The organism is Kitasatospora sp. NPDC059673 (assembly GCF_042734215.1).
In the GTDB taxonomy this organism is placed as follows: Bacteria; Actinomycetota; Actinomycetes; order Streptomycetales; family Streptomycetaceae; genus Kitasatospora.
Genome location: NZ_JBHWEN010000025.1, coordinates 1 through 57,671, shown reverse-complemented (window position 1 = coordinate 57,671; position 57,671 = coordinate 1). Strand labels below are relative to the sequence as shown.

The following is a 57,671-nucleotide window of genomic DNA, read 5'->3' as shown; positions in this document are numbered from 1 at the left end:
CCCCGCCGGCAGCGCCGCCCTGCGCGACCGGGTCGGCTACGTCACCCAGGCCCCCTCCGTCTACGGGGACCTGACCGTCGGCGAGAACCTCGACTACTTCGCCGCCGTCCTCGGCGCCCCGCGCACCGACCCCGACCGGGTCATCGAACAGGTCGGCCTGGACGCCCACCGCCACACCCCCGTCGCCCGGCTCTCCGGCGGCCAGCGCGCCCGCGTCTCGCTCGCCGCCGCACTGCTCGGCCGTCCTGAACTGCTCGTCCTGGACGAACCCACCGTCGGCCTCGACCCCGTCCTGCGCCGCGACCTCTGGCAGCTGTTCGCCGACCTCGCCCGGGCCGGCGCCACCCTGCTGGTCTCCAGCCACGTGATGGACGAGGCCACCCGCTGCGACCGCCTGCTGCTGATGCGCGACGGCCGGCTGCTCGCCCACGACACCCCCGCCGCGCTGCTCGCCGCCACCGGCGCGAGCGACGTGGAAAGCGCCTTCCTCACCCTCGTGCAGCACCCGCAGGAGACCCTCCGATGAGCGCCGCCGCCCGCCGCACCCTGGCCACCGCCCGCCGCGTCCTCGCCCAGCTGCGCCACGACCCGCGCACCATCGCCATGCTGCTGGCCGTCCCCTGCGTGCTGCTGGTACTGCTCAAATACATGTACGACCGGCAGCCCGGCACCTTCGACCGGATCGGACCCGAACTGCTCGGCGTCTTCCCGCTGATGGTGATGTTCCTGGTCACCTCGGTGGCGATGCTCCGCGAACGCACCACCGGCACCCTGGAACGCCTGCTCACCATGCCGCTCGGCAAGATCGACCTGCTGCTCGGCTACGCCCTCGCGTTCGGCCTCGTCGCCCTGGTGCAGGCCGCCCTCGCCTCCGGCCTCACCATCGGCCTGCTCGGCCTCAAGGTGGCCGGCCCGACCTGGCTGCTGTTCGCCGTCGCCCTCGCCGACGGGCTGCTCGGCATGGCCCTCGGCCTGCTGGTCTCCGCGTTCGCCGCCACCGAATTCCAGGCCGTCCAGTTCCTGCCCGCCGTGCTGCTGCCCCAGCTGCTGCTCTGCGGACTGTTCGTACCCCGCGACGACATGGCCCCCGTACTGCGGGCCGTCTCCGACGTGCTCCCGCTGTCCTACGCGGTCGACGCGATGGGCCGGATCACCACCCGCGGCGGCCTCGACGGCCCGGTGCTCGCCGACCTCGCCGTGGTCGCCGGCAGCGCGCTGCTCGCCCTCGCCCTCGGCGCCGCCACCCTGCGCCGCCGCACCGCCTGAACGCCCCGGCTCTGAACGCCCCAGGTCACGGGACGGATCATTCGTAACCGTCCCGTGCCCCCGCCACCATTGGGGACGGCCGTGCCCCTGGGGCAGAATCGACGCCATGACCGAATCCGACCGGACACCCGACCAGGGGTCCGCCGCCAACGGGCCCAAGTACGCCGACCGCGTCTACCGCTCCGTTCCCGGCGTCATCGCGGGCGTCATGCTGCTCGGAGTCGCCGCCTGGCTGATCATCGACGCGATGGTCACCGGCACCGGCGCCACCCCCTGGGTCGCCCTCGCCGCCGCGCCCGTCTTCGGCTTCCCGGTGGCCGCCTACACCCTGCGGCCCATCGTGAAGGCCAACGACCAGCGGCTCCTCGTCCGCAACCCGCTGCGCACCGTCGTCGCGCCCTGGGCCACCGTGGAAGGCCTGAAGGCCGGCTACTCGGTCGAACTCCTCGCCGGCGGACGCAAGTTCCAGGTCTGGGCGGTCCCCGTCTCGCTGCGCCAGCGCAAGAAGGCCAGCCGCCGCGCGGCCAAGGCCACCGCCGCGGGCGACCCGCACCTGCCCGCCACCGGCAAGAAGCCGCAGCGCCACGACCAGCTCGACCCCACCCGCGCCTGGTCCGACGCCGTCGTCGCCTCCCTCCAGGAACAGGCCGACCGCAACGCCACCAACCCCGCCGCCACCGGCGAAGTCCAGGCCACCTGGTGCTGGTGGGTCATCGCCCCCACCCTCGCGGGGCTGGTCGCGCTGATCTCGGTCGTCGCGGCGACCTGAGCCTTTCGGCAGCCGTCATGAACAGGGCCCCGGGGATTTCCCGGGGCCCTGTTCGCGTTTCCTGCGGTTTCGCGATTTCGTCCTGCTTTGTCGGCGAACTCCCCGGCGTTGCGGTCTGCCGGATCTCCTGGGCCTGGATGTCCTATTCCCTTGCATGAGCGAACCTTGACGATCTATCAGGACAATAGTGGGCATCCTGCGGAAAGGCCTTGACCTTTTCTCCACAGGGGATGCATTGTTCCCGACCGAGTGCCTGTCCGTGGGGGGTGGGCTGCTGGGAGGGAGACCGCGCACGCCATGTCCGATACGACCCCATTGAGAAACCGCAGACGGGGTACTCGATCCGACGGGAGAGGCGTGCTCGGCCGGGCGACGGTGGCCGCGGCCACGGCGCTCGTGCTCACCGCCCTCTCCTCCCCGGCCGCCTGGGCCGCGGACCCGGCGCCCGTGCCGACGCCCACCGGCGGCACGGAGACCGCCCCGCCACCGGCCGAGAGCGAGCACACCAAGGCGATCCGGGCCGCCCTCCAGCAGGCCGGTCAGACCGGGAAGCCGGTCCGGATCGACTCGATGACGAACGAGACCACCGAGGTCTTCGCCGACACCGACGGCCGGTCGCTGCATTCGGAGGCCCACGCGCAGGACGTCCGGACCAAGCGCAACGGCTCCTGGCAGACCCTCGACGCGACCCTGCACCGCAACGCCAACGGCACCGTGTCCCCGGCCCTGACCGGTGCGGACCTGGTGCTCTCCGGCGGCGGCAGCGGCCCGCTGGCGATGGCCACGGGCGCCGACGGCGTCTCGATGTCGATCAGCTCGCCGTTCCCGCTGCCCACGCCGACGCTGGACGGGGCCACGGCCGTCTACGCCTCCGTGCTGCCCGACGTGGACCTGCGGGTGACCGCTCATCCGGACGGCGGCTGGCGGGACGTGATCGTCGTCAAGACCGCACAGGCCGCCGCCGACCCGCGGCTGAAGAGCCTGCACTTCCCGCTGCAGACCACCGGCATGAAGGCCAGCGCCGACGCCGCGGGCAACATCTCGTTCACGGACGCCCAGGGCAATGTGCGCGTCCACGCGCCGACCCCGTTCCAGTGGGACTCCAGCACCGCCCCCGCCCCGTCCCCGCTGGCGAACCCGGGCGCGACGCAGCCGAAATCGATGTTCGCCGCACCCGTCGCCGCGGCGACGGCCACGGCCGACGTCTCGACCCCGGACGCACCCGGCACGGGCGCCGTGGTCTCCACCATCGGGGTCTCCGTCAGCGACACGGAACTGGTGCTCACCCCGGACCCGGCCACCTTCGGCAAGGGCACCGGGCCCTGGTACCTCGACCCGGACAAGAGCATCACCAACCACCCCCAGATCAACGCGCAGGTCCAGGAGAACCACCCGGACACCGCGAACGTCAACACGCTCAGCAACCTCGGCGTCGGCTACTGCGGCTACTCCGACTGCACCGGCTACGGGCGTTACCGCGCCTACTACCAGATGTCCACCCCCGACGGGCTGTTCGAGGGCGGCAGTCACGGCACCGCGACCGTCAACGAGGCCACCCTGTTCGTCGACGTGACCAGCGCTGCCGCGCCCGACACCAAGTCGACGATCAACCTCTACAGCACGCCCGCCTTCCAGGGCACCACCACCTGGAACAACCAGCCCTGCGGCACCAACGGCAAGATGGCCGGCTGCACCTGGGTCGGCAACTCCGACGTCACCAACACCGGCCGGCTGAGCTATGACGTCAAGAGCTGGATGCAGTTGATCGTCAACGGCAAGTATCCGAACTGGACGATCGGGTTCTCCGCCGACGACGAGTACGACAAGGCACTGCGGCACCACCTCAGCTCCGACCCGTACATCGTCACGAAGTACGACATCGCGCCCACCATCTGGTGGCCGCGCACCACGCCGCAGCCCGGCTTCGTCAACGACCCGGCCCTCGGCACCCAGGGCAACGACTGCCAGACCCCGGGCGGCGGCTACGCGTGGTACCAGCCCGGCTGGGTCGGCGCCAACCAGAACATCTACCTGACCGCCAACATCTGGTCGCCGATCGGCGCCACCGTGACGGCGAAGTACCACCTCTGGGACGACACCGACAAGACGGCCCCCCAGCTGTACCCCAGCACCACCGGGGGCGGCAGCTACGGTCCCGCCCCGGTGGCGGTCGGCGGGCTGGCGGACGGCCACCAGTACGGCTGGAACGCCTACGGTGACGACACCCAGCTGCGGTCCGGCGAGACGCCGTGGTGCTACTTCCGCGTCGACAAGACCCCGCCGCAGGTGAGCATCGCCTCCACCGACTTCCCGGCCAGCGGCACGATCGGCGCGCTCCCGAAGAAGAAGGTCCGGGAGGCCGGCAGCTTCACGGTCGCCGCCCAGGACCCGGCGCCCGGCCCGGGCCTCGGTGCCTCGGGCGTGGCCTGCATCCGCTGGAGCACCGACCCGACCGCCGTCACCGGCTGGTCCTGCGACGCCGCGGGTGTCCCGAACAACAACGGTGTGGTCAAGGGCTCCTCCGGCACCTTCCCGTTCACCCCGACCACCTGGGGCACCAACACCCTGTTCGTGCAGGCGATGGACGTGGCCGGCAACTACAGCCAGCCCATGCCGTACACCTTCTACGCCCCCTGGGACCCGAGCATCGGCACCGGCACCCCCGGTGACCTCAACGCCGACGGCCGCGGCGACATCCTGCTCCCCGACGACCTCGGCAACCTGCGGGTCGTCGGCCTGGACAGTGACGCGACCACCTCCCAGGCGGCTCCGCTCGGCCTCGCGCCCGGCGGCACCAGCTGGAAGAGCGACCCGGCCGCCGGGGTGACCGTCAGGACCACCCACCTGGGCGCCCTGCGTGAGATGCCCGCCGCCGTGGATGACGCCGTCGTCTGGACCAGCGCCACCCCCTCGGGCGGGACGTCCCTGGCCAAGAACCTGTACCTGTACCAGAACAACGGAGACGGCACCTTCAAGGCACCCGTGCTCCTGCCCAAGCCGACGTCCTGGGTCGGCCTCGACGGCGCCCCGCTCACCGCGGCGCCCGCGGGGTGGAACAGCACCTGGACCGGGCTGACCCAGGTGGTCTCGCTCGGCTCGCTGAACGCCGGCCTCAACGACAACGACTCCCTGACCACCATCAACCAGACCTCGATCCTCACGGTCGAGGGCGGCAACCTGTGGCTCTACCGCACCGAGCCCACCAACAAGGTCAACGCGCCCGCGCTCAAGGTCTCCGGCGCCGACTGGAGCAACTACGAGCTGATCAACCCCGGTGCCGCCTCCGGCACTGCCCAGCCCACCCTGTGGACCCGGGACAAGACGGACGGCACCATCCGCGCCCACGACATCAAGCTCAACGCCGGAGGTTTCCTGGACTTCGGCAACCTGGCCGACCCCACCAGCAAGGCCCGGGTGGTCGGCACGCAGAAGTTCACCGTCTCCGCCTACCCGCAGCTCGGCTCCAGCGGCGACGCCACCAAGGACGGCCTGCCGGACCTGTGGGCCCTCGACGCGGCCAACCACCTCAAGGTCTGGCCCGGTGCCGCAGCCACCGGCTCCACCATGGTCACCGGCTTCGGCAGCACCCCGGCCGACCAGGGCGACACCCGCCGCGCGCTCGGCCGGGTCAAGCTCGACAATGCCGCCGTCACAGACGTGTACGGCCGGTACCCGATGACGGCCAGCTCGGCGGTCACCTTCCCGACCGACACGGTCAACGGCACGAGCACCACCGTCGCGCACTTCGCCGGCAAGAACAGCAGCGGAGTCGACTCCGGTTCGGTGATCGACTACTCGGCGACCCAGACCGGCCGCCTCACCATTGACACCTCGAAGTCCTTCACCGTCAGCGTCTGGGCCAAGCCCGGCACCGCGGACGGCAGCAAGCAGGGCCCGGTCCTGTCCACCAAGGGCACCGCCTCCAGCGGCTTCACCCTCGGCCCCGACCAGGACAGCAACTGGCACTTCTCGATGGCCACCAGCGACAACACGAGCAAGAGCTACGACACCACCTCGTCCAGCGGCAGCTCCGCCGCCCGCTTCCAGCAGGACCGCTGGGACCGGCTGACCGCCAGCTACAACGCCGGCACCGGCGTGATGACGCTGTACGTCAACGGCATGCTCGCCGGAAGCGCCGTCCACAGCGGCAAGTTCGGCTACAACGCGCCGCTGGTGATCGGCAACTACCAGAACGCCGGCGGGTACGCCGCCTCGTTCGACGGGAACATCAGCGACGCCGTCGTGTACGACGTCCCGACCAATCCCGGCAGCATCACCGGCCGGCTGGTGGCCGACCTGCCGACCGCCGTCGGTGCCGACAAGTGCCTCGACGCCAACGGCTCCGTGGACGCCAACGGCACCGCGATCCAGGTCTGGGACTGCAGCGACAGCACCGCCCAGAAGGCCACCGCGCAGCCGAACGGCACCATCAAGATCCTCAGCCGCTGTCTCGATGTCACCGGTGCCGCCACCGGCAACGGCGTCAAGATCCAGTTGTGGAACTGCGACGGCAACCCCGCCCAGCAGTGGGTTTTCCGCGCCGACGGATCGCTCTTCAACCCGATGTCCGGCCGCTGCCTGGACATGCCGAACGGAAACATCGCCAACGGAACGCAGCTGCAGATCTGGGACTGCAACCAGTCCTACGCGCAGCGCTGGCGCTCGGGGGCGGTCGCCTGACGGACAGCCGAACAGGCCCGGCCGAGGGCTCTCCAGCGCCCTCGGCCGGCTCCCACCGCCTCGGAAATATGCCCGGGAATTGTTCGGGTGAATTCCACCGGGGCGGTTTCAGGCGCACTTTCCTCCGATATGGCGGCGGTGTCTCAAAGCCTTGTAACGGGATGGTCAATTTGACTGTCCGGGGCTGGTGTTGGTGACCCGTCAATCCTTAGTTTCAGTGCAGACCACTGCACATGCTCCATGACGCCCTGTTGCCTGACGGGGCGTCTTTTGTGCGTGGTCCCACCTGAATTGGGGAGACAGAGATGGGGGCACAGCGAGCACGCACCCCGCTCCGGCGCCGGCTGAAAGGCCGGTACCGGGCGATAGGGGTGCTGACGCTCATGGCCGTGACAGGGTCATTGCTCGGCGCGCCACCGGCGTTCGCCGAGAAGGCTCCGAAGGTGTGGGTTCCGCCCAGCACGCCACTGCAGCAGACGGAATCGGTGCACGGACGGAACGAGGGAAAGATCAATGCCACCCCCGGCGGTGGCGTGCCGAAGGAGTGGAAGAAGTCCGCCGCGGCTCCGGCGAAGCCCGGTTCGGCGACCGTCCAGGTCGCCGACGTGTCGGAGGAGCAGCTGGCGGCCCGCCGGCTGGGCGGCGGGGCCGCCCCGGCGGCGGGTGGCAAGGCCCAGGTCCGGGCCGGTGACCTGCCGGTGTTCCTGGCCGATCTCGGCACCGCGAAGGACGCGGCCGCCGGCACGCCGTCCGTCAAGGTCGACCTGCTGGACGAAGGCAAGGCCAAGGCCGCCGGCTCGACCGGTCCGGTGGTCAGGGTCGAAGGGGCCGGCGGCTCGGCCAGGGCCGGGCACAAGTTCCAGGTCTCACTGGACGTCAGGGCGCTGACCGGCAACGCGATGTGGTCCGACCGGGCCCGGCTGGTGCGGCTGCCCGAGTGCGCGCTCACCACCCCGGACAAGCCGGAGTGCCGCACCAGCTCCCCGTTGCCGTCCACCCTGGAGCAGCTGTCGGGCCAACTGACCGCCGACGTGCAACTGCCCGAGGCCCCCGCCGCCGGCACGACGCACGCGGCGCTGGAGGGCGGCTCCACCGGGGCTGTCGTGCAGGCCGGGTTCGTCGAGCAGAACTCCACCGCGTCCTCGGGCGCGCTGGTGCTGTCCCTGCAGACCGATTCCTCCGGCCCGTCGGGCTCCTACGCGGCGACGCCGATCAGCCCGTCCGCGGCCTGGAGCGCCGGCTCCGGCTCCGGCAACTTCACCTACTCGTACACCTTCGACATGCCGACCGCGGTAGGCGGGGCCGCGCCCAGCGTGATGCTGGGCTACGACTCCTCGTCGGTGGACGGCCGGACCGCGGCCAACAACTCGCAGTCCGGCTGGGTCGGTGACGGCTGGGACTACTCGGCCGGCTCGATCTCCCGCTCGTACAAGCCGTGCGCCAAGTCCGGCATCGACATGTCCGGCGACGAGTGCTGGGCCGGGCAGTCGCTCCAGCTCAACCTGGCCGGCCACGCCGGCCTGGTGGTCAAGGACGACACCACCGGCGAACTGCGTCTGCAGGGCGACGACGGCACTCGGATCACCCCGCTGACCGGCCTGAACAACGGGGCCTGGAACGGCGAGGGTTTCAAGGTCACCACCACTGACGGCACCCAGTACTACTTCGGTGCCAACCACCTGCCCGGTGGCGACGGTACCGACCCGGCCACCGACTCGGTCAACACCGTGCCGGTGTACCATCCGCACGCCGGAGACCCGTGTTACAGCGCCTCCACCGGTCTGGCGTCCTGGTGCCAGATGGGCTGGCAGTGGAACCTCGACCACATCGTCGATCTCCACGGCAACCTGATCAAGTACAAGTACGCGAAGGAGTCCAACAACTACGCGCGCGGCGGCGGCCAGAACAACGGCACCGGCACCCGCACCGCGTACGACCGGTACTCCACCGTCGCGGAGATCCAGTACGGCCTGCGGCTGTCGGACCAGATCGCGTCCAAGGGCGCCGGCAACCCCGCGGCGAAGATCACCTTCAGCACCGCGGAGCGCTGCTTCGCCTCGGGCTCGATCACCTGCAGCGACGCCCAGCGCGTGGTGGCCAACCAGTCCTCCTGGCCGGACACCCCGCTCGACCAGGCCTGCGCCTCGTCCGGCGCCTGCACCAACTACGGCCCCTCGTTCTGGACCTCCAAGCGACTCACCAAGGTCGAGACCACCGTGTACGTGGGCGGCGCCGCCCGCGTGGTGGACTCCTGGGCACTCAACCAGGTGTTCTCCGACCCGGGTGACAACACCGCTCCCACCCTGTGGCTGAACTCCATTCAGCGCACCGGCAAGAACGGCCAGGCCGACATCACGCTGCCCGCCGTGTCCTTCACGGCCGCGCAGATGCCCAACCGGGTCGACGGCCTCGTCCCGGCGGTCTCGCAGTTCAACCGCCCCCGGATGAAGGAGATCACCACCGAGACCGGTGGCCGGATCACCGTCACCTACAAGCCCGTCGAGTGCTCCCGGCTCAACAACACCCTGCCGACCTCCGAGGCCGGGAACACCAAGGCCTGCATGCCGGTGAAGTGGGTGCCGCCGGGCTCGCCGTACGACACCAAGCCCATCGACGACTGGTTCCACAAGTACCTGGTCTCCTCGATCTCCGAGGCGTCGCTGGTCACCAGCGCCACCGTGGCCAAGGAGACCCAGTACAGCTACGGCGGCGGCGCGGCCTGGCACCGCAACGACTCCGAGTTCGCGGACGACGACACCCGCACCTACGACAACTTCCGCGGCTACCAGACCGTCACCACCACCACGGGCTCCGGCTCGGACGGTCCCAGGACCAAGTCCACGACCACCTTCCTGCGCGGCATGGGCGGGCAGGTGGCCGACAGCTGGGGCGGCACCATCACCGACGCCGAGGAACTGGCCGGATTCGTCCGGGAGACCCAGAACTTCGAATCGGACGCGGCGGACGCCAAGGTCGTCGGCGGCGAGCTGACCACCCCGTGGATGTCGAAGATCACCGCGACCCACACCCAGCCCAACAACCTCCCGAAGGTCACAGCCCGGTACCTCAACACCGCCAAGGTGCAGACCCGTTCGCTGCTCTCCGACGGCAGCTGGCGGACCACCGAGCGCAACGCCACCTACGACGAGGACCACGTCGGACGCCTCCTGACCACGGACGTCCTCGGCGACACCTCGCTCAGCGGGCTGCCGCAGCGTCAGTGCACCGCGATCACCTACGCCTCCGGCACCAACCCGGCGCTGGCCGAACTGCCCTCCCGGGTCCTGACGTTGGCCGGTGCCTGCGGGCAGACGCCGACCAAGGACAACACCATCGCCGACGCCCTGACCCTCTACGACGGCCAGGCGCTCGGCACCATCGGTGACAAGGCCGACCAGACCGAGACCCGCGTCCTGGAGTCCTACGGCGCGGGCAACACGCCCACCTACCGGGTGACCGCCAAGGCCCAGTACGACGGCTACGGCCGCCAGGTCTCGACCACCGACCCCAACCGCACCGACGCCACCCACCCGGGCGGCGCCACCACCACCACCGTGTACACCCCCGCCACCGGTGAGCTGCCCTCGAAGGTCGAGGTCACCAACCCGCTCGGCTGGAAGTCCACCCACGACATCGACCCCGCTCGCGGCCTGCCCACCAAGGCGACCGACGAGAACGGCCGCGTCACGCTGGAGACCTACGACGCCCTCGGCCGCCTCACCGCGGTCTGGCTCCCCGGCCGCGACCCGGCCGACGTCAACGGCAACGAAGCCCCGAACCGCAAGTTCACGTACGCGCTGAACGGCGTGGCGTCCCCGTCGATCGTCACCAGCGAGAGCATCCGCGAGGACACCACCTACAGCAAGAGCCTGCAGATCTTCGACGGTCTCGGCCGCATCCGCCAGTCGCAGTCGATGCCCGCCTCCGGGCAGGTCGGCCGCCTCATCTCCGAGTCGACCTTCGACTCCCACGGCTGGCAGATCAAGTCCACCCCGTCGTACTACAACGCGGACTCCGGCCCGGTCCCGGTCGTCTACCTCCCGCAGGACTCCGAGGTCGCGACCCAGACCTGGAACGACTACGACGGCCTTGGCCGCGTCACCGCCAGCAAGTTCGTCTCCTACGGTCACGAGCAGTGGCGCAGCACGACGTCCTACCTGGGCGCCGACCGCGTCGAGACCACCCCGCCGCCCGGCGGCTTCGCCACCGCGTCGATCAGTGACGCGACCGGCGCCGTCGTCGAGGCCCGGCAGTACAAGTCCAACACCCCGACCGGCGCCTACGACACGACGACCTTCGGGTACGACATCTTCGGCCGGCCGAGCTGGCGGCAGGACAGCAGCAACCCGCCGCACCGGTGGACCTACAGCTACGACCAGCTCGGTCAGCCGACCAGCTCGACCGACCCGGACTCCGGCACGTCGACAACGGTCTACGACAAGGCCGGGCACGTCGCCAGCACCACCGACGCGCGCGGCAAGTCGACCAGCGTGACCTACGACCTGCTGGGCCGTCAGGTCGCGCAGTTCGACGGCACCGACACCACGGACGCGAGCAAGAAGATCGCGTCGTGGACGTACGACGGGCTGGTCCTGGGCAAGCCCGACTCGTCGACCGCCTACGCCGACGCGCCGAACGGCGGCGGGAGGGTCGGGTACGTCAGCAAGGTCACCGGATACGACCTCAACTACCGGCCGACCGGGACGTCGATGACGATCCCGTCGATCCCGGGCGAGACCGAGCTGGCCGGCACCTACACCCTGTCCATGGGCTACTCCAGCGTCCTCGGTCTGCTGGAGAGCACCAAGCTGCCGGCCATCGCCGGTCTGAAGGCCGAGACGGTCGGAAACTCCTTCGACATCGACGGCAACTTCCAGACCTCCAGCGGTCTGGACTACTACGTCCAGGACATGCAGTACGACCGGTTCGGCCATGCCACCCGCACCACCATCGGCAAGGCCGGCAAGCAGGTCGTCTCCACCCAGCAGTACGACCCGGCCACCGGCCACGTCGTGCGGTCCACCCTGGACAAGCAGACCACGGCCACCACCCACGTGGACGTCACGGACTACACCTACAACCAGATGGGGTCCATCACGTCGGTGAAGACCGTCCAGGACGGTGTCAACACCGACCTGCAGTGCTTCACCTACGACTACCTCGGCCGGCTCAGCGCGGCATGGACCGACACCGGCACCACCACCAGCGCCCAGGCACCCTCGGTGCAGGGCATCGGCGGGTGCACCAACGCCACCGAACCGACGGCGCTCACCGCCGGCTCCCGGATCGGTGGCCCGGCCCCGTACTGGCAGTCCTACTCCTACGATCTGACCGGCAACCGCAAGAAGCTGGTCCAGCACGACACCACCGGCGCGGTCGTCAAGGACAAGCAGATCGACCAGACCTTCGCGACCGGCCCCAACACCCCCAGCACCGACCCGGCCACGGGCGGCGGCACCGGCGGACCGCACGCGCTGCTCACCTCCACCACGAGCGTGAACGGCACCAGCAAGGTCGTCACGTCCACCTACGACGCGAGCGGCAACACCACTTCCCTCACCGACACCTCGGGCACCAAGACCCTGACCTGGAACAACCAGGGCAAGCTCGCCAAGGTGCACGACACCGGAGCCTCCGGTGACACCAGTTACGTCTACGGCGTGGAGGGCAGCCAGCTCGTCCGCCGCACTGGTGGCAAGACCACCCTCCGCCTCGGCACCGACGAGGTCACCCTCGACACCGCCACCCACAAGCTGTCCGCCGTCCGCTACTACGCCGCTCCGGGCGGCCTGACCATCGCCCGTAGCACCGTCGACACCGGCGGCACGACGCTCAACTACCAGGCCGCCGACCCGCACGGCACCAACGGCGTACAGATGGACGCCGCCGGCCTGACCGCGGTCCGACGCCCCACCGACCCCTTCGGCAACGCCCGCGGCACCCAGCCCGGCAGCGGAGTCTGGGCCGGCGACCGGGGCTTCGTCGGCGGAACCATCGAAGGCACCGGATTCACCAACCTCGGAGCCCGCCAGTACGACCCGTCCACCGGACGCTTCCTCTCCATCGACCCGCTGTTCGACGCCTCCGATCCACAGTCCTGGAACGGCTACGCGTACGCCAACAACAACCCGATCGATGGCTCCGACCCGAGCGGTACCTGCCAGGTCCTGGACGACGGCTACTGCCACGGCGTCAACCCCGTTCCCACCTCCAGCGGTGGCGGCGGTGGTGGCGGCGGCGGTGGCGGCGGCTCCGGGAACGGCAGCACCACCACCAGCCCGGCCAGCAAGGCCGCGCAGGACTCCGCCAACGAGGCAGCCCGGCAGAAGCAGGCCGCCGACGAGGCACTCGCCAAGGCGAAGCAGGCGCGCGAGGAATTGGTCAGCAAGATCGTCGATGTCGTCGGCGACCTGATCGGCTTCAACGACGCCCGCGACTGCTTCACCAAGGGCGACGTGATGGGCTGCATCAACACCGCCCTCAACTTCGTGCCCTGGGCCAAGGTCTTCAAGGCCGTCAAGGTCGGCATCAAGGCGTTCAAGCTGTGGCGCGAGGGCGAAAAGGCCTACGACGCGATCCGCAGCGCCGAACGCGTGGCCAAGGGCGCCGAGGAAGCACTGTCCGTGGCCCGCAAGGCCGAGCACGAGGCGGCCGAGGCCGAACGGGCAGGAGCCAAAGCCGCCGAGGACGCGAAACCGAAACCCGACGAAGCGTCATCCAGTTCGCAGGGCTGTCACAGCTTCCTGGCGGGTACTCCGGTCGAACTGGCCGACGGCACCGCAAAGGCCATCGACCAGCTCCAGCAGGGCGACCAGGTCAAGGCCACCGACCCCCAGACCGGGGAAACCAAGGCCCAGCCGGTGGTCGCCACCATCACCACCCTGGACGACCGGGACTTCACCGACCTGAAGTTCCGCACCGAGGGAACGAACGACGGGGCCGCGCACAGCGACACCACCCTCACCACCACCTGGCACCACCCCCTGTGGGACATCACCACCAAGCGCTGGACCGAGGCGCAGAACCTCACCCCCGGCGACCAGGTCAAGTCCCTGGACGGCAGCACCGTCACGGTCACGGAGGTCCGCAACTACCACCAGGACGCCGTCACCCACGACCTCACGGTCGCGGACGTGCACACCTACTACGTCAAGTCGGGTGGTACGTCGCTTCTCGTTCACAACTGCGAGAAGAAGGAATGGGAGGCGGATCGCAAAGATGGGCACCCCGACGGGGAAACCGACAACAGCCCGCAGCCCAAGCCCTCGAAGGCCCTGAATTCCAGGAAGGTGGCCGAGAAGGAAAAGCTGGAAGAGGGGACGTACATCTTCGCGGTCCGCACGGACGGCTCGCTTCATGCCGTGTCCGACGCGAACGGGGTCATGAGTAAGGGGCAAGCGGGTCATACCACGCTGACGGGGGGAAAGAGTGTCCACCTGGCCGGCGAGTTCAGGGTCAACAGCGAGGGGATTATTGTTGAAATGAACGCCCTGTCCGGGCATTACAGAACCCGCAGCCTGGGTGGCAACTTCTGCTCTTTGAAATCAATTGCAGAAGAGGCGTTCGGAAAACATGGACTGCCGCTCGGAAAGAATTTCTATGACGAGTTGGCGCCACTGTATACGAGGAACCTCTAGCTAAAGCCGGGGCGCCCCTTCGGGGGTGCCCCGGTCCGTTTTCAGCAGCCTTTCCGGTCCGGTGGTCGCACGAGTGCGACGTCGTGGCCGAACCCGACCACCACACCCTCGTCGGCGATGGCCGCGAGGCAGGTGGCGGGGGCGGGCAGCAGGAGTGGCGGGGTCGATGGCTTGCCAGTGCTCAGGTCGACGAGCGTGAGGGTGCTGTCGGCGCGGGCAACGTACAGCTCAGGCCAGGTGAGGCCCGCGACGGCGGTGACGGGGGTGGGGCCGTCGATCTCCGGCCCTGCGGGCCGCCCGGTGTGGTCCCAGGCGCGGAGTGCGGTGGCGCGGTGGTGGGTCAGAAGCTCGGAGCGGACTGTGACGAGCCGGCCGTCGAGGAGTGCCAGCACGTGGTGGCCCTCGGTTCCTCGCAGGATCTTCGGCCTGGACGACGGGTTGTCCAGGTTGATCAGCCGGGCCGGCTTCGCGTAGGACGACAGGGCGGCGGTCGCGCGTCCGCCGACCTTGCCGACGGCGAATCCGGTCGTGAGCTGCCCGACGCGGTGGGGGACGCTGGCGAGAAGCGATCCGTCGGAGGGGTTCAGGATCGCGATGTCCTGGAACCCGTGGGCGATGAGTGCGTCGCCGGTGCGCAGGCGCTGGTGGACGATCCATTGGATGAAGGAGCTGTTGGTCCGGACCGGTGCGCCGGAGGGGCCGGCGGCGGCCAAGTCCCAGCGGTACAGGAGCGGCTCGTGCTCGTTGAGGCGCCCGTAGCCGGTGGCGGCGTGCGGGCGGTCGCCGTCGGTCCAGGCGGCCAGGGCCTTGGGCATCTTGATGTCCGTGGCGACGGGAGACACGAGCAGGCTGCCGTCAGCAGCACGACGGGCCACCAGCGTTCCGCCCTCGTCGGCGCTGACCACTACCCCGTCCGGCTCGGTGACGGTGACGGCCGCCAGCCCCTGGCGGTGGCCGGGCTCGCGCTCCACCGGGACGGTCAAGTCCCAGAGCGCGACCACCCCGTCCCGCTCGGAGGAGGTCAGTAGGAGGTCGCGGCCCTTCCAGCAAACGGCATCGGTGGAGGCCTGCGCGACGGGTCCCGTGAGGGGAGGTCCGAGTGGACGCATGGTGTGTGCATCCCAGAGATGAACCTGCCACTTGACCGGGATCGCGAGGGCGGACCCTGACACGGTCGGGTTGCCGTCCCGGGTCACTGTCAACCCGCCCGGCGAGGTGTCCTCGTGTGCCGTGAGCCGCACATGCTGACCGGTCGCCAGGTCGATGGTGATGACGACGTTGCGCACATCGAGAAGAGTCAGCACCTCCCGTCCGGCCGACCGCCACACGGTGGCGCCTTTGATCGGAAGCATTCCGGCGGGGACTTGGAGCTGCCGTACTCGGTTGTCACTCGGGTTCCACAGCAGGACGTCTCTTTCGACGGGCAGCACGACCGTCCCGTCCGCGAGGGTGCCGGCGCCGATCGTGTCAACGGGCGGCAGTGGTGGGAGAGGCAGCAGTGCGCCGGTCGCCACGTCCCACCGCTCGAGGTGGCCCCAACCGGTGCTGACCAGCAGGTGGGTGTCGGGCCCGGAGCCGAGTACCGCCAGGTCAGACGGTGTTTCGCCGATCTTGAGCGTCTGTCGGTGCGCGAGGTCCGCGAGGGCCCACGTCCGGACCGTGTCGTCCTCGTGGCCGGAGATCAGCAGCGGTTCCGCGGCGTCGGGTGCGAAGGCCAGGACGCGGACGGGAACCTCGCACTCCACCGTGCGCACCTGGCCCGACAGCAGGTCCCGGACCTCCAGGCGGTGTCGCTGCAGCTTCGGGTCGGCCGGTGGCTGCTCGTCGATTCTGACGGCGGTGGCCAGTACGGGACGGCCGTCGACCACGTTCCAGGCGGTGGCCACCACTGGTCCGACCCGCAGGTGCCAGACCATGCGGGGGTCCAGGTCGACGCCGGTCGCCCAGTCGACCCGCCACAGGTCGGCGTCGGGTTCGCCGATGGTTTCGCCCCGGCGGACGGCGTCGAAGTAGGCGGACTGCCGTCGGTCGACATCGTCCGCCCCCGAGTTCTCGGCTTCCGATCCGTCGGCGAAGAGCGCTTCCATCGACGTTCCCCTTCCGTGCCTCGTGCCTGGACGACCTGTCGTGCGCGTGCGACCCGGGTGGGACCGGGCTTGGAGCGTCAGGTGATCGTAGTGCGGCCCGGCGCTTCGTCGAAGGGCGTTACGAAGGGGCCCGGGCGTTACTGCCCGGGCCCCTTCGCGGAGGTGACGAATGGTCAGGCGAGGCCGGCGGCTGCCGCCAGGTCCTGCTTGATGGTGGTCAGCAGGGCGTGCGCCTGTTCGCGGGCGGCCGGGAGGTCGTCGCGGGTGGCGACCGGGAGGACGACCTCCAGGTAGCACTTGAGCTTGGGCTCGGTGCCGGAGGGGCGGACCACGATGCGGGCCGAGGTGACGGTGGGGCCGGTGAGGTAGTAGCGGAGGCCGTCGGTCGGGGGGAGGTCGGGGGTGCCCGCGGTGAGGTCGTCGGCCTGGGTGACGGTGAGGCCGGCGAGGGTGACGGGGGGCTTGTCGCGGAGGGTGCGCATGGCGTCGGTGATGACGGTGAGGTCCTCGACGCGGACCGAGAGCTGGTCGGTGGCGTGCAGACCGTGGGCGAGGGCGAGGTCGTCGAGCAGGTCGGTGAGGGTGCGGCCGTCGCGCCCCAGGCCGGCGGCGAGTTCGGCGATCTGGAGGGCGGCGGTGATGCCGTCCTTGTCGCGGACGCCGTCGGGGTCGACGCAGTAGCCGAGGGCTTCCTCGTAGCCGTAGCGGATGCCCTCGGCGCGGGAGATCCACTTGAAGCCGGTGAGGGTCTCCGCGTAGCCGAGGCCGGCCGACGCGGCGATCTTGCCGAGCAGGGTGGAGGAGACGATGGTGGTGGCGAAGACGCCGCTCGCGCCCTTGGCGGCGAGGGCCGCGCCGAGCAGGGCGCCGACCTCGTCGCCGCGCAGCATCCGCCAGTCGCCGTCGGGGGTGGGGACGGCGACGGCGCAGCGGTCGGCGTCGGGGTCGTTGGCGATGACCAGGTCGGGGCGGGCGGCGCGGGCGGTGGCGAAGGCCAGGTCCATCGCGCCGGGCTCTTCCGGGTTGGGGAAGGCGACGGTGGGGAAGTCCGGGTCGGGCTCGGCCTGTTCGGCGACCACGGTGGGCGCCGGGAAGCCGGCGCGTTCGAACGCGGCGAGCAGCACGTCGCGGCCGACGCCGTGCAGCGGGGTGTAGGCGGTGGTGAGCGAGCGGGGCCCGTCGGTCTCCAGGACGGAGACGGCGCGGTCGAGGTAGGCGTCCAGGACGTCCTCGCCGAGGACCTCCCATCCTTCGGTGGCACGCGGCACGGAGGCGAGCGCGCCGAGCGCGTCGATCTCGGCGGCGATGTCGGCGTCGGCGGGCGGGACGATCTGCGAGCCGTCGCCCAGGTAGACCTTGTAGCCGTTGTCCTGCGGCGGGTTGTGGCTGGCGGTGACGACCACGCCGGCCGCCGCGCCCAGGTGCCGGATGGCGTACGCGAGGACGGGGGTGGGCAGCGCCCGGGGCAGGATCGCGGCGCGCAGGCCGGCGCCGACCACGACGGCGGCGGTGTCGAGGGCGAAGTCGTACGACTTGTGGCGGGCGTCGTAGCCGATCACCACCAGGTCGCCGAGCGCGGGGTTGTTGCGGACGTACGCGGCGAGGCCGGCGGCGGCGCGGATCACCACGGCGCGGTTCATCCGCATCGGGCCGGCGCCGAGTTCGCCGCGCAGGCCGGCGGTGCCGAACTGGAGCCGCCCGTCGAAGCGTTCGGCCAGCCGCGACCAGGCGATCCGCTCCTCGGCCTCGGCCTCCGGGCCCTCGGCGGCGGCCAGCAGCGCGGCCAGCTCCTCGCGGGTCTGCGGGTCGGGGTCCTCGGCCAGCCAGGCACGGGCCCGGTCGAGGAGGTCGGTGGTGGGTGCCTTCGGCATGCGGCCCGCTCCCTGTACGTGGGTGGAAGGAGTGTCAGTGCTGCGGCGAACTGAGCGAGGCGGCCACCGAACCTGCCGATGGCCGCCGTCCTGCGCCGATTCTCTGTCAGAGGTGCTGCGCTGTCCGGGAGTTGTCTCCCGGGCGGGGTGTCAGATGCGCTCCAGGACCTTCGCCAGCAGGGCGCCCATCCGTTCGGCGGAGGCCTTGCCGGCCTCCAGCACCTCGGCGTGGTTGAGCGGCTCGCCGGTGATGCCCGCGGCCAGGTTGGTGACCAGCGAGATGCCGAGCACCTCGGCGCCGGCCTCGCGGGCGGCGATGGCCTCCAGGGTGGTGGACATGCCGACCAGTTCGCCGCCGAGCACCCGGGCCATGTTGACCTCGGCCGGGGTCTCGTAGTGCGGGCCGCGGAACTGCACGTACACGGCCTCGTCCAGCGACGGGTCGACCTCGCGGCACAGCGCGCGCAGGCGCTTGGAGTACAGGTCGGTGAGGTCGACGAAGTTGGCGCCGACGATCGGGGAGTCCGCGGTCAGGTTGATGTGGTCGCTGATCAGCACCGGCTGGCCGGGCGTCCAGCCCTGGCGCAGGCCGCCGCAGCCGTTGGTGAGCACGATGGTCTTGCAGCCCGCCGCGGCGGCGGTGCGCACGCCGTGCACCACGGTGGCCACGCCGTGGCCCTCGTAGTAGTGGTTGCGGCCGAGGAAGACCAGCGCCCGGCGCTCGCCGTCGCCGGGCATCCGCACCGAGCGGATGGTGCCGGCGTGGCCGGCCACCGCGGGGGCGGGGAAGCCGGGCAGCTCGGTGACCGGGAACTCGGCGAGCGTCTCACCGAGGGCATCGGCGGCCGGCACCCAGCCGGAGCCCATCACCAGGGCGACGTCGTGGCGTTCGGCGCCGGTGAGTTCGCGCAGCCGGTCGGCGGCTTCCCGGGCGGCGGCGTAGGGGTCGGCGGAGACGACCGTCTGAGGAGATGCGTTCACGGGGTCGAGGATAGGTCACATCTGCCTACGCGCGTAGACAACTGGCCCGAGCCATGCCGGATCGTTACCCGGAATGCACGGAACGCCAGTATTCGTCCCGGCCCGGCGCAGCGGGCAGTGGAGGTTGCGTCGGCCGAGCTCCCGGCCGGGGCAGCCGCGGAGGCGCGGTCAGCAGGGGCGGTGGCGCAGGTCCAGCACGTAGTCGTCGGGGGCGCCGGCGCTCTCCGCGGCGTCCGCGATCAGGCCGAGGTAGCGGGCGGCGGGCAGGCCGCCCTCGTAGTCGTTCAGCACGTACGTCCACACCGCGACTTCACCGTCCAGGGTCTGCGCGCGCAGCTTCACCTTGCGGTAGATGCCGAGCTGCACGCCCTCCCAGCGGTCCAGGCCGTCCTCGTCCATCGGGGCGACGTCGTACAGCGAGACGAAGACCTGCTCCTTCTCGTCCTCCACCACGGTGGCCAGCGAGCCCTCCCAGCCCAGCTGCTCGCCGCCGAAGGTCAGCCGCCAGCCGGGCAGCCAGCCGGAGCCGCGCAGCGGGGAGTGCGGGGCGCGGCGGCTCATCTGCCGGGCGTCGAGGTTGGTGGCGTAGGCGGCATAGAGCGACATGACCGCCAGCCTACGGGAGCGGCCCGCCGGCGGCCCGCGTCCCTACCCGGGGGATCGGCCCGGGCGCAAGGGTCGTCAACAACGGCCCCGGCGTGGAATCCGTTCCGGGGTGCGGGACAATGGAGCACGTGACTCGGATCGTGATCATCGGTGGCGGACCAGGCGGATACGAGGCGGCCCTCGTGGCCGCCCAGCTCGGCGCGGAGGTGACCGTCGTCGATCGCGACGGTCTGGGCGGATCGGCGGTGCTGACGGACTGCGTGCCGTCCAAGACGCTGATCGCCACCGCCGAGGTGATGACTACCTTCGACAGCTCGTACGAGGAACTCGGCATCCTGGTCGCGGACGGCACGCCGGACGCCGCCGACCCGGCCCGGGTGGTCGGGGTGGACCTCGGCAAGGTGAACCGACGGGTGAAGCGGCTGGCGATCGCCCAGTCGCACGACATCACCCAGGCCGTGACCCGGGCCGGCGTCACCGTGCTGCGCGGCCGCGGCCGGCTGGGCGGCGGCGGGCAGGCCATCGACGGCTCCCGCGAGGTGCTGGTCGACCACGCCGACGGCAGCGTGGAGGTGCTGCGGGCCGACGCGGTGCTGATCGCCACCGGCGTGCGCCCGCGCGAACTCCCCGACGCCCAGCCGGACGGCGAGCGGATCCTGGCCTGGACGCAGGTGTACGACCTGGAGGAGCTGCCGCGCGAGCTGATCGTGGTCGGCTCCGGCGTCACCGGCGCCGAGTTCGCCGGTGCCTACCAGGCGCTGGGCTCGAACGTCACGCTGGTCTCCTCGCGCGACCGGGTGCTGCCGGGCGAGGACCCGGACGCCGCCGAGGTGTTGGAGGACGTGTTCCGTCGCCGGGGCATGAACGTGATGAGCCGCAGCCGGGCGGAGAGCGCCAAGCGGATCGGCGACCGGGTCGAGGTGACGCTGTCCGACGGCAAGGTGATCACCGGTACGCACTGTCTGATGGCGGTCGGCTCCATCCCCAACACCGCGGACCTGGGCCTGGAGGAGGCCGGCGTCGCGGTCAACGACTGGGGCCAGATCAAGGTGGACCGGGTCTCCCGCACCTCCGCCCCCGGCGTGTACGCGGCCGGTGACTGCACCGGCGTGTTCATGCTGGCCTCGGTGGCCGCCATGCAGGGCCGGATCGCCATGTACCACGCGCTCGGCGACGCGGTGCAGCCGCTGAACCTGAAGACCGTGGCGTCCAACGTGTTCACCGACCCGGAGATCGCCACCGTCGGCTACACCCACGCCGACGTGTCCTGCGGAAAGATGGACGCGGTCGAGATCAAGCTCCCGTTGCGCGGCAACCCGCGGGCCAAGATGCAGGGCATCCGGGACGGCTTCGTGAAGCTGTTCGCCCGCCCCGGCACCGGCATCGTGGTGGGCGGTGTGGTGGTCGCGCCGCGCGCCTCCGAGCTGATCCACTCCATCTCGCTGGCGGTGGACAACAACCTGACGGTCGAGCAGGTGGCCAACACCTTCACCGTCTACCCGTCGCTGTCCGGCTCCACCGCCGAGGCGGCCCGTCAGCTGCACATTCGCAAGCGCGAGGGCGCCGGTTCCTGAGGCTCCACCGGCTCGTTCGGGCCGAGCCGGGCGCACGCCGCCCGGCTCACCCGCCCGGCGGAGCGCGCATTGTACGGTCGTGCGCCGCTCCCAGGTGAGCAAATCCAGTTACCAGGTGCAAACGCCTGAAAGCAGACGGTCACTCGGGTTACCGTCGGTTCTGTGTTTGCTGCAGAACGTCGCCAGTTGATCCTTGAGATGGTGCGCGCCAACGGAGCCGTGTCGCTCCGAGAGCTGGCCCGCGTCGTCCAGACCTCCGAAGTCACCGTCCGCCGGGACGTCCGGGCGCTGGAGGCCGAAGGGCTGCTCGACCGCCGGCACGGCGGCGCGGTGCTCCCCGGCGGCTTCAGCCGGGAGCCCGGCTATCCGCAGAAAACCCACCTCGCCGCGGCCGAGAAGAGCGTCATCGCCGATCTCGCCGCGGGCCTGGTCGAGGAGGGCGACGCCATCGTGGTCGGCGCCGGCACCACCACCCAGGAACTGGCCCGCCGGCTCGCCCGGGTGCCCGGGCTGACGGTGGTCACCAACTCGCTGCTGGTCGCCCAGGCGCTGGCGCACGCCAACCGCGTCGAGGTGGTGATGACGGGCGGCACCCTGCGCGGCTCCAACTACGCGCTGGTGGGCAGCGGCGCCGAACAGTCGCTGGCCGGGCTGCGGGTCACCAAGGCCTTCATCTCCGGCAGCGGGCTGACCGCCGAGCGCGGCCTGTCCACCGCCAACATGCTCTCCGCCAGCGTCGACCGGGCCCTGGTGCAGTCCGCCAACGAGGTGATCGTCCTCGCCGACCACACCAAGCTCGGCGCGGACAGCATGTTCCAGACCGTCGCCACCGACGGGATCACCCGGCTGGTCACCGACGAGCACACCGCCGCCGAGGAGCTGACGGCCCGCGAACTCGACGCGCTCGCCGACCGGGGGGTGCAGGTCTCGGTGGCCGCGCTCGGGCTGCTCGCCGAGGCCTCGGCGGCGCATCCGCAGCCGTCCCCGGCGGTGCCGCGCCGTCCCGTCCCGCCGCCCGGCCTGGCCCCCGGCACCCCGCTGCCCGGCCAGCGCCGTCCTGCCCCGCACGGGCCGCTGCCGGTCGCCACTCGGCTCGCCGAGCGCATCCGCTGACCGCTTCCGGCCGGGCGGCCACCGCGCTCCGGCCGCCCGGACCGCCCCGCTCGTAGCGTCCGGCCCCATCGACGCAGTGAGTGAACGGCTCGACCGGCGGGTGCGGCCCCGCGACCTGGGGGCAGCGGGCCGTCCGCACCGCGCCGGTCGAGCCGGGGAGTCGGCGCCGGACGCGGCCGAGCGGCCGAACATGCCGAAGGGCGGCGGGAGTTCGTGAACTCCCGCCGCCCTCCTGGACGGATCAGACGTCCTTGATCTCGCAGAGCGCGGCGCCACTGGAGACCGACTGGCCGACCTCGGCCTTCAGGCCGACCACGGTGCCCGCCTTGTGGGCGTTCAGCGGCTGCTCCATCTTCATCGCCTCCAGGACCACGATCAGCTCGCCCTCGGCGACCACCTGGCCCTCCTCGACGGCGACCTTGACGATGGTGCCCTGCATCGGCGAGGCCAGGGTGTCGCCGGAGACCGCGGAGGCGGCCTTCTTGGCACCCACCCGGCGCTTCGCCTTGCCCGCGCCGGCGGCCGGGGCCGAGGCGACGCCCAGCGAGGACGGCAGCGACACCTCGATGCGCTTGCCGCCGACCTCGACCACCACGGTCTCGCGGCCCTCGGGCTCCTCGCCGTCGCCGCCGGCGCCGGTGAACGCCGGGATGGTGTTGTCGAACTCGGTCTCGATCCAGCGGGTGTAGACCTGGAACGGGCCCTCGGAGCCGTGCACCTCGGGGGCGAACGCCGGGTCGGTGACCACGGCCTGGTGGAACGGGATGGCGGTGGCCATGCCCTCCACCTTGAACTCCTCCAGGGCGCGCTTGGCACGCTGCAGGGCCTGCTTGCGGTCGGTGCCGGTGACGATCAGCTTGGCCAGCAGCGAGTCCCAGGCCGGGCCGATGACCGAGCCGGACTCCACGCCGGCGTCCAGGCGCACGCCCGGGCCGGACGGCGGGGCGAACAGCGTCACGGTGCCGGGCGCGGGCAGGAAGTTGCGGCCCGGGTCCTCGCCGTTGATCCGGAACTCGAAGGAGTGGCCGCGGACCTCCGGGTCGTCGTAGCCGAGCTCCTCGCCGTCGGCGATCCGGAACATCTCGCGGACCAGGTCGATGCCGGTGACCTCCTCGGACACCGGGTGCTCGACCTGGAGGCGGGTGTTGACCTCCAGGAAGGAGATCAGGCCGTCCTGGGAGACCAGGAACTCGCAGGTGCCGGCGCCGACGTAGCCCGCCTCGCGCAGGATCGCCTTGGACGCCCGGTACAGCTCCGCGTTCTGCTCGGCCGTCAGGAACGGCGCGGGGGCCTCCTCGACCAGCTTCTGGTGGCGGCGCTGCAGCGAACAGTCACGGGTCGAGACGACCACCACGTTGCCGTGCTGGTCGGCCAGGCACTGGGTCTCCACGTGCCGCGGCTTGTCCAGGTACTGCTCGACGAAGCACTCGCCGCGGCCGAACGCGGCCACCGCCTCGCGCACCGCCGACTCGTACAGCTCCGGGATCTCCTCCAGCGTGCGGGCGACCTTCAGGCCGCGGCCGCCGCCGCCGAACGCCGCCTTGATGGCGACCGGCAGGCCGTGCTCCGACGCGAACGCGACCACCTCCTCGGCACCCGACACCGGGTCGGCGGTACCCGCCACCAGCGGGGCGCCCGCGCGCTGCGCCACGTGCCGGGCGGTGACCTTGTCGCCCAGGTCGCGGATCGCCTGCGGCGGCGGGCCGATCCAGGTCAGGCCGGCGTCGATCACGGCCTGCGCGAACTCGGCGTTCTCGGACAGGAAGCCGTAGCCGGGGTGGATCGCGTCCGCGCCCGAATCGGCGGCCGCCTTCAGGACCTTCGCGATGTCCAGGTAGCTGCTCGCGGGGGTGTCGCCGCCCAGCGCGTACGCCTCGTCGGCCGCCCGCACGTGCAGCGCGTCCCGGTCCGGCTCGGCATACACGGCGACACTCGCGATACCGGCATCCCGGCACGCCCGGGCGACGCGGACAGCGATTTCGCCGCGATTGGCGATGAGCACCTTGCGCACTGTGGCTCCCTTCTCGAACCTCGTCGAGTCTATGGATTGGAGGGCGCTACCGGCGAGTAGTCCCTGGTGGTGAGCGTGCTCACACGCTCGGGTTTCCCGACTTCCGTACGGACGGCGGCGGTTGGCGACGCGCCGCAGGTCGCGGGGCGCGCGGGGGCCGCTCGGGTGTCGCTCGGTGCCGCGCGGAAAAATATGGTGGACCGGGTGGCCTCAGCCACACCGGAGCATGGTTCAAGCGGCCGCCGACTGCGGCGGGGCGGTCGCCTCGGCGGTCACGTCCGCCTCGAACTCGACCACGTCCGGGCCGTACGCCCGGGCGTTGACCACCCGCAGCACCACCGCGAACGCCCCGTCCGGGCCGTGCCGGCGGGCCAGCGAGCGGTGGTGGGCGGCCAGGTAGCGCACCGCCGCGTGGTTGGAGACCGCGGTCTGACCGGCGATCAGGAACACCGGCCGGCTGCCCGGCCGCAGGTGTATTCGGGCCAGCAGCACGTACGCCGTCCCGCCCGGCTGCTCGGCGGGCGTCCGGAACGCGAACTCACGCTCCCCGACCAGCAGCGTGCGCACCGGATGCCCGGCGCCGTCCGGCGGGGCGACGAACACCGCGCCGGGCAGCCAGGACGCCAGATGCGCACCCGTCCGCCCGTTGCTCTCCGGACCGCCCACGCAGAACTCGGGCTTGTCGCCCAGCCCCTGACGCACCTCGTCGTGCGAGGTCAGTACCGGCCGGGCCCCGCACTCGCGGACCAGTGCGGCCAGTTCCATCAGCGCGTACACGTCGTCACGGGCCACGCTGTGCGGATCGGCCGAGGAGACCTGCCGGTTGGCGACCAGCAGCGCCTCGCCGCCGGACTGCAGCCCGAAGAACGCGCGCTCCCGCTCCAGCCGGCGCCGGCGGCGCACCGTCTGCGCCAGCCAGCCCAGGCCGGCGCTGATCGCCGAAGCGACCAGTCCCAGCACGACGTTGAGCACACCATCGGTCATTTTCCGCTTCCCAACGCCCCTTTCCGGTCCGGCTCGCCAGCCTAACGGCGGCCCACCCGCCCAAGGGGTGGAACTGTGCAACAGATGTACGGCCCCGGTTCTGTCCGATTCCGCACCTTGCGAACCGGAATCCGGTCACTCTCTTCGCCGGCCGACATAACGGAATGGTTCAGACCATTGACCGGTTCCGGGGCTGTCCCTAGCGTCGCAGCCACCACCACAAATCCGAAGATTTCACGGGGGAATCGTGAAGCGTCCCATGCTGCCCGTCGCACTCACCACGGCCGCCCTGATGCTCACCGCCTGTTCCAGCAGCGGCAGTTCGACCAAGGCCGCGGCCACGCCGGAGCCCAGTGCCGCGACCTACGGTTGCCTGACGAAGGCGCAGGCGGCAAAGGGTTCCTTCGCCCTCGACGCGGGCACCGCGGGCGGCACCGAGCTGGACGCCTACTACCAGGACTCCGACGCCGGCCGGGCGAGGACCGGGCTGATCCTCTCCCACCAGCTGAACGGCTCGCTGTGCGAATGGGCGTCCGTGTTCGCCGACTTCACCAAGGCCGGGTATGCCGTGCTGGCCTTCACCACCGAGGGCGACGTCACCGAGGGCATCAAGGCCGCCGCCGGAAAGCTCAAGGAGAAGGGCGTCACCAACATCGCCCTGATCGGCGCCTCCAAGGGCGCCGCCGCCTCACTGGTCGCCGCCAAGCTGGACAGCCCGCTGCCGGTCAAGGCCGTGGTCTCGCTCAGCTCGCCCGAGGTGTTCAGCCAGTTCAACGCGGCGCTCGCGGTCACGTCGGTGAAGATCCCGACCTACTTCGCCGCCGAGGAACTGGACGCCCCGTTCAACGCCAACGCCAAGGCGCTGTACGAGGCCTCGGTGGCCGAGGACAAGCAGCTGAAGATCTACCCCGGCGGCAACCACGGCGCCCCGCTGCTCAAGGACGGCGCCCTGCCCGACGTCCAGGCCTACCTGGCCAAGCACGCGCCCGCGGCGGGCTGAGCAGTCCGCTCAGGCCCAGAGGTCGGTGATCCGCACGTCCAGCTCGGCGAGCAGGTGGCGCAGCAGTGGCAGCGACAGGCCGATCACATTGCCGGGGTCGCCGTCGATCCCCTCCACGAACGGTGCGGAGCGGCCGTCCAGGGTGAACGCCCCGGCCACGTGCAGCGGTTCGCCGGAGGCGACGTAGGCGGCGACCTCGGCGTCGTCCGGGGTGCCGAACCGGACGGTGGTGGAGGCCGTCGCCTGCGCCTGCCGACCGGTGGCGGTGTCGATCACGCAGTGGCCGGTGCGCAGCACGCCCGCGCGGCCGCGCATCGACCGCCAGCGCGCGATCGCCTCGTCGGCGTCGGCGGGCTTGCCGAGCGCCTGGCCGTCCAGTTCCAGCACCGAGTCGCAGCCGATCACGATCGGCGGCTCACCGGGCTCGGCGGCCAGCTCGCCGGCGATCTTTCCGGCCTTCGCCACCGCGAGCACCAGCGCGAGCTCGCCGGGCGTCGGCGCGGACAGCGCGTCCTCGTCCACCCCGCTCACCCGCACCTGCGGATCCAGGCCCGCCTGCCGCAACAGGCCCAGCCGGGCGGGGGAGGCGGACGCGAGAACGAGCGGGCGGCGAGCGGTCATGCGCCCCAGCCTAGCCGTGCCGGGCCAGCACCAGCACCGTGGCGATCATGGCCAGCGCCGCCAGCACCACCGCCGTGCGGCGCAGTCTGCGCTGCACTTCGCGGGCCTCGGGTGACGGCTCGTCGCGGGGGTCTGACCAGAGCATTCGTTCAGCCTGCAACGGGCGGGCGGCGCGGCGCCTGAGTATCCGTACTCAGTCCGGGGACGGGCGATGGTTCGGACGCCCGCTTGACGCCGGGCCTCCGGCCCCCTGCAATGGAGCCACTGACTTGTCCGGTTCATGATCGGCGCCGTGCGGGGCGCCGAATTCCCCCCACGAACCCATGGCAGGTCAACTCCCGGTCAGGGCACGCACAGCAGACCACCCCACTGGTTCCGGCTGAGGAGTCCCATGTCCGATCTCGTCACCACCGCAAGAGCCGCCACCGACGCGGCCCGCCCGCACTTCGTCGCGCTCTACCGGGCCGTCACCGGCCTGCTGTTCGCCTGCCACGGCGCCGCCTCCCTGTTCGGCGTCCTCGGCGGAGCGCACGGCGGCGGCACCGTCCCCACCGGCAGCTGGCCCGGCTGGTACGCCGCCGTCATCCAACTCGCCTGCGGCGCACTCGTCCTGCTCGGCATCGGAACCCGGGCCGCCGCGCTGGTCGCCTCCGGCTCGATGGCCTACGCGTACTTCACCGTCCACCAGCAGAACGCGCTCTTCCCGCTCCAGAACGGCGGCGAGCCCGCGGTGCTCTTCTGCTGGGCCTTCCTGCTCATCGCTGCGCTCGGGCCGGGCAGCTTCGCGCTCGGACGCAAGTTCGCTCGCTGAGCAGGTGAGGGCGAGGACAGGGGCGCGTGGAACTGCGCGACAAGCGCCGACGCAACGGTCAGGTCGCGATCAATGGCAAGTCATTGCCGGCGCCGCGATCTTGCGGGGGCCTTCCGCTTCGCGCAGGGCCCCGCGCCCCTGAAGTCGCACCCCCGCAGGTCCCCCCGCGCCCCTCGCCGCATCCACTCGCGTCAGGGCGGTGGCGGGGAGCACGGACCCGAGAGGGCCACCGCGACCAGGGCGCGGAGGGCGGGGGCGATTTGGCCGAGGGGGAGGGTGGACTCGTCGGCGAAGAGTTCCAGGAGCCAGCCGCCCGCAGGGTTCGCGCCGCCGGCTGCGACCATCGCGCGGTAGCCGGAGACCACCATGACGGCCTCTTCCGAGGGGTCGTTGCCCGGGGCGCCGACCCGCAGGGCGAACGAGCCGCCGGTCACTGCCTTGCCGGTCAGTGGGTAGTGCCGCAGGTCGAACACCGCGTCCGGGGCCTCGATCTGGGCCCGCTGGGTCCGGGCCCGCGCCGAGGCCGGGCCGCCCGTCATCCGGTACACGGCGTGCCGGGCGGTGCGCATCAGGGGGGAGCCCGGCGGTACGTACGACACCCACCAGCCGACGGCGTTGAGCAGCCGCGAGGCGGTCTCCGCGACCACCGACAGCCGCCCCAGGGTGTCGGCCGGGTGCGTCACCGCGCCCTGGACTCCGCCCTGGTCCAGCGCCGCCAGCACCGCGGCCAGCAGCTGCCCCGGGTCCGCGCTGTGCGCCGAGCCCCGGAACCGTCGCCGGTCGCCGTTCGGCCGCCCGGTCGGTGCGCGCCGGCTGTCCGCGAGCTGCACCACCGGGTCCGGCGCGAATCCCGGCCCGTGGGCCCGCCCCGCCACCACCGGGTGGGCCGCCCGGGCGGCCTTCGCCCGGTACTGGGCGGCATCGGCCAGCCGGAACAGCCGGTCCGCCGTGGTCACCGGGCCGATCGAGTCCCCGGTCGAGGCGATTCCGCAGGCCACGCCCTCGCCGTCCGTCAACTCCAGTGCGCGGGCGCACAGTTCCTCCGCGACCGCGACCACCTCGTCCGCGGACCGGCCCTCCGTGAGCAGGCAGAACTCGTCCCCGCCGAGCCGCGCCGCGAGGCTGCCCGGCAGCTTCGCCGCCGACAGCGACAGCTGGTGCGCGAACCGCTCCAGCAGCCGGTCGCCCATCTCGTGGCCCAACTGGTCGTTGACCCGTTTCAGCCCGTTCACGTCGCACACCACCAGCGACACCACCACGCCGTCCCGGGTGTGCGCCTTCAACGCCTCCTCCAGCCGGGCATCCACCGCGCGACGGTTCGCCAGGCCGGTCAGCGCGTCCGTGAACGCCAGCCGGCGCAGATCGGCGACCCGCTCGGTCTGCGCGAGGCCCGCCGCGATCTGCGCGGCCAGCAGGGTCGCGTACTCGGCGTCGGCGTCGGTGAACACCGGCATCCCGATCCCGCGCGCCAGGTACAGCTCGCCCCACGCCTGGCCGTGCAGCACGATCGGCGCGACCAGGCAGCAGCCCCGGCCCCGCCGCCGCAAGCCTGCGGCGCGCGAGCGGCAGAACGCGCCGGAGGCCGGGAGCGGGTGCCCGGCGTGCGGGCCCAGATCGTCCGCCGTCTGCACCCACGCCCTCGGGAGCCGGCCGGTGGTCCAGTGCTCCTCCAGGTACGTCACGATCTCCGGGAAGTCCGCGACCGGGTACGACTCGTCCTCGGGCAGCTCCTCCTCGCCCGGCGCGAGTTCCCCGTGATTCACCAGCACCCGCAACCGGCCCGACTCGCGGTCCCACACCGAGACCGCCGCCATCGTCGCCCCCAACGCGGACGTCGCCCGCGCGGCCGCCGCGCGCACCGCCTCCAGCGGCGTCATCGCCCCGGCCATCGCCTGCGCGAGCTCCACCACCGCCTGCAACCGCGAGTCCGGCGCCGCAACCTGCTCACTCATCGTCGCCACATACCCTCCCGCAAGGACCGTTCGTTCCAGCCTATGGCGATATGGGGGGATTTCGGCGGAATGGGGGATGGAGGTGCGAGATGCAGGCGGGCGCGAAACCGGGGGCGCGGGGAACTGCGCGACAAGCGCAAAGCCCGTCCGCAAGGTCGCGATCAAGTGCAGGTCATTGTCCTGCGTCGCGATCTTGCGGTTTGGTGCGTTCCCCTTCGCGCAGTTCCCCGCGCCCCTGTTTGCGCACCCGCTCGCGCCCTTGGCTGTGCTCTCCTTGCCTGCTCAGCCGGCGGCGGTAGGCGTGCGCGTCAGGAGCCAGGGTTCGACCAGGCCGAGGCCGCGGACCGGGCGGCGCCACATGGGCTGGAGATGGAAGCGGTGGCCGGGTGCAGGGGGCCCCTCGGGAAGAGTCGCGGAGCCGTTGTGTTCCAGCGCCGTCGCGAGTTCCCCGTCGACCAGGACGGCGTCCTTGGGGGCGATGGAGGTGAGGCGGGAGGCCAGGTTGACGGTGGTGCCGAAGACGTCGCCCATGCGGGAGGTGACGGTGCCGAAGGCCATGCCGACGCGCAGGGCGGGCATGTTGTCCTCCTTGGCGAGGGTTTCGACCAGGGACAGGGCGATCTCGGCGACGGTGGCCGGGTCCTCGGAGACGAAGAGGATCTCGTCGCCCAGGGTCTTGACGACGCGTCCGCCTTGGCCGGCGATCAGGTCGGAGCAGGTGTTCTCGAAGCCTTCGACGAGTTCGCCGAGTTCCTCTTCCTCCAGGCGGCGGGAGAGCCGGGTGAAGCCGACCAGGTCGGCGAAGGCGACGGCGAGGCGGCCGGAGGTGGTCTCGTGGTCCTCGGCGGCCTGGACGACCCGGCCGGTGACGGCGGCGAGCTGGCGGCGCCAGACGTACACCAGGAACTGTTCCAGCTCGGGGAGGAGCAGTTCGACCAGGGGGTAGGCGACGTCGGAGCGGGTGAGGCCGGGTTCGACGGGCTGGGTGAGGTTGTCCAGGAAGGTGTCCATCTGCCAGCCGGCCAGCCTCGCGGTGGTCTGGCCGGTGGAGCGGGCGACCTGGATCGCCATGGGTTCGCTGAGCAGCCCGGACTCGATCAGGCCGGCCAGGCGGCGCAGCGCGATCACGTCGTTGTCGTTGAGGGCGCGGGACTGGCCGATGTCGGGGAAGCCCATGGCGCGCCAGAAACGGGTGGCGAGGTCCATCGGGACTTCGGCGGCGCGCGCGGCCTGGTACGGGGTGTACTTGCGCGGCGCGTCGAGGATGAGCCGCTCCAGGTCGGTTGCGACGGTGGTCTCGTCCGTCCCGTCGTGCGCGTCGGCGGGAGTGCCGCCGTTGCCGGAGCCCGTGGTGGCGCCGCCGTTGTCTGTCACCGGTCCGTCCCCGTGCGTTCGCGCACTTGTGTCTTGCCGTCCTCGGGGTTCGGGTACGCGACCACCGCAGGGGGTAGTGGCGAGCCTCACACCGCTGCCAGGTGGAATGTTCGCACGGAATCGCGTAATCCGGGGCATCCGCCCGGCAGCCGGTCCGAGGGTTCCGCAGGGTGAGACCGGGCCGGTCAGCTCTGCGGGCGGACGTGCACCACGTCGCCGGCGGCGACGGCGTGCCGGGTGCCGTCGGGGGTGCGGACCACCAGCCGGCCGTCGCCGTCGATGGCCACCGCGTCGCCCAGCAGCTCGCGTTCGCCGGGGAGTTGGACCTTCACGGGGCGGTTCAGGGTGGTGCAGCGGGCGGTGTACGCGGGCAGCAGTCCGCTGGCGTGCGGGTCGCCCGCGGCGGCCGTCCACTCGCCGTACAGCTCGGCGAACTCGCGGAGCAGGGCGCGCAGCAGGGTCGCCCGGTCGGTGGTCTCGGCGCCCGCGAGGGTGAGCGAGGTGGCGGTGGGGACGGGCAGTTCGGCTTGGCGCAGTGAGACGTTCAGGCCGAGGCCGGCGATCACGGCGCCGCCGGAGAGTTCGGTGAGGATGCCGCCGAGCTTGCGTTCCTGCCCGTCGGTCTCGGCCTGCAGGTCGTTGGGCCACTTCAGGCCGGTGGGGACGCCGGCGATCCGGTCGAGGGTGGCGGAGGCGGCGGTGCCGATCAGGATCGGCAGCCAGCCGTAGCGTTCCATCGGCACGCCTTGCGGGCGCAGCAGGACCGACAGGAACAGTCCGGAGCGGGGCGGCGCCGTCCAGCGGCGGTCGAGCCGGCCGCGGGCGGCGCTCTGCGACTCGGCGATCAGCACCGCGCCCTCGGGTGCGCCGTTCTTGGCGCGGGCAGCCAGGTCGGAGTTGGTGGAGCCGGTCTCGCTCACCACATCGAGTGAGGTCCACAGCGCGCCGGGGCGCAGCAGGTCGAGCCGCAGCGCCGCCTCGTCGAGCGGGGGGCGGTCCAGGTCGGTCCACGGGGACGGGCCGCCGTGGCCGAAGCCGCGCAGTCCGGAGCGGCGGGGGCGGGGGCTCTCGGGTGTGCTCACCCGGCCCACCCTAGTGCGGCGACCGCGCCGGTCCGCGGTCGTGACGGTCGGATGCGCGGTGGCGTCCGTTCGACCGCCGGGGGCGGCTCAAGGGGCGGACGGCTCGATCTCCCCCGCGAAGACGATGACCTGGTCGATGAGGCTCCGCCGCAGGTGGACGACGTCCGTTCCGGCCAGGCGGGGGCCTCCGTCCGGGGTGGTGAAGACCCACTGGTACCGGGCCCACTCGCCCGGCATGTCCACCGCCGAGCAGCGTGCCATGGTGCCGGTCCCCGCCGGGTGGTGCCGGATGTCCAGCACGAACCGTTCGACCGCCGCGATTCCTTCGCTGCGACCCAGCGGCCCCCAGAAGACCACGTCCGAGGTCAGGGCCTGGGAGAGCAGGGCAGTCACATAGCTGTCGTCCGAGGCGTTGAACGCGGAGATGAACGTGTCGATCGCGGAGCGTGCCGTCTCTTCCTCCATGCCCCAGTAATACCAGCCGTTGCGCGTGCGCTTGTCCCGGTCGCGGCACCGGCCGGGGATGCCAACGGCCGCACGCCGCATTATCGTCCCGCAAACCGGGCAGTGGCACGATGTGTCGATGGCCATAGGCGCACAGGCCCCCGGGCTGGCTACGCTACGCAACGGTAGACCGCAGCGCCGCCCTGCCCGTAACCCTCCACGCCCCGGGCCGGCGGCCGAGGACGCAGGGAGAGCCACCGCAATGGCCGAGGCACCGCACGACCCGCACACCACCGCCGGAAAGCTCGCCGACCTGCGCCGGCGGATCGACGAGGCGGTGCACTCCGGTTCCGCCGCGGCGGTCGAGAAGCAGCACGCCAAGGGCAAGCTGACGGCCCGCGAGCGGATCCTGGAACTGCTGGACGAGGACTCGTTCGTGGAGTTCGACGAGTTCGCCCGGCACCGTTCGACCAACTTCGGCCAGGAGAAGAACCGGCCGTACGGCGACGGCGTGGTCACCGGCTACGGCACCGTGGACGGGCGCCAGATCGCGGTGTTCGCCCAGGACTTCACGGTGTTCGGCGGTTCGCTGGGCGAGGTGTTCGGCGAGAAGATCGTCAAGGTGATGGACTTCGCGCTGAAGACCGGCTGCCCGATGATCGGCATCAACGACTCCGGCGGCGCCCGGATCCAGGAGGGCGTGGTCTCGCTCGGCCTGTACGGCGAGATCTTCCGCCGCAATGTGCACGCCTCGGGTGTGATCCCGCAGATCTCGCTGATCATGGGCCCGTGCGCGGGCGGCGCGGTGTACTCGCCGGCGGTCACCGACTTCGTGGTGATGGCCGACAAGACCTCGCACATGTTCATCACCGGCCCGGACGTGATCAAGACCGTCACCGGCGAGACCGTGGACATGGAGGAGCTGGGCGGCGCCCGCACCCACAACACCAAGTCCGGCAACGCGCACTACCTGGCCGCCGACGAGAAGGAGGCCATCGAGTACGTCAAGAGCCTGCTGTCGTACCTGCCGTCCAACAACCTGAGCGACCCGCCGGCCTACCCCGAGCAGGCCGACCTGACGATCACCGACGAGGACCTCGAACTCGACAGCATCGTCCCGGACTCGGCGAACCAGCCGTACGACATCCGCCACGTGATCGAGCGCGTGCTGGACGACGGGGACTTCCTGGAGGTCCAGCCGCTGTACGCGGGCAACATCGTGGTCGGCTTCGGCCGGGTCGAGGGCCACCCGGTGGGCGTGGTCGGCAACCAGCCGATGGACCTGGCCGGCTGCCTGGACATCGCCGCCAGCGAGAAGGCCGCCCGCTTCGTGCGCACCTGCGACGCGTTCAACATCCCGGTGCTGACCTTCGTCGACGTGCCCGGCTTCCTGCCCGGCACCGGCCAGGAGTGGGACGGCATCATCCGCCGCGGCGCGAAGCTGATCTTCGCCTACGCGGAGGCCACCGTCCCGCTGATCACCGTGATCACCCGCAAGGCGTTCGGCGGCGCGTACGACGTGATGGGCTCCAAGCACCTGGGCGCGGACATCAACCTGGCCTGGCCGACCGCGCAGATCGCGGTGATGGGCGCGCAGGGCGCCGTCAACATCCTGCACCGCCGGGAGATCGCCGCCGCCGAGGCCGAGGGACGCGGCGAGGAGCGCCGGGCCGAACTGCTCGCCTCGTACGAGGACACCCTGCTCAACCCGTACCTGGCCGCCGAGCGCGGCTACGTCGACGCGGTCATCGCGCCCAGCGAGACCCGCAGGCACATCGTCCGCGGGCTGCGGGCGCTGCGCGGCAAGCGGGAGGCGCTGCCGCCGAAGAAGCACGGCAACATCCCGCTGTAGCAGAAGGGTTCACCTCGCGACATGACTCCCATCCAGGTGCTGCACGGGCAGCCGACCCCCGAGGAGCTGGCCACCGTCCTGGCGGTGGTCCAAGCCCGGGCCGCCGCCGGGGCCAGGGCGGCCTCCGCGAGCGGCCCGGCCACCGCGTGGACCAGCCGCACTCCCCGTCCCGTCCCCGCGCCCGGGCCGCACTCCTGGCGCACCAGCCTCTGGCCGCGCTGAGGCCTCACCCGTGCGGGTCGGCGACGATCCGGTCCGCACGGGTGTAGACGTTCGCGGTGCGCCCGCGCAGGAAGCCGACCAGGGTGAGACCGAGCTCCTCGGCCAGGTCCACGGCCAGCGAGGACGGCGCGGAGACCGCCGCCAGCAGCGGCACCCCGGCCAGCGCCGCCTTCTGGGTCAGCTCGAAGGAGGCCCGGCCGGAGACCAGCAGGACGTGCCCGCGCAGCGGCAGCAGGCCCTCGCGCAGCGCCCAGCCGACCACCTTGTCCACCGCGTTGTGCCGCCCGACGTCCTCGCGGGCGCACAGCAGGGTGCCGTCCGCGGTGAACAGCGCGGCGGCGTGCAGGCCGCCGGTGGACTCGAAGGTGCGCTGGGCGGCGCGCAGCCGCTCCGGCAGGGCGTACAGCACCTCCGGGTCGAGCGTCAGCGGGTCGGCGGAGACGTCCCAGCGGCTGCGGGTGCGCACCGCGTCCACGGTGTCGCGCCCGCACAGGCCGCAGGCGCTGGTGGTCAGCAGGTTGCGGTGCGCGGACAGTGCCGGGCGGGCGCCGCGGACGGTGGCGTCGACCACGTTGTAGCTGTTGGCGCCGTCCGCGTCCGTCCCGGCGCAGTAGCGCAGCGCGGCGAGCTCCTCGGTGGCGCCGACCAGACCCTCGCCGACCAGGAAGCCCGCCACCAGGTCGAAGTCCTGCCCGGGCGTGCGCATCGTGACGGTCAGCGCCTCGCCGCCGACCCGGATCTCCAGCGGCTCCTCCGCCGCCAGGCTGTCGGGCCGCGCCCCTCGTTCGTCGCCGCGCAGCCGCACCACTCGCCGCCGTACCGTTGCCCGTGCCATCCCTGTCGCACCTCCGCGGGCCAGTCAACCATCCGGGGGCCGTGGCGCCGATTGCTTGTCATATCCGCATTCACCTGATGAGAATGTGCATATGGATATGCACAGTGTCGTCGTCCAGGTCGGCAAGGCCGACGTCAGCGCCGAGGATGTCCTCGCCGTCGCCCGGGGCGGGGCGCAGGTGGAGCTCGGGCCGGACGCGCTCGCCGAGATGGCCGCCGCCCGGGCCCGGATCGACGCCCTCGCCGCCGAACCCCGCCCGGTGTACGGGGTCTCCACCGGCTTCGGCGCGCTGGCGGTGCGTCACATCAGCCCCGAACTGCGGGCCCAGCTCCAGCGTTCGCTGGTGCGCTCGCACGCCGCCGGCATGGGCCCGGTGGTGGAGACCGAGGTGGTCCGGGCGCTGATGTTCCTGCGGATGAAGACGCTGGCCTCCGGCCGCACCGGCGTGCGCCCGCTGGTCGCCGAGACCATGGCCGCCCTGCTGAACGCCCACATCACCCCCGTCGTCCGGGAGTTCGGCTCGCTCGGCTGCTCCGGCGACCTCGCCCCGCTCTCCCACTGCGCGCTCGTCCTGATGGGCGAGGGCACCGCGTTCGGCCCCGACGGGCAGGAGAAGCCGGCCGCCGAACTGCTCGCCACCGCCGGCATCGCCCCCGTCGAACTGCTGGAGAAGGAGGGCCTGGCCCTCATCAACGGCACCGACGGCATGCTCGGCATGCTGGTGATGGCCCTCGCCGACCTCCAGCGCCTGTACACCACCGCCGACATCACCGCCGCGATGTCGCTGGAGGCGCTGCTCGGCACCGACAAGGTGCTCGCCCCCGAGCTGCACGCCCCGATCCGCCCGCACCCCGGCCAGGCCGCCGCCGCCGCCAACATGCTGGCCGTGCTGCGCGGCTCCGGCCTCACCGGCCACCACCGCGACGACGCGCCGCGGGTCCAGGACGCCTACTCGATCCGCTGCGCCCCGCAGGTGGCCGGCGCCGGCCGCGACACCCTGGCGCACGCCGCGCTGGTCGCCGACCGGGAACTCGCCGCGTCCGTCGACAACCCGGTGGTGCTGCCCGACGGCCGGGTCGAGTCCAACGGCAACTTCCACGGCGCGCCGGTCGCCTACGTGCTGGACTTCCTGGCGATCGCCGCCGCCGACCTGGCCTCGATCTCCGAGCGCCGCACCGACCGGTTGCTCGACCACGCCCGCTCGCACGGCCTGCCCGCGTTCCTCGCCGACGACCCGGGCGTGGACTCCGGCTTGATGATCGCCCAGTACACCCAGGCCGCGCTGGTCAGCGAGAACAAGCGGCTCGCGGTGCCCGCCTCGGTGGACTCCATCCCGTCCTCGGCGATGCAGGAGGACCACGTCTCGATGGGCTGGTCCGCGGCCCGCAAGCTGCGCCAGGCAGTGGCCAACCTCGGCCGCGTGCTGGCCGTCGAACTCGTCGCCTCCGCACGGGCGCTGGAGATACGGGATCAGGCCGCCGAGCAGCCCGGGGTGCTCGCCCCGGCGACCGCCGCCGCGGTCGCCGCCGCCCGCGGGGCCGGCGTCGGCGGGCCCGGCCGCGACCGCTTCCTCTCCCCGGACCTGGAGGCCGCCGCCGCGCTGGTCACCTCCGGCGCGCTGATCGAGGCCGTCGAGCGGGTGACCGGCCCGCTCGCCTGACGAAGCGCCACGGGACGGGCGCGCCGGATCACCCTCCGAACCCGCCCGTCCCGCCTGGCGGGACGACATTGCCCACCTGCCGGGACTGCGCCACAGTCGTTCCACCGCCGAAGCCACCGGCGAACGCCCAACCCAGCGTGGAGGTACCCGACATGCCCGCCCTTGACGAGACCGGAACCACCACCGGGCCCTCCGCCCGGCTGCTCCAGCTCTTCGAGGGCCACCGGCTGACACCCACCCAGCGGCGGATCGCCCACTCGCTGGTCCGGCACGCCACCGAGGCGCCGTTCCTGTCCAGCGTCGAGGTCGCCGAACTCGCCGGCGTCAGCCAGCCGTCCGTCACCCGGTTCGCCGTCGCGCTCGGCTACGACGGCTACCCGGCGCTGCGCAAGCAGCTGCGCGAACTCGGCGTCGGCGAGGCCGCCGCCCCCGAGAGCCACCACGAGGTGGTCCGCAACGAGCACCAGCAGGCCGTGCTCGCCGAGATCGCCCACCTGCGCCACCTCGCCGAACTGCTCGCCGACCCCGCGCCGATCGTCCGCGCCGCCCGGATCCTGGCCGCCTCCCGGCCACTGCCGGTGCTCGGCCTGCGCGCCGCCTCCGCCCAGGCCCGCGGCTTCTCCTACTTCGCCGCCAAGGTCCACCCCGACATCCGGCTGCTCGACGAGGGCGGCTCGATGCTCGCCGACCGCCTCGAACAGGCCGTCGCCGCCGGAGCGAGCGCCCTGCTCTGCTTCGCGCTGCCCCGCTACCCGCGCGAACTGATGGACGCCCTCACCGTCGCCCGCGACTGCGGACTGACCGTCCTGACCGTCGCCGACTCCGCGTTCGCCCCGGTCGCCAAGCTCTCCGACGTGATGCTGCCCGCCGCCGTCGGCACCGGCCTGGTCTTCGACACCGCCTGCGCCCCGATGATGCTCGGCCGGGTCCTGCTCCAGGCGATGTGCGACGAGATCCCCGGCGCGGAGGCCCGGCTGGAGGCCATCGAACAGTCCGCGACGGCACGTCAACTGTTCCTGGACTGACACCTGTTGTTCCCCCAATGACCCCCCTGCGCCGGGTTGACGACCCGCCGTGAGCGGGCATCTTCCTCGGTAGGGACTCGACAGGGACGAAGACAGCTTTGGACGGGGGAAGTCCAATGCCACCACCGATCCACCAGATGAGACTCACCGGACGGCTCGGCTCCGGCGCCGACGAATGGTCCTGCCCGCAGTGCGGCCGCCGCATCGCGCTGCGCCGCCCGCCGCACCCCGAACTCACCGTGCTCGACCCGGGCGACGAGGAAGCCGTCCACATCGGCGTCCTCGAACCCGGCGACCCGGCCGCCGAGGAGACCGCCGCCCGCTACGGCGTCGGCCCCGTCCAGCACGTCCCACGCCCACCGGCCCGCCCCGGCGACCCCCGCCCCGGTGAGCCGAACCCCGGTGAGCCGAATCCCGGTGAGCCGACCCCGCAGCCCGACGCGGAGGACCGCCGCTGGCTCGCCGAGATCGGCATCGACTGGGACGGCGACGCGGCGGCCTGACGGCGGGTCATGCGGCCCGCCCTAGGATGACCGGCGGGAGGGGGACCGATGCGCGGTTGGCTGGGCGGGCTGTTCGCGGCCGGTGGTGTGCTGGCGGTGGCCGCCGCGTGGTGGGGTATGTGGGAGGGCCGGTCCGGCGGCCGGATGGCGGTGGCCGACCTGCTCGACCGGCCGGTCGTGCTGGGCCTGACGGCCTTGGCGCTGTTCCTGGCCGCGTCGGCGGTGCTGCGGCGCAGCGGCCGGTGGGCGGTGGCGCTCGTGGGGATCGGGATGCTTGCCGTGCCGGCCTGCGCCCCGGCACTGTTCCACGGCGGCCGCGACCGCACCGTGGCGCACCGCGAGGCGGCGCCCGGCGGCGCGGACCGGGTGCTGCGGGTGCTGCACCAGGGCGGGTTCGGCATGGAGGCGGAGAGTCAGGGCTGGTACGTCGAGCTGGAGGACGGCTCCGGCTGGTCGGCCCGGCGGTGGCTGGTGTACGGCCAGGACGGGAAGTGGGCCGGCGAGGGCCTGTTCGCGGCCGCGGGCTGGGACGGTCCGGACCGGATCGTCGTCACCACCGACACCGGCACCCGGGTCTACGACGTCTCCGGCGGTGCGCCCGTGCTGCTCTCCGCCACCCCGGCCTGAGCTCCGAGCCGTCCCGGGCGCAGCCCCGGCGGGTGGGGCGCAGACTGGAGGCGGCGCACCCGTTCGGGTGCGGTGGCGGGTGATCGATCATGTATTGGCATCGCGGGTACTACCACCACGGCGGCTGGTCGTGGGTGCTGCCCGGGATCACGTTCATGCTGTTCGTGCTGCTGGTGATCGTTGTGCTGGTCGCGCTGTGGCGGGCGTCTTCGACGAACCGGACGGGCGGGACGACCGGCGGGCCGCGGTGGGGGAGTGCGCCGCAGGGGCGGGCGCCGGAGGCGGAGCGGGTGCTGGCCGAGCGGCTGGCCCGGGGCGAGATCGACGTCGAGGAGTACCGGCACCGGTTGGCGGCGCTGCGTGGTGAGCCCGGCGGGGACAGTCCACCGAGTGGACCGGACGAGCCGGGGAAGAGCTGAGCGCGGGCGCTCGAAACTCTGGTCAGCCCGATGTTGTTTGGATATATTCACTCTGCTTGATCGTGAATGAATCCATCCGCAAGGAGGCTGGTCCATGGCAGAGCAGGCGAGCGGCCCGCGCGAGGTGCGCGCGGCGCGGGGCACCGGGCTGAGCACGCAGGGCTGGCAGCAGGAGGCCGCCCTGCGGATGCTGATGAACAACCTCGACCCGGAGGTCGCCGAGCACCCGTCCAAGCTGGTGGTCTACGGCGGCACCGGCAAGGCCGCCCGTGACTGGCGTTCCTTCGACGCCATGGTGAAGACCCTGCAGGGCCTCAAGCAGGACGAGACCATGCTGGTCCAGTCCGGTCGGCCGGTCGGCGTGATGCAGACCCACGAGTGGGCGCCCCGGGTGCTGATCGCCAACTCCAACCTGGTCGGCGACTGGGCGAACTGGGAGGAGTTCCGCCGCCTGGAGTCGCTCGGCCTCACCATGTACGGCCAGATGACCGCCGGTTCGTGGATCTACATCGGCACCCAGGGCATCCTGCAGGGCACCTACGAGACCTTCGCGGCCGTCGCCAACAAGCGCTTCGGCGGCACGCTGGAAGGCACCATCACCCTCACCGCCGGCCTCGGCGGCATGGGCGGCGCCCAGCCGCTCGCCGTCACCATGAACGGCGGCGTGGCGATCTGCATCGACTGCGACCCGTCCCGGATCGCCCGCCGGATCGAGCACCGCTACCTCGACGTCGAGGCATCGAGCCTCGACCACGCGCTGCAGCTCGCCACCGAGGCCCGCGACAAGCGGCGGCCGCTCTCCATCGGCCTGCTCGGCAACGCCGCCGACCTGCTCCCGCAGCTGCTCGCGATGGACGCCCCGATCGACATCGTCACCGACCAGACCAGCGCCCACGACCCGCTGGCCTACCTGCCGACCGGCGTCGCCTTCGAGGACATGGCGACCTACGCGGCCGAGAAGCCCGCCGAGTTCACCCAGCGCGCCCGCGAGTCGATGGCCCGGCACGTGGAGGCCATGGTCGGCTTCCAGGACCGCGGCGCGGAGGTCTTCGACTACGGCAACTCGATCCGCGGCGAAGCCCAACTGGCCGGTTACGACCGGGCGTTCGCGTTCCCCGGCTTCGTCCCCGCGTACATCCGGCCGCTGTTCTGCGAGGGCAAGGGCCCGTTCCGCTGGGCCGCGCTGTCCGGCGACCCGAAGGACATCCACAAGACCGACAAGGCCGTCCTCGACCTGTTCCCGGAGAACGAGTCGCTGGCCCGCTGGATCAGGATGGCCCAGGAGAAGGTGCACTTCCAGGGCCTGCCCGCGCGGATCTGCTGGCTCGGCTACGGCGAGCGCGACAAGGCCGGCGAGCGGTTCAACGACATGGTCGCCAGCGGCGAGCTGTCCGCCCCGATCGTGATCGGCCGCGACCACCTGGACTGCGGCTCCGTCGCCTCCCCCTACCGGGAGACCGAGGCGATGCTCGACGGCTCCGACGCGATCGCCGACTGGCCGCTGCTCAACGCCATGGTCAACGTCGCCTCCGGCGCGTCCTGGGTGTCCATCCACCACGGCGGCGGCGTCGGCATCGGCCGCTCCATCCACGCCGGGCAGGTCACCGTCGCCGACGGCACCGCGCTGGCCGGCGAGAAGATCCGCCGCGTCCTCACCAACGACCCCGGCATGGGCGTCATCCGGCACGTGGACGCCGGCTACGACCGGGCTTCGGAGGTCGCCGCCGAGCGCGGGGTACACATCCCCATGAACCAGCACAGCCCGATGGCCGAGCTGTGACCGAGGGCTTCGACGCGATGTGGGCGGAGCTGCTCCCCGTGGGCCGCTCCGCCTCCTCCGGCGGCTACCGCCGGCACGCCTGGAACTCCGCCGACGCCGAGTGCCGGGCCTGGTTCGAGGAACAGGCCCGGGCCCGCGGCCTGCACCACGAGACGGACCGCAACGGCAACCAGTGGGCCTGGCTCGGCGACCCGACCGCCGGGAACGCCGTCGTCACCGGCTCGCACCTGGACTCCGTCCCCGACGGCGGCGCCTACGACGGCCCGCTCGGGGTGATCTCCTCCTTCGCCGCGCTCGACGAACTCCGCTCGCGCGGCGCCGAGTTGACGCGTCCGCTGGCGATCGCCAACTTCGGCGACGAGGAGGGCGCCCGGTTCGGCGTCGCCTGCGTGGGCAGCCGGCTCGCCACCGGCGTCCTCGACCGGGAGGCCGCGTACCGGCTGCGCGACGCCGACGGGGTGTGGCTGCCCGACGCGATGCTCAAGGCCGGACACGACCCGGCCCGGATCGGCCCCGACCCCGAACTGCTGGGCCGGATCGGCGCGTTCGTGGAGCTCCACATCGAACAGGGCCGGTGGCTGACGGACGAACAGCCGGTCGGCGTGGCCAGTGCGATCTGGCCGCACGGCCGCTGGCGGTTCGACTTCCACGGCGAGGCCAACCACGCCGGCACCACCCGGCTCGCCGACCGCCGCGACCCGATGCTCACCTACGCCACCACCGTGCTCGGCGCCCGCAAGAAGGCCCGCCTCGCCGGGGCGCTCGCCACCTTCGGCAAGGTCGCCGTCGAACCCAACGGCACCAACGCCATCGCCTCGCTGGTCCGCGGCTGGCTCGACTCGCGGGCCGCAGACGAGCAGACGCTGAGCCAACTGGTCGACGCCATCGAGCAGTTGGCGGTCGAGCGCGGCGAACGCGACGGCGTCCGGGTGACCCTCACCCGCGAGTCCTTCACCCCCGTCGTCGACTTCGACGGCCCGCTGCGCGACCGCCTGGCCCACCTGCTGGGAGCCCCCGTGCTGCCCACCGGGGCCGGACACGACGCCGGAATCCTCGCGTCCGCCGTCCCGACCGCCATGCTGTTCGTGCGCAACCCCAGCGGGGTCTCGCACTCCCCGGCCGAACACGCCGAGCAGGCCGACTGCCACGCGGGCGTCGCCGCCCTCGCGGACGTACTGGAGGATCTCGCATGTCAGCCGTCGTGACGTACTGGGCCGAACACGCCTGGCTGCCGCACGCCGACGGCCCCGTGGTCGAACGCGACGTCCTGATCGCCGTCGGCCCCGGCGGCCGGATCACCAAGGTCACCCCCGGGAGCGGGCCCTGCCCCGCCGGGGCCGTCCGGCTGGCCGGGCTCGCGCTGCCCGGGCAGGCGAACGCGCACTCGCACGCCTTCCACCGGGCGCTGCGCTCCCGCGTGCAGGTCGGGTCGGGGACGTTCTGGACCTGGCGCGACACCATGTACCAGGCCGCCTCCGCGCTCGACCCCGACACGTACCTGGCGCTCGCCACCGCGACGTACGCCGAGATGGCGCTGGCCGGCATCACCGCCGTCGGCGAGTTCCACTACCTGCACCACGCGCCCGGCGGCGTCCGGTACGACAACCCGAACGCGATGGGCGAGGCGCTGATCGAGGCCGCCCGGCGGGCCGGCATCCGGATCACCCTGCTCGACACCTGCTACCTGTCCTCCGGTTTCGGCGCCGAACCCACCGAGACCCAACTGCGGTTCTCCGACGGCGACGCCGACGCCTGGGCCGAGAGGGCCTCCGCCCTGGCCGGCGCGGAACACGCCCGGATCGGCGCCGCGGTGCACTCCGTGCGGGCCGTACCCGCCGAACAGCTGGGCACCGTCGCGCACTTCTCCGCGATGCGGAAGGCCCCGCTGCACGTCCACCTCTCCGAACAGACCGCCGAGAACGACGCCTGCCTCACCGCGCACGGCGTCACCCCCACCCGCCTGCTCGCCGACCACGGCGTCCTCGGGCCCCGCACCTCGGCCGTCCACGCGACGCACCTGACGGACGAGGACATCCGGCTGCTCTCCGACACCACCACCACCATCTGCATGTGCCCCACCACCGAGCGGGACCTGGCGGACGGCATCGGCCCCGCGAAGCGGCTGGCCGCCGCGGGCTGCCCGATCAGCCTCGGCTCCGACAGCCACGCCGTCATCGACCCGTTCGAGGAGGCCAGGGCGCTGGAACTCGACGAACGGCTGCGCACCCGCACCCGGGGCCACTGGACGGCGAACGCCCTGCTCCGGGCGGGCAGCGAGGCTGGGCACGCCTCGCTGGGCTGGGACGGGGCGGGGCGGCTGGAGGCCGGATCTCTGGCGGACTTCTGCGTGATCGCGCTGGACAGCGTGCGGACGGCCGGGCCGCCGCCCGAACTGGGCGCGGAGATCGCGGTGTTCGCGGCGAGCGCGGCGGACGTGCGGCACGTCGTCGTGGGCGGGCGACACGTCGTCAAGGACGGGGTGCACCAGCTCGTTCCGGACGTGGCCGGGCAGTTGTCGGCTGCTGTCGCCGCACTGCGGTAACGAAGAGCCCCCAGGGGCGCGAACTTACGGACGTTCACCTTCCGCCTCGCGCAGTTCCCCGCGCCCCTGACGGGGCGCGGGGGTTGAGTGGGACGGGGACACCACTTGAGGACGACCTTCATGAGCCTGTTGATCAGCAACATCGGATCTCTCGTCACCAATGACCCCCTGCTCGGGGAAGGACCGCTCGGGCTGCTGTCCGACGCTGCCGTGGTCGTGGAGGGTGACCGGGTGGTGTGGGTGGGCCGCAGTGCCGAGGCCCCCGCCGCCGACGAGAGCGTGGACGCCGCCGGGCGGGCGCTGCTGCCCGGGTTCGTGGACAGTCACTCACACCTGGTGTTCGCCGGTGACCGCACCGCCGAGTTCAACGCGCGGATGTCGGGCCGTCCGTACTCGGCCGGGGGTATCCGGACCACGGTCGCGGCGACCCGGGCCGCGTCCGATGCCGAGCTGAACGCGAACCTGACCCGGTACCTGGCGGAGATGCTGCGGCAGGGCACCACGACGGTGGAGGTGAAGTCGGGGTATGGGCTGAGCACCGCCGACGAGGCGCGGTCGCTCAGGATCGCGGCCGGTCACACGCAGGAGACCACGTATCTCGGGGCGCACGTGGTGGGCCCCGAGTTCGCGGAGGACCCGGCGGGGTACGTCGAGCTGGTGACGGGGGAGATGCTGGAGGCGTGCGCCCCGTTCGCGCGGTGGGTGGACGTGTTCTGCGAGCGCGGGGCGTTCGACGGCGACCAGGCGCGGGCGGTGCTGACGGCGGGGATGGCGAAGGGGCTGCGGCCGCGGATCCACGCCAACCAGCTGAGCTTCGGCCCGGGCGTGCAGCTCGCGGTGGAGCTGGGCGCGGCGTCCGCCGACCACTGCACCCACCTGACCGATCAGGACGTGGCCGCGCTGGCCGACGGCGACACGGTGGCCACCCTGCTGCCGGGCGCGGAGTTCTCCACCCGGGCGCCCTACCCGGACGCCCGGCGGCTGCTGGACGCCGGGGCGCGGGTCGCGCTGTCCACGGACTGCAACCCGGGCTCCAGCTTCACCAGTTCGATGCCGTTCTGCCTGGCCGTCGCGGTGCGCGAGATGGGCATGACCCCGGACGAGGCGGTGCACGCCGCCACCGCGGGCGGCGCGCTGGCCCTGCGCCGCACCGACGTGGGCCGGATCTCCCCGGGCGCCCGGGCGGATCTGCAGCTGCTGGACGCGCCTTCGCACGTCCACCTGGCCTACCGCCCCGGCGTCCCGCTGACCGCCGCCGTCTGGCAGGGCGGGGTCCGGAAGATCTAGACGGCCGGCTCCAAGGGCGGTGGCCGCCGTGCGGCGACCCGCCGGGTGTCAGCGCAAGGGTGTCAGTGCCGGGGACGCTACTTCGCCGCCAGCTGGTCCAGGTCCAGGGTGGTGAGGGCCGTGGACACGGGGATCCCGGTGCCGGCCGAGGCCGCCAGCCGCGTCCTGACCTCGCCGGGCGTACGGGGCCGCCAGCCGGGGCCGTCGCAGCAGGACGAGTGAAAGGTGACTCCGGCGTTCAGCAGCGCGGTGAGCGCGCGCCAGCCCGCGGTGTCGCGGCGGGGCGGCACGGCGAGGTCGTGTCCGGCGTCGATCAGCTCGCCCCGGCACCGCGGGCAGTGGTGCACTCCCCGCGGCTCCGACCTCTTCTTGCAGGAGGCCCGGCAGGCCAGGCAGACGAAATGCCGGCTCGAACTGATGCGGCGGTAGCACATCCGTGCATCGTAGGGGTTCCGCCGCCGGCCGAGCCGGAGTGGACATCGTGCCTGCTCGGCAGGGAGGCGGAAGCCCCCGCGCTGTGGACCTGCCGGGCGCGCGACGCGGGATCACCCCCCGGCTCCCAAGGGCCGGGGGGTGATCCGACAAGGCGGGCCGGGCAGGACTAGCGCACGTCGCCCATCAGGCGGCCGATCCGGCCGCGGGCGGCGAACAGGCCGAGGCCGGCGGCGATGGCCAGCAGGCCCTGGACGGCGAAGTACCAGGTCGAGCCGACCACGTTGTCACCGAGCAGCAGCTGGGCCAGGGCGGCCACGCAGTCGCCGGCGGTGACCGCGAGGAACCAGATGCCCATCATCTGGCTGGCGTACTTGGCGGGCGCCAGCTTGGTGGTGACGGACAGGCCGACCGGGGAGAGCGTCAGCTCGCCGGTGGTCTGGATCAGGTAGACCACGGCCAGCCACAGCGGGGTGACCTTGACGCCGCCGGACGCGGCCGCCATGGCCAGCATCATCACCAGGAACGACAGGCCGATCATCAGCAGGCCGAAGGCGAACTTGGCGGTGGTGGACGGGTTGCGGCGGCGCGCCGCGGCGTAGTTCCACAGCCAGGCGAACACCGGGGCGAGCGCCATGATGTACAGCGGGTTCAGCGACTGGAACCAGCTGGACGGGAACGAGAAACCGAACAGCGTGCCGGCGGTGTTGCGCTCGGCGAACACGCTGAGGGTCGAACCGGACTGGTCGTAGATCATCCAGAACACCGCAGCGGCGGCGAAGAACCACAGGTAGCCGCTCATCCGGGAGCGCTCCTCGCCGGTCAGCTCCTTGTCGCGGCGGATCCGGGCGAAGACCAGGACGGGAACGGCGATGCCGGCCAGCGAGAGCGGCCAGATCGCCCACGAGACGGTGAAGTGGCCGGTGCCGGCGACCACGCCGTAGAACACGGCGGCGACGGCCAGCCACAGGCCGGCCTTGCGCAGCACCGCGCGGCGTTCGGCGGCGCCGATCGGCGAGGTGACCACGCTGGAGGTCGGGCTGAGGTGCCGGCTGCCCACCAGGTACTGGATCAGGCCGAGGGCCATGCCGACGCCGGCCAGCGCGAAGCCCAGGTGCCAGTTCACTTCCTGGCCCACGGTGCCGATCACCAGCGGCGCGAGGAAGGCGCCGAGGTTGATGCCCATGTAGAAGATCGTGAAGCCGCCGTCCCGGCGCGGGTCGTTGGGCCCGTCGTAGAGGTGGCCGACCATGGTGGAGATGTTGGCCTTCAGCAGGCCGGAGCCGACCGCGATGAAGACCAGGCCGCCGAAGAAGGCCGCCTTGGAGGGCACGGCCAGCAGGAAGTGGCCGACCATGATGATCCCGCCGCCGAGGGCGACGGTGCGCCGGGCGCCGAGCAGCCGGTCGGCGATCCAGCCGCCGGGCAGCGCGAGCAGGTAGACCATGGCGTTGTAGACCGAGTACACGGCGGTGGCGGTGGCCACCTGCATCCCGAGGCCGCCTTCGGCCGCCTTGGTGGACATGTAGACCACCAGCAGGGCGCGCATGCCGTAGAAGCTGAAGCGCTCCCACGTCTCGGTCATGAAGAGGGTGGCGAGGCCGCGGGGGTGGCCGAGGAAGGTCCGTCCTCCGGTGGGGGAGGACCGTACCTCGGACTCCAGGGTGCTCGAAGCCATGCTGATTCCTTGCCTGTCTTGCTCGGGTTCTCCACCACTGTAAGTCGCGAGTTCGGCTGACTGCGGAGCGTGAATGGTATTCAGAAGGTAAAGCGGCGTGTCGTTGCACTGCGCCTTTCGATGCTTGGACGGGAGAATTGCCTGCGATGACAAGGCCCGTGCGAAGAATGTCCATGTAAGCGCAGTTGTTGCCGAAGATGCCCGCAAATGCAAATCGATCACGCCCTGTGACAGTGTTCACAGCGGTCCGGTCGGGCGCGTCACAACCCCCGAAGACCCCCTGATCAGGCGTCCCCGGGCGGTCTACCATCGCCCCTATGACCTGTGTGCTGCTGGCCGAGGACGACCCGGCAATCTCCGAACCGCTGGCCCGCGCCCTGCGCCGCGAGGGCTACGAGGTGCTCGTCCGCGAGGACGGACCGGCCGCCCTGGGCGCCGGCCTCAGCGAGGACGTCGACCTGATCGTGCTGGACCTCGGGCTCCCCGAGATGGACGGCCTGGAGGTGTGCCGGCGGCTGCGCGCCGACGGCAAGAGCTTCCCGGTCCTGGTGCTCACCGCCCGCGCCGACGAGGTGGACACCGTGGTCGGCCTGGACGCCGGCGCCGACGACTACGTCACCAAGCCGTTCCGGCTGGCCGAGCTGCTCGCCCGGGTCCGCGCCCTGCTCCGGCGCGGCAACGTCGACCAGCTCACCACCGGCGCGCACGGCGTGAAGATCGACATCGAGTCGCACCGCGCCTGGCTCGGCGAGGAGGAACTCACCCTCTCCGCCAAGGAGTTCGAGCTGCTGCGGGTGCTGGTGCGGGACGCCGGCCGGGTCGTCACCCGCGAGGAGATCATGCGCCAGGTCTGGGACACCACCTGGTGGACCTCCACCAAGACCCTGGACATGCACATCTCCTGGCTGCGCAAGAAGCTCGGCGACGACGCCGCCAACCCGCGCTACATCGCCACCGTGCGCGGCGTCGGCTTCCGCTTCGAGAAGAACTGAAGGTCCACCCGGCGTGAAGCGCAGGATGATCAACTCACTGCTGGGCGTGGTCCTGGTGGTGGTCGCGGTGTTCTGCGTGCCGTTGGCCCTGATCGAGAAGCAGTCCATCACCAACGCCGCCAACGACCGGGTGGACGCGGTGGCGGTCCGGGTGCTCGGACTGGTGGAGAGCCGGCTCGCCGCGGGTGAGCCGGTCACCGGCGAGAAGTTCGCCGCCGTGGTGACCGAGAACTTCCACGTGACCGTGGACATCCCCGGGCAGCCGCAGATCGTCCTCGGCCGCCCGGTCAACGGGCCCGCGCTGACCGCCACCGAGTCCGGGGCCAGCGGCGAGACCGTCACCGTCGCCCAGTCGCGGGCCGCGCTCGACCACGAGATCGGCAACATGCTGCTGCTGCTCGGTGTGGTCGCCCTGCTGGCCGTGCAGGCCGCCGTGGCGCTCGCCGTCTGGCAGGCCAAACGCCTGGCCCGTCCGCTCACCGACCTCGCCGAGACCGCCGAACGGCTCGGCTCCGGCGACCCCCGCCCGCAGGGCCGCCGCTACGGCGTGCCCGAACTCGACCGGATCGCCGAGGTGTTGGACACCAGCGCGGAACGGATCGCCCGGATGCTCACCGCCGAACGCCGGCTCGCCGCCGACGCCTCCCACCAGCTGCGCACCCCGCTCACCGCGCTCTCCATGCGGCTGGAGGAGATCACCACGCTCGCCGAGGACCCGGACACCGTCCGCGAGGAGGCCACCATCGGCCTCCAGCAGGTCGAACGGCTCACCGACGTGGTGCAGCGGCTGCTCACCAACCAGCGCGACCCCAACAGCCCCACCGCGGTGAGCTTCTGCCTGGACGACGTGCTCAAGCAGCAGGTCGAGGAGTGGGCCCCGACCCTGCGCGACAGCGGACGCCAACTGGTCGTCGAGGGCCTGCGGGACGTCCGGGTGATCGGCACCCCCGGCACCGTCTCCCAGGTGCTGGCCACGCTGATCGAGAACTCGCTGATGCACGGCGCCGGCACCATCACCCTGCGGGCCCGCCGCTCCGGCAGCTCGGTGGTCGCCGAGGTGCAGGACGAAGGGCCGGGCGTCCCCCGGGAACTCGGCAACCGGGTCTTCGAACGGGCCGTCAGCGGCCGCAACTCCACCGGGATCGGGCTGGCCGTCGCCCGCGACCTCGCGGAAGCCGACGGCGGCCGCCTCGAACTGCTGTCGCTGCGGCCGCCGGTGTTCGCGCTGTTCCTCGCCCACGCGGGCGAGTGACACGAGGTCAGTTGGCCAGCGAGCGGCTTTCCTCGGCGGCCAGCAGCAGCTCGGCCTCCTGCACCACCTCGGGGTCCTCCAGCTCCGGCATCGCCTTGAACACCCAGGTGCGGTAGGAGACGAAGCGGAAGACGGTGGCGATCACCAGGCCCAGGAACTTGCCGCCCAGCTTCTCGAACGGGGTGTCCAGGCCCAGCACGTACTGGGTGAAGCCCAGGGTGCCGGTCTCGATCAGCATGCCGATGCCGCTGAACAGCAGGAACAGCGTGATCTCGCGCTTGCGGGAGGCCGCGTCGCGGTCCTTGTACAGCCAGTACCGGTAGCCCAGGTAGTTGGTGCAGATGGCCACCAGGGTGGCCGCGACGTTGGAGCGCAGCGAGGCCAGGCCGATGACGTTGTTGAGGATCCAGAACAGGGCGAAGTTGACCACCACGCCCGAGGCGCCGATCACGGCGAAGCCGACCGCTTCCAGGGACAGGCCGCGCAGCCGCTGGGTCAACGAGGGGCGCGCTACTGTGGTGCTCGTCATCCGGGCGGCTCCGTATGCTTCACATGATCGGAATAAGTGGTGTCGTGCAATCCGGCCCACCAGGCTACCCGCCCCTCTTGAGTGCTCCGTACCACGCCCGGTGCGTACGCCCCACCCGCACGCCGGTGTTGGGCCTTTGACCGGCCCAGATATCCTGGAGCGCGTGACTGTAGCGGGCAATGCGAACTTTCCAGTGGTCGGAGTCATCGGCGGCGGGCAGCTCGCCCGCATGATGCACCAGGCGGGTATCCCGCTGGGCATCCGCTTCAAGCTCCTCGCCGACACTCCCCAGGAGTCGGCCGCGCAGGTGGTCGGCACCACCGAGTACGGCGACTACCGCGACCTCGACGTGCTGCGGGCCTTCGCCGCCGACTGCGACGTCATCACCTTCGACCACGAGCACGTGCCCACCGAGCACCTGCGCGCCCTGCAGGCGGAGGGCGTCGCCGTCCGCCCCGGGCCGGACGCGCTGGTCAACGCCCAGGACAAGGGCGTCATGCGGGCCAAGCTGGACTCCATCGGCGTCCCCTGCCCCCGGCACCGGATCGTCGCCGACCCGGCCGACGTCACCGCCTTCGCCGCCGAGGGCGAGGGTTACCCCGTCATACTGAAGACCGTGCGCGGCGGCTACGACGGCAAGGGCGTCTGGGTCGTCAAGGACGAGGCCGAGGCCGCCGCCCCGTTCCTCGCGGGCGTCCCCGTCCTCGCCGAGGAGAAGGTCGACTTCGTCCGCGAGCTGGCCGCCAACGTGGTGCGCTCGCCCAGCGGCCAGGCCGTCGCCTACCCGGTGGTCGAATCGGTGCAGGAGAACGGCATCTGCGCCGAAGTCACCGCCCCCGCACCGGAACTGGACCCGGCGCTGTCCGACGAGGCCCAGCAGCTCGCCCTCCGCATCGCCGGCGAGCTCGACATCACCGGCCACCTCGCGGTCGAGCTGTTCCAGACCCGCGACGGCCGGATCCTGGTCAACGAACTCGCCATGCGCCCGCACAACTCCGGCCACTGGACCCAGGACGGCGCCGTCACCTCCCAGTTCGAGAACCACCTCCGCGCGGTCCTCGACCTCCCCCTCGGCGACCCCCGCCCCCGCGCCAAGTGGACCGTCATGGTCAACGTCCTCGGCGGCGACTACCCCGACATGTACCACGCCTTCCTGCACTGCATGGCCCGCGACCCCGGTCTCAAGATCCACATGTACGGAAAGGACGTGAAGCCCGGCCGCAAGGTCGGCCACGTCAACGTCTTCGGGGACAACCTCGAAGACACCCGCGAGCGCGCCCGCCACGCGGCCGCCTACCTGCGAGGAACGATCAGCGAATGACCCAGGCACCCCTTGTCGGCATCGTGATGGGCTCCGACTCCGACTGGCCCGTGATGGAGGCCGCCGCGCAGGCGCTCGACGAGTTCGAGGTGCCGTACGAGGTGGATGTGGTGTCCGCGCACCGGATGCCGCGTGAGATGGTCGCGTACGGGGAGCAGGCGCACGGGCGCGGCCTGAAGGCGATCATCGCCGGAGCGGGCGGCGCGGCGCACCTGCCGGGGATGCTGGCGTCGGTGACGCCGCTGCCGGTGATCGGGGTGCCGGTGCCGCTGCGGTACCTGGACGGAATGGACAGCCTGCTGTCGATCGTGCAGATGCCGGCCGGGGTGCCGGTGGCGACGGTCTCGGTGGCGGGGGCGCGCAACGCGGGTCTGCTCGCGGTGCGGATGCTGGCCGCGTTCGACACCGAACTGGCCGAGAAGATGGTCGAGTTCCAGGCCGAGCTGAACAGCCAGGCGACCGAGAAGGGCCGCAAGCTCCGGGCCAAGGTGGCCGGGAACGACTCCTTCGGCTTCGGCAAGTAGTAGAACGGGAGGATGACTCCCGAACTGATCGACCGTGCAAGGGCCGTCCTCCGCACCACCCCCGTGGTGGACGGCCACAACGACCTGCCGTGGGCGATGCGCGCCCAGGTCGGCTACGACCTCGACGCCCTCGACCTGACGGCCGATCAGAGCCACCGGCTGCACACCGACTTCGGCCGCCTGCGGGCGGGCGGGGTCGGTGCCCAGTTCTGGTCGGTGTTCGTGCCCGCCGAGCTGTCCGGCGACGGCGCGGTCAGCGCGACGCTGGAGCAGATCGACTTCGTCCGGACGATGACCGAGCGCCACCCCGAGCACCTGCGGCTCGCGCTGACCGCCGACGACGTGGAGAGCGCCCGCGAGGAGGGCCGGATCGCCTCGCTGATGGGCGCCGAGGGCGGGCACTCCCTCAACTCCTCGCTGGCCACCCTGCGGGCCCTGTACGCGCTCGGCGTGCGGTACTTGACGCTCACCCACAACTCCAACGTGCCGTGGGCGGACTCCGCCACCGACGAGCCGGTGCACAGCGGCCTCACCAGGTTCGGCGAGGAGGTGGTCCGGGAGATGAACCGGCTCGGCATGCTGGTCGACCTCTCGCACGTCTCCGCCGACACCATGCGCGACGCGCTGCGGGTCTCCGAGGCCCCGGTGATCTTCTCGCACTCCTCCTCGCGCGCCGTCTGCGACCACCCGCGCAACGTCCCCGACGACGTGCTCACCACGCTGGCCGGCAACGGCGGCGTCGCGATGGCCACCTTCGTGCCGATGTTCGTCCGGGCCGACGCCATCGAGTGGACGTACGCCGCCGACGCCAACATGACCGCGCACGGCTTCAGCCCGTTCGACACCTCCCCGGAGGCGATGGCCGTGCAGCAGGCCTTCGCGGCCGACCGCCCGCGCCCGATCGCCACCGTCGCGGACGTCGCCGACCACCTCGACCACATGCGCGAGGTGGCCGGCATCGACCACATCGGCATCGGCGGCGACTTCGACGGCACCCCGTTCCTGCCGTCCGGCCTGGACGACGTGGCCGGCTACCCGGTGCTGATCGCCGAACTCCTGCGCCGCAGCTGGTCCGAGGCCGACCTCGCCAAGCTCACCTGGCACAACGCCGTCCGCACGCTCCGCGAGGCCGAGACGGTGTCCCGCCGCCTGCGGGCCGAACGCGGGCCGTCGATCGCCACCCTGGAGCAGTTGGACGGCGCGTGAACGACCGGCTTGACCCTGCCCCTGGGGCAGGCCCGACGCTGACCGGCGTGGAGGAAGAACGGCTGCTCACCACCGGTGAGTTCGCCCGCCGGGGCCTGCTGTCGCCGAAGGCGCTGCGGCTGTACGACCGGCAGGGCCTGCTCCCGCCGGACGTGATCGACCCGGCCACCGGCTACCGGTACTACCGGGCCGGCCGGCTGGCCACCGCGCGGCTGATCGTCCGGCTGCGCGGCCTGGACATGCCGCTCGCCACGGTCGCCGAGGTGCTCGCCCTGCCGGGCCCCGAGGCGGCCGAGCGGATCGGCGCGTACTGGGCGGCCGTCGAACGGCGCACCGTCTCGCAGCGGGCGTTGGCCGAACACCTCCGCGTCCAACTCAGCGGACTGGAAGGAATCGACGAGATGTACCGCATCGAACAGCGCGAGGTGCCGGACCAGCTGGTGCTCACCGAGCAGCGGCGGGCCCGCCCGCAGGACCTGGACGAGTGGATCCCGGCCGCCACCGCGCGGCTGGAGGCGATCGCCGCCGAGCACGGCGGGGTGGCCGCCGCCCCGTTCGTGATCTACCACGGGCAGGTGGACGAGGACAACGACGGCCCGGTCGAGGTCTGCCTGCCGATCGACCCGGCGCGCGCCGCGGGGCTGACCGCCCCGCACCGCGTCGAGCCCGCCCACCGCGAGGCGTTCACCACCATCACCAAGGCGCAGGTGGAGTACCCGCAGATCCTGTCGGCCTACGACGCGGTGTGCGAGTGGGTGGAGTCGGCGGGCACCGAGCGCACCGGCCCGGGCCGCGAGGTGTACTTCGCCGACTGGGCGGCCGCCGCCCCGGACGACCGGATCTGCGACATCGCCTTCCCCGTCCGGGCGGTCTGACCCGGCGTCACAGCCGGGGCAGCTCGATCGCCGGGCAGCGGTTCATCACCATGTCCAGCCCGGCGGCCCGGGTGCGGTCACAGGCGGCCTCGTCGACCACTCCGAGCTGGAACCAGACGGCCTTGGCACCCTTGGCCACCGCCTGGTCGGCGACCTCGCCGGCCAGCTCGGAGTTGACGAACACGTCCACCACGTCGACCGGGAACGGGATCTCGGCGAGCGAGGCGTAGCCCTGCTCGCCGAGCACCGTCTCGGCCTTCGGGTGCACCGGCACGATCCGCTTGCCGGCCCGCTGCAGCACCTGGGCCACCCCGTACGCGGCGCGCGCGGTGTTGGTGGACAGGCCGACCACGGCCCAGGTGTCTCCGCCGGAGGTGAGGATCTTCCGGACGTCCGTGTCGTCTCCGTAGCTCATGCCGGAGAGAACCAGCCGCCCGGTGCGGTCATTCCGCGAACGGCCGGCCCATCGCCCGGTACGTCCAGCCGGCGGCCCGCCAGGCGTCGCCGTCCAGCACGTTGCGGCCGTCCAGCAGGCGGCGCTCGGCGACCAGGGCGCCGACCTCGGCCGGGTCCAGCTCGCGGAACTCCTGCCACTCGGTGAGGTGCAGCACCACGTGCGCACCCTGGACGGCCTCCAGGGCGGACGCCGCGTAGGACAGGCTGGGGAACATCTTGCGGGCGTTGTCCATCGCCTTCGGGTCATAGACCGTCACCTGGGCGCCCTGCAGCTGGATCTGCCCGGCCACGTTCAGCGCCGGCGAGTCCCGGATGTCGTCCGAGTTCGGCTTGAAGGCCGCGCCCAGCACCGCGACCCGGCGGCCCAGGAAGCCGCCGCCGCACTGCTCGCGGGCCAGCTCCACCATCCGGGAGCGGCGCCGCATGTTGATCGAGTCGACCTCGCGCAGGAAGGTCAGCGCCTGGTCGGCGCCCAGCTCCCCGGCCCGGGCCATGAACGCCCGGATGTCCTTGGGCAGGCAGCCGCCGCCGAAGCCCAGCCCGGCGTTCAGGAACTTGCCGCCGATCCGGGCGTCGAAGGACAGCGCCCTGGAGAGCTGCACCACGTCGGCGCCGGCGCTCTCGCAGACCTCGGCCATCGCGTTTATGAACGAGATCTTGGTGGCCAGGAAGGAGTTCGCGGCGGCCTTCACCAGCTCCGCGGTCGCGAAGTCGGTCACCACGAACGGCACGCCGTCCGCGATCGGGCCCGCGTACACCTCGCGCAGCACCCGCTCGGCGTGCTCGCTGCGCACGCCCACCACCAGGCGGTCCGGGTGCAGGGTGTCGCCGACCGCGTAGCCCTCGCGCAGGAACTCCGGGTTCCAGGCCAGCTCGACCTGCTCGCCGGCCGGGGCCAGCGCGGCGAGCCGGGCCGCCAGCCGGTTCGCCGAGCCCACCGGCACGGTGGACTTGCCGACCACCAGGACCGGCCGGTCCAGGTGCGGGGCGAGCGAGTCCACCGCGGTGTCCACGTAGCTCATGTCGGCCGCGAACTCGCCCTTGCGCTGCGGGGTGTTGACGCAGATGAAGTGCACGTCGCCGAAGGCCGCGACCTCCTCCCAGGAGTCGGTGAACCGCAACCGCCCGGTCGAGCCCTCGTGGCCCTCCACGTGCTTGAGCAGCAGCTCCGACAGCCCGGGCTCGAACATCGGCACCCGGCCCGCGGCCAGCGCCGCCAGTTTCTCCCGGTCGATGTCCAGCCCGAGGACCTCGAAGCCGAGCTCGGCCATGCACGCGGCATGCGTGGCGCCCAGGTAGCCGGTACCGATCACCGTGATGCGCGGAGCCACGGGCGTTCCCTTCCGTTCGGGCCGTTCCAGGCAGTGCGACGGCCGCACGCACAGATGGTATCGGTACCGCTACCACCTGCGGGATCCGCCGATTTCACGGTTTCCCCCCGAAAGTCTGTACGGAAGCCTCACAATGCGCGCATGACTGCCGAGGAGCGGCCCGACGAGGCCGACGAGGACCAGGGGCCACTCAGCATCTTCGACCGCGACGACGAGCACGACCCTTCGAGCGAGGAGACCGGGGCCGAGCAGGCACCGCGCCGCCGCCGGGGCCGCCGGCTGCTGCTGTGGACCCTCGCCGTCCTGCTGGTGCTGTTCGGCGCCGGCTTCGGCGCCCTGGTGTGGACCGCCGACCACTACGCGTCCTCGGTGGCCCGGATCCCGAACGCCTTCCCGACCGGCACCGCCGCCCAGCCCACCGCCGTCCCGCACACCGGCCAGACCTTCCTGCTGGTCGGCCTGGACGCCCGCGCCGACCGGCCCACCACCGGCAAGGACGCCAAGGCCCCGGCCTGGCAGCTGGGCGCGCAGCGCAGCGACACCATGATGCTGATGCACATCTCCGCCGACCGGAAGTCCGTCTCCGTGGTGTCCATCCCGCGCGACACCTGGGTCCCCGTCCCCGGCCACGGCAACGCGAAGATCAACGCCGCCTACTCCTGGGGCGGCCCCGCACTGATGGTGCAGACCGTCCAGGACCTCACCCACATCCGGATCGACCACGTCGCGGTGATCGACTGGAACGGCTTCCGCGCCCTCACCGACGCCGTCGGCGGCGTCGACATCACCATCCCGCGCACCATCGAGGCCAAGGGCGACGCCCGCGAATGGCTGGCCGGAACCCACCACATGGACGGCGCCGAGGCCCTGCTCTACGTCCGCGAACGCCACGGCCTGCCGAACGGCGACCTCGACCGCACCAAGCGCCAGCAGAACTTCCTGCGCGCGCTGATGCTCCGCACCATGAACTCCGGCACCCTCTCCAGCCCCGGCAAACTCACCGGCCTGCTCGGCACCGTCGGCGACGTGGTCTCCGTCGACGACCGGCTCAGCAACAGCGACCTCTACGACCTCGCCTGGAGCCTGCGCGCGGTCCGCCCCGACGGCGTCCACTTCATGAACGCCCCCTTCGGCGGCTTCGACTCCATCGACGGCCAGTCCGTCGTCCTGATGGACACCGGTGCGGCCGGCCTGCTCTGGGACGCGATGCGCGCCGACCGCATGGACGACTACCTCGCCCAGCACCGCACCAGTACGGACACCCTCGGCGACAACGTCGACTGACCCGGCCGAGGTGCCTAGGATGAGAATTACTCGACGGTAACCAGCGCAAGGGGCAGAGCAGATGGCGGGAAACTCCGGAGCGGACTTCGACCTCTACCGGCTGAGCGAGGAGCACGAGATGCTCCGTGAGTCGGTGCGTTCGCTGGCCGAGGCGAAGATCGCCCCGTTCGCGGCGG

At 71.9% G+C, this 57,671-nt stretch carries 45 protein-coding genes (1 of these 45 running past the window's edge); 27 read left to right on the top strand and 18 right to left on the bottom strand.

Annotated elements, in window-relative coordinates; genetic code table 11:
- The 5 genes from ACFV18_RS25880 to ACFV18_RS25860 all read left to right on the top strand — a co-directional run.
- A protein-coding gene (locus ACFV18_RS25880; protein ID WP_380487060.1) for an ABC transporter ATP-binding protein crosses the window boundary here: on the top strand, positions 1-526 show its 3' portion. The gene continues 224 nt to the left of window position 1, outside the view; 526 of the gene's 750 nt are visible here — the last part of the coding sequence; the start codon falls outside the window, past its left edge; its stop codon occupies positions 524-526.
- Positions 523-1,266 carry an ABC transporter permease gene (locus ACFV18_RS25875; RefSeq protein WP_380487058.1) on the top strand — a complete coding sequence of 248 codons (744 nt, stop codon included), beginning with the start codon at positions 523-525 and terminating at the stop codon, positions 1,264-1,266. Before ACFV18_RS25880 ends, ACFV18_RS25875 begins: the two co-directional genes overlap by 4 nt.
- Positions 1,267-1,372: 106 nt before the next feature.
- Entirely contained in the window at positions 1,373-2,035 is a 663-nt protein-coding gene (locus ACFV18_RS25870; protein ID WP_380487056.1) for a PH domain-containing protein, read from the top strand.
- Positions 2,036-2,392: 357 nt separating this feature from the next.
- Entirely contained in the window at positions 2,393-6,715 is a 4,323-nt protein-coding gene (locus ACFV18_RS25865) for a ricin-type beta-trefoil lectin domain protein (protein ID WP_380487055.1), read from the top strand.
- A 383-nt stretch (positions 6,716-7,098) separates the two neighbouring features.
- On the top strand, positions 7,099-14,352 hold the full coding sequence (locus tag ACFV18_RS25860; protein WP_380487053.1) for a polymorphic toxin-type HINT domain-containing protein: 7,254 nt from the start codon (positions 7,099-7,101) through the stop codon (positions 14,350-14,352).
- A gap of 41 nt (positions 14,353-14,393) precedes the next feature.
- Here the strand turns inward: ACFV18_RS25860 and ACFV18_RS25855 are convergent, their stop codons facing one another.
- The 4 genes from ACFV18_RS25855 to ACFV18_RS25840 form a co-directional block, all read right to left on the bottom strand.
- On the bottom strand, positions 14,394-16,439 hold the full coding sequence (locus ACFV18_RS25855) for a WD40 repeat domain-containing protein (protein ID WP_380487051.1): 2,046 nt from the start codon (positions 16,437-16,439) through the stop codon (positions 14,394-14,396).
- A 173-nt stretch (positions 16,440-16,612) separates the two neighbouring features.
- Complete coding sequence (locus ACFV18_RS25850; RefSeq protein WP_380487049.1) at positions 16,613-18,310, bottom strand: phospho-sugar mutase; 1,698 nt, start codon at positions 18,308-18,310, stop codon at positions 16,613-16,615.
- A gap of 150 nt (positions 18,311-18,460) precedes the next feature.
- A complete protein-coding gene (locus tag ACFV18_RS25845) occupies positions 18,461-19,291 on the bottom strand; it encodes a purine-nucleoside phosphorylase (RefSeq protein WP_380487047.1) in 831 nt (276 codons plus the stop codon).
- A 168-nt stretch (positions 19,292-19,459) separates the two neighbouring features.
- Entirely contained in the window at positions 19,460-19,897 is a 438-nt protein-coding gene (locus tag ACFV18_RS25840) for a gamma-glutamylcyclotransferase (protein WP_100587284.1), read from the bottom strand.
- Positions 19,898-20,016: 119 nt separating this feature from the next.
- Here ACFV18_RS25840 and ACFV18_RS25835 point away from each other — a divergent pair, with 119 nt between their 5' ends.
- Positions 20,017-21,471, top strand: a complete 1,455-nt coding sequence (locus ACFV18_RS25835) for an NAD(P)H-quinone dehydrogenase (protein WP_380487045.1) — start codon at positions 20,017-20,019, stop codon at positions 21,469-21,471.
- 198 nt (positions 21,472-21,669) lie between these two features.
- The gene (locus ACFV18_RS25830; protein WP_380487146.1) at positions 21,670-22,584 is read left to right on the top strand and encodes a DeoR/GlpR family DNA-binding transcription regulator; all 915 of its coding nucleotides are present in this window, start codon (positions 21,670-21,672) and stop codon (positions 22,582-22,584) included.
- A gap of 241 nt (positions 22,585-22,825) precedes the next feature.
- Here ACFV18_RS25830 and ACFV18_RS25825 read toward each other — a convergent pair whose 3' ends face one another.
- Positions 22,826-24,595 carry an acetyl/propionyl/methylcrotonyl-CoA carboxylase subunit alpha gene (locus ACFV18_RS25825; protein ID WP_380487043.1) on the bottom strand — a complete coding sequence of 590 codons (1,770 nt, stop codon included), beginning with the start codon at positions 24,593-24,595 and terminating at the stop codon, positions 22,826-22,828.
- 231 nt (positions 24,596-24,826) lie between these two features.
- Positions 24,827-25,579: a hypothetical protein gene (locus tag ACFV18_RS25820; RefSeq protein WP_380487041.1), complete on the bottom strand. Its 753-nt coding sequence runs from the start codon at positions 25,577-25,579 to the stop codon at positions 24,827-24,829.
- A gap of 247 nt (positions 25,580-25,826) precedes the next feature.
- Here ACFV18_RS25820 and ACFV18_RS25815 point away from each other — a divergent pair, with 247 nt between their 5' ends.
- Positions 25,827-26,579, top strand: a complete 753-nt coding sequence (locus ACFV18_RS25815; RefSeq protein WP_380487039.1) for a hypothetical protein — start codon at positions 25,827-25,829, stop codon at positions 26,577-26,579.
- 9 nt (positions 26,580-26,588) lie between these two features.
- On the opposite strand, the gene ACFV18_RS25810 is transcribed toward ACFV18_RS25815, so the two are convergent.
- A complete protein-coding gene (locus tag ACFV18_RS25810) occupies positions 26,589-27,200 on the bottom strand; it encodes a Maf family protein (protein ID WP_380487037.1) in 612 nt (203 codons plus the stop codon).
- Positions 27,201-27,210: 10 nt separating this feature from the next.
- Positions 27,211-27,345: a morphogenic membrane protein MmpB gene (gene mmpB / locus ACFV18_RS25805; protein ID WP_380487035.1), complete on the bottom strand. Its 135-nt coding sequence runs from the start codon at positions 27,343-27,345 to the stop codon at positions 27,211-27,213.
- A 246-nt stretch (positions 27,346-27,591) separates the two neighbouring features.
- Here mmpB and ACFV18_RS25800 point away from each other — a divergent pair, with 246 nt between their 5' ends.
- Entirely contained in the window at positions 27,592-28,011 is a 420-nt protein-coding gene (locus tag ACFV18_RS25800; RefSeq protein ID WP_380487033.1) for a DoxX family protein, read from the top strand.
- Between the two features lie 191 nt (positions 28,012-28,202).
- Here ACFV18_RS25800 and ACFV18_RS25795 read toward each other — a convergent pair whose 3' ends face one another.
- The 4 genes from ACFV18_RS25795 to ACFV18_RS25780 all read right to left on the bottom strand — a co-directional run bounded on the left by ACFV18_RS25795 (position 28,203) and on the right by ACFV18_RS25780 (position 32,884).
- On the bottom strand, positions 28,203-29,963 hold the full coding sequence (locus ACFV18_RS25795) for a diguanylate cyclase domain-containing protein (RefSeq protein ID WP_380487031.1): 1,761 nt from the start codon (positions 29,961-29,963) through the stop codon (positions 28,203-28,205).
- Positions 29,964-30,245: 282 nt separating this feature from the next.
- A complete protein-coding gene (locus ACFV18_RS25790; protein WP_380487029.1) occupies positions 30,246-31,337 on the bottom strand; it encodes an adenylate/guanylate cyclase domain-containing protein in 1,092 nt (363 codons plus the stop codon).
- A gap of 185 nt (positions 31,338-31,522) precedes the next feature.
- Complete coding sequence (locus ACFV18_RS25785; RefSeq protein ID WP_380487027.1) at positions 31,523-32,419, bottom strand: biotin--[acetyl-CoA-carboxylase] ligase; 897 nt, start codon at positions 32,417-32,419, stop codon at positions 31,523-31,525.
- Positions 32,420-32,506: 87 nt separating this feature from the next.
- Positions 32,507-32,884, bottom strand: a complete 378-nt coding sequence (locus ACFV18_RS25780; RefSeq protein WP_380487025.1) for a nuclear transport factor 2 family protein — start codon at positions 32,882-32,884, stop codon at positions 32,507-32,509.
- 241 nt (positions 32,885-33,125) lie between these two features.
- Between ACFV18_RS25780 and ACFV18_RS25775 the strand changes: the two genes are divergently transcribed.
- A complete protein-coding gene (locus ACFV18_RS25775; protein ID WP_380487024.1) occupies positions 33,126-34,715 on the top strand; it encodes an acyl-CoA carboxylase subunit beta in 1,590 nt (529 codons plus the stop codon).
- A gap of 21 nt (positions 34,716-34,736) precedes the next feature.
- Positions 34,737-34,937 carry an acyl-CoA carboxylase subunit epsilon gene (locus ACFV18_RS25770; protein WP_380487022.1) on the top strand — a complete coding sequence of 67 codons (201 nt, stop codon included), beginning with the start codon at positions 34,737-34,739 and terminating at the stop codon, positions 34,935-34,937.
- 4 nt (positions 34,938-34,941) lie between these two features.
- Here ACFV18_RS25770 and fdhD read toward each other — a convergent pair whose 3' ends face one another.
- The gene (gene fdhD / locus ACFV18_RS25765; RefSeq protein ID WP_380487020.1) at positions 34,942-35,772 is read right to left on the bottom strand and encodes a formate dehydrogenase accessory sulfurtransferase FdhD; all 831 of its coding nucleotides are present in this window, start codon (positions 35,770-35,772) and stop codon (positions 34,942-34,944) included.
- 91 nt (positions 35,773-35,863) lie between these two features.
- Here fdhD and hutH point away from each other — a divergent pair, with 91 nt between their 5' ends.
- From hutH to hutI, 9 genes are all read left to right on the top strand, one after another.
- Positions 35,864-37,432: a histidine ammonia-lyase gene (hutH, locus tag ACFV18_RS25760; RefSeq protein WP_380487019.1), complete on the top strand. Its 1,569-nt coding sequence runs from the start codon at positions 35,864-35,866 to the stop codon at positions 37,430-37,432.
- Between the two features lie 152 nt (positions 37,433-37,584).
- Positions 37,585-38,457 carry a MurR/RpiR family transcriptional regulator gene (locus ACFV18_RS25755; protein ID WP_380487017.1) on the top strand — a complete coding sequence of 291 codons (873 nt, stop codon included), beginning with the start codon at positions 37,585-37,587 and terminating at the stop codon, positions 38,455-38,457.
- Positions 38,458-38,594: 137 nt separating this feature from the next.
- On the top strand, positions 38,595-38,960 hold the full coding sequence (locus ACFV18_RS25750) for a hypothetical protein (protein ID WP_380487016.1): 366 nt from the start codon (positions 38,595-38,597) through the stop codon (positions 38,958-38,960).
- 48 nt (positions 38,961-39,008) lie between these two features.
- Positions 39,009-39,587, top strand: a complete 579-nt coding sequence (locus ACFV18_RS25745; protein WP_380487014.1) for a hypothetical protein — start codon at positions 39,009-39,011, stop codon at positions 39,585-39,587.
- A gap of 89 nt (positions 39,588-39,676) precedes the next feature.
- Positions 39,677-40,006 carry an SHOCT domain-containing protein gene (locus tag ACFV18_RS25740; RefSeq protein WP_380487012.1) on the top strand — a complete coding sequence of 110 codons (330 nt, stop codon included), beginning with the start codon at positions 39,677-39,679 and terminating at the stop codon, positions 40,004-40,006.
- 94 nt (positions 40,007-40,100) lie between these two features.
- Positions 40,101-41,786, top strand: a complete 1,686-nt coding sequence (gene hutU, locus ACFV18_RS25735) for a urocanate hydratase (protein ID WP_380487010.1) — start codon at positions 40,101-40,103, stop codon at positions 41,784-41,786.
- Positions 41,787-41,803: 17 nt separating this feature from the next.
- Positions 41,804-42,991, top strand: a complete 1,188-nt coding sequence (locus ACFV18_RS25730) for an allantoate amidohydrolase (protein ID WP_380487144.1) — start codon at positions 41,804-41,806, stop codon at positions 42,989-42,991.
- Positions 42,976-44,328 (top strand): formimidoylglutamate deiminase, encoded by a 1,353-nt coding sequence (locus tag ACFV18_RS25725; RefSeq protein WP_380487009.1) that lies wholly within the window; start codon positions 42,976-42,978, stop codon positions 44,326-44,328. Before ACFV18_RS25730 ends, ACFV18_RS25725 begins: the two co-directional genes overlap by 16 nt.
- A 120-nt stretch (positions 44,329-44,448) precedes the next feature.
- Positions 44,449-45,615, top strand: a complete 1,167-nt coding sequence (gene hutI, locus ACFV18_RS25720; protein WP_380487007.1) for an imidazolonepropionase — start codon at positions 44,449-44,451, stop codon at positions 45,613-45,615.
- Between the two features lie 77 nt (positions 45,616-45,692).
- Here hutI and ACFV18_RS25715 read toward each other — a convergent pair whose 3' ends face one another.
- Both ACFV18_RS25715 and ACFV18_RS25710 read right to left on the bottom strand, forming a co-directional pair.
- Positions 45,693-46,049: a hypothetical protein gene (locus ACFV18_RS25715; protein ID WP_380487006.1), complete on the bottom strand. Its 357-nt coding sequence runs from the start codon at positions 46,047-46,049 to the stop codon at positions 45,693-45,695.
- Positions 46,050-46,216: 167 nt separating this feature from the next.
- Positions 46,217-47,725: a peptide MFS transporter gene (locus ACFV18_RS25710; RefSeq protein ID WP_380487004.1), complete on the bottom strand. Its 1,509-nt coding sequence runs from the start codon at positions 47,723-47,725 to the stop codon at positions 46,217-46,219.
- A gap of 317 nt (positions 47,726-48,042) precedes the next feature.
- Between ACFV18_RS25710 and ACFV18_RS25705 the strand changes: the two genes are divergently transcribed.
- Both ACFV18_RS25705 and ACFV18_RS25700 read left to right on the top strand, forming a co-directional pair.
- Positions 48,043-48,717: a response regulator transcription factor gene (locus tag ACFV18_RS25705; protein WP_014136090.1), complete on the top strand. Its 675-nt coding sequence runs from the start codon at positions 48,043-48,045 to the stop codon at positions 48,715-48,717.
- Between the two features lie 13 nt (positions 48,718-48,730).
- On the top strand, positions 48,731-49,969 hold the full coding sequence (locus ACFV18_RS25700) for an ATP-binding protein (RefSeq protein ID WP_380487003.1): 1,239 nt from the start codon (positions 48,731-48,733) through the stop codon (positions 49,967-49,969).
- Positions 49,970-49,976: 7 nt separating this feature from the next.
- Here the strand turns inward: ACFV18_RS25700 and ACFV18_RS25695 are convergent, their stop codons facing one another.
- Complete coding sequence (locus tag ACFV18_RS25695; RefSeq protein WP_380487001.1) at positions 49,977-50,498, bottom strand: GtrA family protein; 522 nt, start codon at positions 50,496-50,498, stop codon at positions 49,977-49,979.
- A gap of 163 nt (positions 50,499-50,661) precedes the next feature.
- Between ACFV18_RS25695 and ACFV18_RS25690 the strand changes: the two genes are divergently transcribed.
- From ACFV18_RS25690 to ACFV18_RS25675, 4 genes are read left to right on the top strand one after another with little or no spacing between them, the layout of a single operon-like run.
- The gene (locus ACFV18_RS25690; RefSeq protein WP_380486999.1) at positions 50,662-51,819 is read left to right on the top strand and encodes a 5-(carboxyamino)imidazole ribonucleotide synthase; all 1,158 of its coding nucleotides are present in this window, start codon (positions 50,662-50,664) and stop codon (positions 51,817-51,819) included.
- The gene (gene purE, locus ACFV18_RS25685) at positions 51,816-52,343 is read left to right on the top strand and encodes a 5-(carboxyamino)imidazole ribonucleotide mutase (protein WP_380486997.1); all 528 of its coding nucleotides are present in this window, start codon (positions 51,816-51,818) and stop codon (positions 52,341-52,343) included. The genes ACFV18_RS25690 and purE overlap by 4 nt, the downstream gene beginning before the upstream one ends.
- Before the next feature lie 12 nt (positions 52,344-52,355).
- Positions 52,356-53,549 carry a dipeptidase gene (locus ACFV18_RS25680; RefSeq protein ID WP_380486995.1) on the top strand — a complete coding sequence of 398 codons (1,194 nt, stop codon included), beginning with the start codon at positions 52,356-52,358 and terminating at the stop codon, positions 53,547-53,549.
- A 47-nt stretch (positions 53,550-53,596) separates the two neighbouring features.
- The gene (locus ACFV18_RS25675) at positions 53,597-54,424 is read left to right on the top strand and encodes a MerR family transcriptional regulator (RefSeq protein ID WP_380486993.1); all 828 of its coding nucleotides are present in this window, start codon (positions 53,597-53,599) and stop codon (positions 54,422-54,424) included.
- 7 nt (positions 54,425-54,431) lie between these two features.
- Here the strand turns inward: ACFV18_RS25675 and ACFV18_RS25670 are convergent, their stop codons facing one another.
- Together ACFV18_RS25670 and ACFV18_RS25665 are read right to left on the bottom strand one after the other, a co-directional pair.
- Positions 54,432-54,839 carry a CoA-binding protein gene (locus ACFV18_RS25670; protein WP_380486991.1) on the bottom strand — a complete coding sequence of 136 codons (408 nt, stop codon included), beginning with the start codon at positions 54,837-54,839 and terminating at the stop codon, positions 54,432-54,434.
- Between the two features lie 28 nt (positions 54,840-54,867).
- Positions 54,868-56,211, bottom strand: coding sequence for a UDP-glucose dehydrogenase family protein (locus tag ACFV18_RS25665; protein ID WP_380486989.1), 1,344 nt, complete (start codon positions 56,209-56,211; stop codon positions 54,868-54,870).
- 141 nt (positions 56,212-56,352) lie between these two features.
- Here ACFV18_RS25665 and ACFV18_RS25660 point away from each other — a divergent pair, with 141 nt between their 5' ends.
- Complete coding sequence (locus tag ACFV18_RS25660; RefSeq protein ID WP_380486987.1) at positions 56,353-57,495, top strand: LCP family protein; 1,143 nt, start codon at positions 56,353-56,355, stop codon at positions 57,493-57,495.
- The last annotated feature ends 176 nt before the right edge of the window (positions 57,496-57,671 follow it).

What these genes read in the sequence shown, in the direction of transcription:
- ACFV18_RS25705 (WP_014136090.1), top strand. Translation starts at nt 48,043, where the DNA reads ATGACCTGTGTGCTGCTGGCCGAGGACGACCCGGCAATCTCCGAACCG.
- ACFV18_RS25695 (WP_380487001.1), bottom strand. Translation starts at nt 50,498, where the DNA reads ATGACGAGCACCACAGTAGCGCGCCCCTCGTTGACCCAGCGGCTGCGC.
- purE (WP_380486997.1), top strand. Translation starts at nt 51,816, where the DNA reads ATGACCCAGGCACCCCTTGTCGGCATCGTGATGGGCTCCGACTCCGAC.
- ACFV18_RS25810 (WP_380487037.1), bottom strand. Translation starts at nt 27,200, where the DNA reads ATGACCGCTCGCCGCCCGCTCGTTCTCGCGTCCGCCTCCCCCGCCCGG.
- ACFV18_RS25680 (WP_380486995.1), top strand. Translation starts at nt 52,356, where the DNA reads ATGACTCCCGAACTGATCGACCGTGCAAGGGCCGTCCTCCGCACCACC.
- hutU (WP_380487010.1), top strand. Translation starts at nt 40,101, where the DNA reads ATGGCAGAGCAGGCGAGCGGCCCGCGCGAGGTGCGCGCGGCGCGGGGC.
- ACFV18_RS25780 (WP_380487025.1), bottom strand. Translation starts at nt 32,884, where the DNA reads ATGGAGGAAGAGACGGCACGCTCCGCGATCGACACGTTCATCTCCGCG.
- ACFV18_RS25725 (WP_380487009.1), top strand. Translation starts at nt 42,976, where the DNA reads ATGTCAGCCGTCGTGACGTACTGGGCCGAACACGCCTGGCTGCCGCAC.
- hutH (WP_380487019.1), top strand. Translation starts at nt 35,864, where the DNA reads ATGGATATGCACAGTGTCGTCGTCCAGGTCGGCAAGGCCGACGTCAGC.
- ACFV18_RS25820 (WP_380487041.1), bottom strand. Translation starts at nt 25,579, where the DNA reads ATGACCGATGGTGTGCTCAACGTCGTGCTGGGACTGGTCGCTTCGGCG.
- ACFV18_RS25835 (WP_380487045.1), top strand. Translation starts at nt 20,017, where the DNA reads ATGGAGCACGTGACTCGGATCGTGATCATCGGTGGCGGACCAGGCGGA.
- ACFV18_RS25795 (WP_380487031.1), bottom strand. Translation starts at nt 29,963, where the DNA reads ATGAGTGAGCAGGTTGCGGCGCCGGACTCGCGGTTGCAGGCGGTGGTG.
- ACFV18_RS25775 (WP_380487024.1), top strand. Translation starts at nt 33,126, where the DNA reads ATGGCCGAGGCACCGCACGACCCGCACACCACCGCCGGAAAGCTCGCC.
- mmpB (WP_380487035.1), bottom strand. Translation starts at nt 27,345, where the DNA reads ATGCTCTGGTCAGACCCCCGCGACGAGCCGTCACCCGAGGCCCGCGAA.
- ACFV18_RS25850 (WP_380487049.1), bottom strand. Translation starts at nt 18,310, where the DNA reads ATGCCGAAGGCACCCACCACCGACCTCCTCGACCGGGCCCGTGCCTGG.
- ACFV18_RS25875 (WP_380487058.1), top strand. Translation starts at nt 523, where the DNA reads ATGAGCGCCGCCGCCCGCCGCACCCTGGCCACCGCCCGCCGCGTCCTC.
- ACFV18_RS25830 (WP_380487146.1), top strand. Translation starts at nt 21,670, where the DNA reads ATGGTGCGCGCCAACGGAGCCGTGTCGCTCCGAGAGCTGGCCCGCGTC.
- ACFV18_RS25715 (WP_380487006.1), bottom strand. Translation starts at nt 46,049, where the DNA reads ATGTGCTACCGCCGCATCAGTTCGAGCCGGCATTTCGTCTGCCTGGCC.
- ACFV18_RS25660 (WP_380486987.1), top strand. Translation starts at nt 56,353, where the DNA reads ATGACTGCCGAGGAGCGGCCCGACGAGGCCGACGAGGACCAGGGGCCA.
- fdhD (WP_380487020.1), bottom strand. Translation starts at nt 35,772, where the DNA reads ATGGCACGGGCAACGGTACGGCGGCGAGTGGTGCGGCTGCGCGGCGAC.
- ACFV18_RS25800 (WP_380487033.1), top strand. Translation starts at nt 27,592, where the DNA reads ATGTCCGATCTCGTCACCACCGCAAGAGCCGCCACCGACGCGGCCCGC.
- hutI (WP_380487007.1), top strand. Translation starts at nt 44,449, where the DNA reads ATGAGCCTGTTGATCAGCAACATCGGATCTCTCGTCACCAATGACCCC.
- ACFV18_RS25770 (WP_380487022.1), top strand. Translation starts at nt 34,737, where the DNA reads ATGACTCCCATCCAGGTGCTGCACGGGCAGCCGACCCCCGAGGAGCTG.
- ACFV18_RS25840 (WP_100587284.1), bottom strand. Translation starts at nt 19,897, where the DNA reads ATGTCGCTCTATGCCGCCTACGCCACCAACCTCGACGCCCGGCAGATG.
- ACFV18_RS25750 (WP_380487016.1), top strand. Translation starts at nt 38,595, where the DNA reads ATGAGACTCACCGGACGGCTCGGCTCCGGCGCCGACGAATGGTCCTGC.
- ACFV18_RS25710 (WP_380487004.1), bottom strand. Translation starts at nt 47,725, where the DNA reads ATGGCTTCGAGCACCCTGGAGTCCGAGGTACGGTCCTCCCCCACCGGA.
- ACFV18_RS25855 (WP_380487051.1), bottom strand. Translation starts at nt 16,439, where the DNA reads ATGGAAGCGCTCTTCGCCGACGGATCGGAAGCCGAGAACTCGGGGGCG.
- ACFV18_RS25755 (WP_380487017.1), top strand. Translation starts at nt 37,585, where the DNA reads ATGCCCGCCCTTGACGAGACCGGAACCACCACCGGGCCCTCCGCCCGG.
- ACFV18_RS25670 (WP_380486991.1), bottom strand. Translation starts at nt 54,839, where the DNA reads ATGAGCTACGGAGACGACACGGACGTCCGGAAGATCCTCACCTCCGGC.
- ACFV18_RS25730 (WP_380487144.1), top strand. Translation starts at nt 41,804, where the DNA reads ATGTGGGCGGAGCTGCTCCCCGTGGGCCGCTCCGCCTCCTCCGGCGGC.
- ACFV18_RS25740 (WP_380487012.1), top strand. Translation starts at nt 39,677, where the DNA reads ATGTATTGGCATCGCGGGTACTACCACCACGGCGGCTGGTCGTGGGTG.
- ACFV18_RS25860 (WP_380487053.1), top strand. Translation starts at nt 7,099, where the DNA reads ATGGCCGTGACAGGGTCATTGCTCGGCGCGCCACCGGCGTTCGCCGAG.
- ACFV18_RS25745 (WP_380487014.1), top strand. Translation starts at nt 39,009, where the DNA reads ATGCGCGGTTGGCTGGGCGGGCTGTTCGCGGCCGGTGGTGTGCTGGCG.
- ACFV18_RS25870 (WP_380487056.1), top strand. Translation starts at nt 1,373, where the DNA reads ATGACCGAATCCGACCGGACACCCGACCAGGGGTCCGCCGCCAACGGG.